The organism is Klebsiella sp. GW_Kp181 (genome assembly GCF_040062315.1).
GTDB lineage: Bacteria > Pseudomonadota > Gammaproteobacteria > Enterobacterales > Enterobacteriaceae > Klebsiella > Klebsiella oxytoca.
On the sequence record NZ_JBEAFR010000079.1, the window covers coordinates 1 to 56,448 of the forward strand.

The window sequence follows — 56,448 nt, forward strand, 5'->3', positions numbered from 1 at the left end:
ATGACGAGCTGCGGGAGCGGCAGTTTGCCTGGCCGGGGCTGTGGTCGCTGCTGGCTGTCACCGGGTTTCTGGCGAAATTCCCGGCCGGGCCGATTTTTGCTGACTGAAAAATGAGGACTGCTGACAACTATCTGTTCTGTAGGCATTTCTGCAAGGGGCAGTTAGCACCTTGCCTGAGATACGAACGAGAATATCAACAGATTACGTACTTTTTGTAGGCCGAGGTTGGAACATTTTCACCTGGCTACACTTTGTCAGCAGTCTCAAGCGTGGATTGCTCCACGCTTTTTTTACATCCTGCGAGTATTACTTCGCTTTGCCCTGGTTGGCAACGGCAGCCGCTTTCGCAGCGATCTCGTCGGCGTTACCCAGATAGTAGTGTTTGATCGGCTTGAAGTTTTCGTCAAACTCATACACCAGCGGTACGCCAGTCGGGATGTTCAGTTCAAGGATCTCTGCTTCGCCCATATTGTCGAGGTATTTCACCAGCGCACGCAGGGAGTTGCCGTGAGCGGCGATAATCACGCGCTCACCGCTTTTCAGACGCGGCAGAATCGTTTCGTTCCAGTATGGCACGACGCGGTCGATGGTCAGCGCCAGACTCTCGGTCGTCGGCAGTTCTGCATCGGTCAGTTTGGCGTAGCGCGGATCGTGGCCCGGATAGCGCTCATCGTCTTTGGTCAGCTCCGGCGGCGTTACCGCAAAGCCGCGACGCCACTGTTTAACCTGTTCGTCACCATATTTTTCAGCAGTTTCCGCTTTGTTCAGGCCCTGCAGCGCACCGTAGTGGCGTTCGTTCAGTTTCCAGGATTTCTCAACCGGCAGCCAGGCCTGATCCAGTTCGTCCAGCACGTTCCACAGGGTGTGGATGGCACGTTTCAGCACAGAGGTATAAGCAAAGTCGAAGCTGAAGCCTTCTTCTTTCAGCAGCTTACCGGCCGCTTTTGCTTCACCAACGCCTTTTTCAGACAGGTCAACGTCATACCAACCGGTGAAACGGTTTTCGTTATTCCATTGGCTTTCGCCGTGACGAACGAGTACCAGCTTAGTTACAGCCATACACTTACTCCTCAATACACGTCATCTTTCGCGCCGCCTCGTCGTTGGCTACTTTCACTCACCCTGGTCACATAGTTCACTATGTTCCTGGGGATTCGCTCATTTGCCGCCTTGATGCGACCCGAAATCTGTAGTGTGTATATTTATTGATTGATAACTATTCTCATTATATTGCCGCGATTTACCTCACGGCAATGCTTATCCCTAACCATAGCGAAAATAGTGGCTCAGTGTAAGGTGCTTGTAAAACAGAGGTTATGTTTTTGTCTGTAAGTGACGTAATTTTCAGCAAAATGATAAAAAGCCCTCCATCGGGAGGGCCAGAGGCTATCGAGCGATAAACTGATATTCCGTCAGGCTGACGTACTCTTCGCCGGGGCGCAGTACACAATCCGGCTGCGGCCATTCCGGATGATTCGGAGAATCTGGAAGGAACTCGCTCTCCAGAGCCAGGCCCTGCCAGTCATCGTACGCCTGCGCTGTGCGCGACGGCGTGCCGCCAAGATAGTTGCCGGAGTAAAACTGCAATGCGGGGGCGGAAGTATAAACCGTCATCTGTAGCTTTTCGTCCTGCGACCAGACGTGAGCGGCCGGAGTATCGGCATTCCCCAGCGCCTGTAGCAGGAAGGCATGGTCATAACCTTTTACTTTTTGCTGATCTTCGTCGCGCAGGAAGTCGTCCGCCAGGGTTTTCGGCGTGCGGAAATCGAAGCTGGTCAGGGTGACGTTTTGCAGATCTCCCCCCGGAATACCGTCGCTTTCGACGGGCAGATAAACATCGGCAAAAATTTGCAGCTTATGGTTGCGCACGTCGCTCTGCACGCCATCGAGGTTGAAATAGACGTGGTTTGTCAGATTCACCGGGCACGGCTGGTCCACGGTGGCGCGATACTCAATAGCGATCCGGTTATCGTCGGTCAGGCGGTAGTGCGCGGTTGCCGTCAGATTACCAGGATAGCCCTGATCGCCATCGCGGGAGGAGAGGGAAAACAGCGCGTGGCGAGCGTCAGCGCTAACAATTTGCCAGCGGCGCTTATCAAAACCTTCCGGTCCGCCGTGGAGCTGATGGCCAGCCTCGTTGGAGGGCGTCAGATTGATGAGCTGGCCATCCAGGGTAAAGCGGCTGTTGGCAATACGGTTAGCGTAACGGCCTACGGAAGCGCCAAGGTAAGCGGCCTGGCGCGTATAGTCGCCGGGGGTCGCGCAGCCGAGCAGCGCTTCTCGTTCGCTACCGTCCGCCAGGGGCACGCGCGCGGAGAGCAGCGTCGCCCCCCAGTCCATCACGGTGACCGTCATGCCTGCGTCGTTACGCAGGGTAAGAAGATTCCATGGCTGGCCGTCCGGCGCCAGCTCCGTTGTTTGCTTTAGCATTGCCCGGCTCCCTGCGACGGTTTGCAGACGTAGAAGGTCTCTTTAATGCCCGTTTTCGCTTCATACTCTCTGGCAACGGCCTGCTGCACGGTATCAACCAGCTCCTCCGGCACCAGCGCGACGATACAGCCGCCGAAGCCGCCGCCGGTCATGCGAACGCCGCCTTTGTTGCCGATGGTCGCTTTGACGATCTCTACCAGGGTATCAATCTGCGGTACGGTGATTTCAAAATCATCGCGCATGGAGGCGTGAGATTCCGCCATCAGTTCGCCCATCCGCTGCAGGTCGCCTTTTTCCAGCGCCGATGCGGCTTCTACGGTGCGGGCGTTTTCAGTCAGCACGTGGCGAACGCGTTTGGCGACCACCGGATCAAGCTCGTGAGCCACGGCGTTGAACTCTTGCAGCGTGACGTCGCGCAGAGCCGGACGCTGGAAGAAGCGCGCGCCGGTTTCGCACTGCTCGCGACGGGTGTTGTATTCGCTGCCTACCAGGGTGCGCTTAAAGTTACTGTTGATAATCACTACCGTGGCGCCTTTCGGCATCGACACCGCTTTCGTCCCTAAGGAGCGGCAGTCGATCAGCAGAGCGTGATCTTTTTTACCAAGCGCGGAGATCAGCTGGTCCATAATGCCGCAGTTGCAGCCGACGAACTGATTTTCCGCTTCCTGGCCGTTCAGGGCAATTTGCGCGCCATCGAGCGGCAGGTGGTACAGCTGCTGGAACACCGTGCCGACGGCGACCTCCAGCGAAGCCGAGGAGCTTAACCCGGCGCCTTGCGGCACGTTACCGCTGATCGTCAGATCCGCGCCGCCGAAGGCATTATTCCGCTGCTGGAGATGCTTCACCACGCCGCGGACATAGTTTGACCACTGCTGGGTATCGTGGCTGGTAATCGGCGAGTCGAGAGAGAATTCATCGGTCTGATTGTCGTAATCGGCGGCAATCACCCGCACGGTACGATCGTCGCGCGGCGCACAGGCGATAACCGTCTGGTAATCAATGGCGCAGGGCAGCACGAACCCATCGTTATAGTCGGTATGTTCGCCGATCAGGTTAACGCGGCCTGGGGCCTGGATAACATGGCTGGCCGGGTAGCCAAATTTCTCAGCAAACAGGGCTTGGGTTTTCTCTTTCAGACTCATGGTTATACTCCGGATTCGCGAAAATGGACGTCGCTCACAGCGCGCAGACGCTCGGCGGCCTGCTCGGCCGTCAGGTCACGCTGGGTTTCAGCCAGCATTTCATAGCCGACCATAAATTTACGCACCGTGGCGGAACGCAGCAGCGGCGGGTAAAAATGGGCGTGCAGCTGCCAGTGATTATTCTCTTCATCGTTAAACGGCGCGCCGTGCCAGCCCATGGAGTAGGGGAATGAGCACTGGAACAGGTTGTCGTAACGACTGGTCAGCTTTTTCAGCGCCAGCGCGAGATCGCTGCGCTGGTCGTCGGTCAAATCAGTCAGGCGCTGGACGTGCGCTTTTGGCAGCAGCAGCGTTTCAAAAGGCCACGCGGCCCAATAAGGAACCACGGCGAGCCAGTGGTCAGTGTCAACGATAGTACGACTACCGTCGGCTAATTCGCGCTGCACGTAATCCACCAGCATCGGCGCGCCGTGCTCGGTGAAGTACGCTTTTTGCAGACGATCTTCGCGTTCCGCCTCATTAGGCAGAAAGCTGTTGGCCCACACCTGCCCATGGGGGTGCGGGTTGGAGCAGCCCATCGCCGCCCCTTTATTTTCAAAGACCTGCACCCAGGGGTAGCTCTTTCCAAGGTCGGCGGTCTGCTCCTGCCACGTTTTAACCACGCCTTCCAGCGCCTCAACGCTCAGTTCCGGCAGCGTTTTGCTGTGATCTGGCGAGAAGCAGATGACCCGGCTGGTGCCGCGGGCGCTCTGACAGCGCATCAGCGGATCGTCGCTTTCCGGGGCATCAGGGGTATCGGTCATCAAAGCCGCAAAGTCATTGGTAAAAACAAACGTGCCGGTGTAGTTCGGGTTTTTGTCGCCGGTGACGCGGGTATTGCCCGGGCACAGGAAACAGTCCGGATCGTGCGCGGGCAAGGTCTGCTTTGCCGGCGTTTCCTGCGCCCCCTGCCAGGGGCGCTTGGCGCGATGCGGAGAAACCAGAATCCACTGCCCGGTTAACGGGTTATAACGACGATGTGGATGGTCGACGGGGTTAAATACGCTCATGAAGGTTCCTTAGTCTGGATAACCCTGCGGATGACGGGACTGCCAGTGCCAGGTGTCCTGCGCCATTTCGTCAAGGTTGCGCGTCACGCGCCAGTTCAGCTCGCGGTCGGCCTTTTCAGCGTCCGCCCAGTAGGCCGGGAGGTCGCCTTCGCGGCGCGGCGCGAAGTGGTAGTTAATCGGTTTGCCGCAGGCTTTGCTAAAGGCATTGACCACGTCGAGTACGCTGCTGCCGACGCCTGCGCCAAGGTTATAGATATGCACGCCGGCTTTGTCGGCCAGTTTTTCCATCGCCGCGACGTGGCCGTCGGCAAGGTCCATGACGTGAATGTAGTCACGTACGCCGGTGCCGTCTTCGGTTGGGTAGTCGTTGCCAAATACCGCCAGCGATTCACGGCGCCCAACCGCGACCTGCGCGATATACGGCATCAGGTTGTTCGGAATGCCCTGCGGGTCTTCGCCCATATCGCCCGATGGATGGGCGCCGACCGGGTTGAAGTAGCGCAGCAGTGCGATGCTCCAGTCCGGCTGCGCTTTTTGCAGGTCAGTCAGGATCTGCTCAACCATCAGCTTGCTTTTGCCGTACGGGCTCTGCGGAGTACCGGTCGGGAAGCTCTCGACATAAGGAATTTTGGGCTGGTCGCCGTAGACGGTGGCGGAGGAGCTGAAAATAAAGTTTTTCACGCCCGCAGCGCGCATAGCGGAAACGAGTTTTAGCGTTCCGGTTACGTTGTTGTCGTAATATTCAAGCGGTTTGGCGACGGATTCCCCGACGGCTTTCAGGCCGGCAAAATGGATCACCGCTTCAATGGCGTGATCGTGAAGAATTTCCGTCATCAGCGCTTCATTACGAATATCGCCTTCAACAAAGGTGGCGCTTTTGCCGCCGAGACGTTCAATGATTGGCAATACGCTGCGCTTACTGTTGCAGAGATTGTCGAGAATAATCACGTCGTGTCCCTGCAGTAGCAGTTGAACGCAGGTGTGACTTCCAATGTAACCGCTACCACCTGTAACCAGTACTTTCATGATTCGCTCCAATAGGCTTATCGTGTGAGAAGAAGATAGCATACCAAAGAAGGTAAAAGTGTGACACAGGGCAAATTGGTGGAATCGTTTACACTAAAATTTCCAGCCGTAGCTTTTAAGATTTTTTGCTTATAGAACAGGGGGTTAATTTATGATCAGGCTATTATTCTGAAAAAATAAGGGATCCGCAGACCCCTTTACAGGCTTATTTTTCCAGCGGGCCGACCCGGTAGGTGTAACCGTCTCCACTGCTCACAAATGCCAGGCGATGGGTGATGCAGTCGGGAGCGTCTTCTGCATGGTGGGAGACAAACAGCAGCTGCGTCGCCCCTTCGCTAATGAGCACATCAACAAAGCGGCGCACCAGCTGGCGGTTGAGCGGATCCAGCCCCTGCAGCGGTTCATCGAGGATCAGCACGGTAGGGTGCTTGACCAGCGCGCGGACGATCAGCGCCAGCCGCTGCTGCCCCCAGGAGAGGCTATGGAACGGCGCATCGGCGGTGCGTTTATCAATCCCCAGAATATCCAGCCAGTTCTGCACCAGCTTATGCTGTTTGTCGGAAACGGCCTGATAGATGCCAATCGAGTCGAAATAGCCCGAGAGAATCACGTTACGTACGTTGGTGCTGACGCGGTATTCAAGGTGCAGGCTGCTGCTGACGTAACCGATATGCTTCTTAATATCCCAGATCGTTTCCCCGCTGCCGCGGCGGCGGCCAAACAGGGTCAGGTCGTTACTATAGCCCTGGGGATGGTCGCCGGTGACCAGGCTGAGTAGCGTCGATTTACCGGCGCCGTTGGGGCCGACTATCTGCCAGTGTTCGCCGGGATTTACTGTCCAGTTCAGATGATTAATGATGGGGCGGTCATTGTAGGAAACCCTGCCGTCGTTGAGCACGATGAGAGGTTCATCGTCGTCCAGCCCAAGACGCGCGGCCGGGGCATCGGGCTCCGGCAGCGTCATGCCATCAAGCCTTTCGCTGTGGGCCAGCTGGGCAATGAGCGTCTGCTGCAGCAGGGCCTGCTTTTCGCCGGTTTCGCTCAGAACACACTCCGCCAGCACGCCGGCAAACTGAACGAACTCCGGGATTTCATCGAAACGATTAAGAACCAGCACCAGGGCGATCCCTTCGCCGTTGAGCGTGGCCAGCAGCGCCGCAAGCTGCTGGCGTGAGGCGACATCAAGACCGTCGAACGGCTCATCAAGGATAAGCAGGTCGGGGTCGCCCATCAGCGCCTGGCACAGCAGAGTCTTACGCGTTTCTCCGGTAGAGAGATATTTAAAGCGGCGCTCAAGCAGGTGGCTGATAGCGAACTGTTCTGCAAGGCGGGCGCAGCGGGAGGGGTCTTTAATCTCATCCTGGATAATTTCCGCTGTCGTGCGTCCGGTATCTTCTTCTCCGGGGCTGAGCAAGTCCGTGTTGTTGCGCTGCCACTCATCGCTGACCAGCTTCTGCAGCTGTTCAAAAGAGAGGCGGGTAACGCGTGCGAACGTATTCTCGCGCTGTCCGCTGAGCAGCGTCAGCTCTCCGGATAGCGCCCGCGCAAGGGCCGACTTCCCGCTGCCGTTGCTGCCGACGAAAGCCCAGCTCTCGCCAGCCTGCACGCAGAGCTGTTCAATATTTAACGTTCTGGTGTCGCTCAGGCGAAACGTGCCTTGCGAAATTTGCAATGATGACATTGTGTATCCCACTTTTTGCAGCAATTTATTTCAGGGATACGTCTTCACGCGCACAATGTCAATGGCGTTAGCATAACGTGGCGAGAATGATGCGATCGGCATTGAAATATGCTATCGCTTCCGCGCCTTCGGCCAGATCGCGCGTCTGTTCCACCGGCAGGGTGGCGCAAAGGCTTTGACCATCCGGGAGCGCCATCAGTACTTCGCACTGCTCCGGCCCGCGTTCGATGCGGCTGATTCGGCCGGACAGCTGATTATCAGCCTGTACCGCCTGCGCGGCATCCAGGGTGAGGCCAACCCACGGCGCCTTCAGCAGCACTAATACTTCCTGGCCTTCATCCAGGCCAAGACGATCGGCGCTTTGGGCGGTAATCGCGACTTTGAGACGGGTTTGCCCGTCGGCCAGCAGGACCTCCACGTGCTGCTGAACCTGCTGATGGTCGCGGCCGGTAATCGTGCCGAACCACTGGTTGCGCGCGCTGGTCTGCAGAGAGAATCGCGAAATGGCAGCCAACAGGCTGTCGAGGGGAAGGGCGTCATCATCGCTCAGGACATCGAACGCTTTCTGCTGAATCTGCGCCAGCAGGTCGTAGAGCTGAATCAGCCGCTGCCCGTAACGGGTGAGGACCGCGCCGCCGCCGCCTTTGCCGCCGGTCGCCCGGTCAACCAGGGTCTGCTCGCTGAGCTGATTCATTTCATTAATGGCATCCCATGCGCTTTTATAGCTGATGCCGGCATTTTTGGCCCCCTGGCTAATGGAGCCGGTCAGGTCAATTTGCTTCAGCAGGGCGATACGACGGGGATCGGCGAACAGGCGCTGCTGTAATTTAAGGGTAAGGAGAATTTCGGCCTGCATAATCATGTCCTGATGAAAAAAAGGTATTGTGACCGATAGCGGTCATCTTGCAAGATGCTTCTGCGGCGGCAGTCCGTGAGGCACCGCACAAATGGGGCGTGTTTTTCCGGCGGAATTCGTTACAATAAAGTATTCGTACTTTCTGGAGCCAACCATGTTAGAGCTATTGAAAAGTCTGGTTTTTGCCGTAGTCATGGTCCCTGTGGTGATGGCTGTCATCCTGGGGTTGATTTACGGGCTGGGCGAAGTGTTTAACCTCTTCTCCGGAGCCGGCCATAAAGACAGCAGGCCGCAAAACCACTGATTTCCCCCGCGCCCGGTTTGACCGGGCGTTTTTATTTTTCCCCCTTCGTTTGATCCTCCGCTCATTACCCCTAATTTTCTCTGGGAAAGTCCTGGCTCTATCGTTATATTGTCAGCTACATAACGAACCTACGGGAGATACAGATGGCAGGTCAATGGTTACGCTTTTTTGCCGGAACAACGTTAACGCTCTGCGTTGCCGGTCACGCGCTGGCGGATGAGGGCAAAGTGACGGTTTTTGCCGCAGCATCGCTCACTAACGCCATGCAGGATATCGCTAAAGAGTATAAGAAAGAGAAGAACGTTGACGTTGTCTCTTCATTTGCTTCTTCATCCACGCTGGCGCGCCAGATTGAAGCGGGCGCGCCGGCGGATCTGTTTATCTCCGCCGATCAAAAATGGATGGATTACGCGGCCGGGAAAAAGAGCATTGATTCTGCTTCTCGGACGACCCTTCTCGGAAACAGCCTGGTCGTGGTAGCGCCGAAAGCCAGCGATCAGGGCGAGATAAGCATCAATGATAAAACCGACTGGACCAGCCTGCTGAAAGGCGGCCGCCTGGCCGTTGGCGACCCGGAACACGTGCCTGCTGGCATCTATGCGAAAGAAGCGCTGCAAAAGCTGGGAGCCTGGGATACCCTGTCGCCTGAGCTGGCTCCGGCAGAGGACGTGCGCGGCGCGCTGGCCCTGGTTGAACGCAGCGAAGCCCCGCTGGGGATCGTGTACGGCTCTGATGCGGTCGCCAGCAAAGGCGTAAAACTCGTCGGAACCTTCCCGGAAGATTCCCATAAGAAGGTGGAATATCCGCTGGCTATCGTCGACGGGCATAACAGTGCGACGGTCAGCGCGTTTTATGACTATTTAAAAGGGCCGGAAGCTTCCGCCATCTTTAAACGTTACGGATTCACTACCCACTAATGTTCTTAAGCGATCCTGAATGGCAGGCGGTACTGCTGAGCCTGAAAGTCTCCTCCCTGGCGGTGGTAGTTAGCTTACCTTTCGGCATCTTTTTTTCCTGGCTGCTGGTTCGTCGGGATTTTCCCGGCAAAGCGCTGCTCGATAGCGTTATCCACCTGCCGCTGGTGCTGCCGCCGGTGGTGGTGGGCTATCTGTTGCTGATTGCGATGGGGCGCCGCGGCTTTATCGGCAGCTGGCTATATGACTGGTTTGGGCTGAGCTTTGCGTTTAGCTGGCGCGGCGCGGTGCTGGCGGCGGCGGTCATGTCCTTTCCGCTGATGGTGCGGGCCATTCGCCTCGCGCTGGAAGGGGTGGACATCAAGCTTGAGCAGGCGGCGCGTACCCTGGGCGCTGGGCGCTGGCGCGTATTTTTCACTATTACGCTACCGTTGACGCTACCCGGTATTATCGTCGGCACCGTGCTGGCTTTTGCCCGTTCGCTGGGCGAGTTTGGCGCCACTATCACTTTTGTTTCCAATATTCCCGGTGAAACGCGTACCATCCCTTCAGCAATGTATACCCTGATTCAGACTCCCGGCGGCGAGGGCGCAGCCGCGCGTTTATGCTTGATTTCGATTGTGCTGGCGCTGGTATCGCTGCTGATTTCCGAATGGCTGGCCCGCCTCAGCCGTCAGCGGATGGGGAAATAACATGCTTGAACTCGATTTTACCCAGACGCTGGGAACCCACTGTCTGCAAATCCGCGAGACGCTCCCTGCCAGCGGCATTACGGCGGTATTCGGCGTCTCTGGCGCGGGAAAAACCTCGCTGATCAACGCTATTAGCGGCCTGACCCGCCCGCAGCAGGGGCGCATTGTCCTTAACGGCAGAGTGCTAAACGATGTTGAAAAACGTATCTGCCTGGCGCCGGAAAAACGCCGCATTGGCTATGTTTTTCAGGACGCGCGCCTGTTTCCGCACTATAAAGTGCGCGGCAATCTGCAATATGGCATGGCAAAAAATATGGCCGGACAGTTCGATAAGCTGGTCGATCTGCTCGGCATTGCGCCACTGCTTGATCGGCTACCGGGAGGACTCTCCGGCGGAGAAAAACAGCGGGTCGCGATTGGCCGGGCGCTGCTTACCGCGCCGGAGCTGCTGCTGTTAGATGAACCGCTGGCATCGTTGGATATTCCGCGCAAGCGCGAGCTGTTGCCCTATCTGCAGCGGCTGGCGCGCGAAATTAACATCCCGATGCTGTACGTCAGCCACTCTCTTGATGAGATCCAGCACCTGGCGGATAACGTGCTGGTGCTGGAGGCGGGGAAGGTGAAAGCCTTTGGCTGCCTGGAAGAGGTGTGGAGCAGTAGCGTGATGCACCCCTGGCTGCCCGAGGATCAGCAAAGTACCATTCTGAGCGCGATTGTTGCCGCCCAGCATCCGCAGTATACGATGACCGCCCTGGCGATCGGCGACCAGCAGATATGGGTCAACCGGCTTGACAGGCCGCTGGGCGAAACCGCGCGCATCCGCATTCAGGCCTCGGACGTGTCTCTGGTACTGCAGCCCGCTCAGCAAACCAGTATTCGCAATATTTTGCCCGCGGAGGTTATGCAGTGTATTGAAAGCCATGGGCAGGTTGAGGTCAGGCTGGAGATAAGCGGCCGCACGCTGTGGGCGCGCATCAGCCCCTGGGCTCGCGATGATCTGGGCGTTGCCCCGGGCCAGCGGCTGTATGCGCAGATAAAAAGCGTGTCGATAGCCGCCTGATTACAGCAGGTGGCGATAGATGTAGTCGGCGATGCTGGTGGTTTCGTTTTCACCGATCACCACGTTGGCGCGCGCTTTCACTTCCTCTACCGCGTTGCCCATCGCTACGCCGGTGCCGGCGGCCTCCAGCATGCTGAGGTCGTTATAGTTGTCGCCGAAAGCGATAACATCCTGCATTGACAGTCCCCGGGACGCCACCCACTGCGCCAGGCGTTTACCTTTACTGTTGCCTTCCCGGGCAATATCCACCTGATCGTGCCACGACCATTCGCACTCCAGGCCCAGCGTCTGGCCAACGTGCAGGGCAAAGCGCTGCAGTTTGGCGGTATCTTCATCGGTCAGGGCGAATTTCCACACGGCGTTAACTTCGCGCGCCGCCTGCGCCAGAGAGTCGACCTGAGTAAATACCGGGCGCTGCTCGACGGGCAGAGACTGGGCCCAGGTGGCAGTGCGGATGACGTGCCCGGTCGGCCGCTCGTAGAGCATGGCGTCATCAACGTACATCAGGCCGTGAATATCATGCTGGTTCAGCAGCTCCGTCAGGCTCAGGGCTTTATCGACCGGCATCGGATCGGACTCAAGCACCTTTTTTGCATGATAATCATACAAATAAGTACCATTGCAGCAAATTGCAGGTGTATCGAGAGCCAGTGCCTGATAAAAAGGATGGATAGCGACGTGATGTCGTCCGGTGACGACAATGATCTGGTATCCAGCATCTTTGGCGCGAGCCAGCGCGTCGAGCGAGGCGGGGAGGATGGTCTTTTTGCCGGTTAAGAGCGTGCCGTCTAAATCCAGGGCAATCACGCGTGAGGTCATGTGTTGTTTCCGGTTAATGATGAAAAGTTAGCAGGCTATGATGGTACACCGCTGTGCCATTCCGGCAAACTTTTCAGCATCTACCGCTAAAGAGCCGATACACTTGATCTTTCAGGCTGCCTGGAGGCAATCTGAAAAATGTTGTGTATGCGTATTGTATTTTTCAGGGTGCCGTTAGTCTGAAAAATGAAATTTCCACGTGCAGTGAGGAAGGAGTATTCATGAAACAAACCGTTTATACCGCCAGCCCGGAAAGCCAGCAGATTCACGTCTGGGATCTGGATCCTGAGGGGAAACTGACCCTGGTGCAGGTTGTTGATGCCCCGGGGCAGGTGCAGCCGATGGTGGTGAGCCCGAACAAAGAGTATCTCTACGTCGGCGTGCGTCCGGAGTTTCGCGTACTGGCCTACCGCATTGCGCCCGATAATGGCGCCCTGACCTTCGCTGGCGAAGCCGCGCTGCCCGGTAGCCCAACGCACATCTCTACCGATCATCAAGGCCGCTTTGTGTTCAGCGCATCCTATAACGCGGGCTGCGTAAGCGTTACGCCGCTGGTGGACGGTCTGCCGCGGGAAGCGGTGGCGGTGGTGGAAGGGCTGGAAGGCTGCCACTCGGCAAATATTTCCCCGGACAATCGCACCCTGTGGGTTCCGGCGCTGAAACAGGATCGTATCTGCCTGTTTACCCTGAGCGACGACGGTTTCCTGGCTGCCCAGGAACCGGCTGAGGTGACCACCGTTGAAGGCGCGGGCCCGCGTCATATGGTCTTCCATCCGAACCAGCAATACGGCTACTGCGTTAACGAACTGAACAGCTCCGTTGACGTCTGGGAGCTGAAGGACCCGCACGGCAAAATCGAGTGCGTGCAGACGCTGGACATGATGCCGCCTGATTTCACCGGCGTTCGCTGGGCGGCGGATATTCACCTGACGCCCGATGGCCGTCACCTCTACGCCTGCGATCGCACAGCCAGCGTTATTACCATCTTTAGCGTTTCGGAAGACGGCAGCGTACTGTCCATCGAGGGCTATCAAAATACCGAAACCCAGCCGCGCGGCTTTAATCTCGATCATAGCGGCAAATTCCTCATCGCTGCCGGTCAGAAATCGCATCATATTGCGGTGTATGAAATCGAAGGCAAGCAGGGGCTGCTGCAGGAAAAAGGGCGCTATGCCGTAGGCCAGGGCCCGATGTGGGTGGTGGTCAACGCTCGTTAAGCCCGCAGGTGTGGCCGAAACCTCGCCGCGGCGAGGTTTTTTTACGCCTGGCGCAAGGGCTATTTCACCCGCATACGATACTCAATCATGCCGCTTTTCTCTGCGACCCAGTTGTACAAGCGCTGACCCCGCAGATTGGTTTCATGCGTGTGCCAGTACAGGCTGGCTGAGTGACGCTTCCGCGCCTGTAGCTGTACATACTCAATCAACCGTTTGCCGATATGCTGGCCCCGAACGGCCGGATCAACGAACAAATCTTCCAGATAGCAGTAGTCGCTTTCGGCCCAGGTAGAGCGGTGGAAGAGATAGTGAACGAATCCCACAATCCTGCCTTCGCGTTTTGCCACCGCGCAATACATGGGTTCGACAGAATGGAAAAAACGCTTCCAGGTGAGTTGCGTGACGGTGTCCGGGATGTCGACGCGGTAAAACGTCTGGTAGCTTTTCCACAGCGGCAGCCACGCGGCAAAGTCAGTTTCAGCTGCGGGTTGGAGGGTAATTTCCGCGAGGTTAACGTCGGTTTTCTGGCTCTTCATGCTTATTCCTTACTTTTAGAAACCGGATGGTTGTGCGTTATGATAGGAGGCGTTCTGGTTCCTAAAAAGTGACACTTTCTGTATATTTATAGGGTCCACTTTTATTACGTTGATGCCGCTGCCGCTCATGCCAAAACCCATTGCCCCTCTGTTCCAGGAACTGTTATTAACGCGCGGCGTGATTAAAGACCAGGTCTATCACGCCCTGCGCCACGCGATTCTGGATGGCCGGTTATCGGCGGGTGCAAAAATACCCTCCAGCCGGGCGCTGGCTGAGATGATGGCGATCTCCCGCAACTCGGTCATTGCCGGGTTTGAGCGCCTGATTGATGAAGGCTATCTGCTGACGCGCAAGGGGGCAGGCACCTTTGTCTGCGACCATATTCCGGATCACGTCATTAGCGAGTACGGGTCGCCGACGGCGCCGGAAACGGCAATAGCCAGCGTTGGGCCGCTGAACCCTGATGTGTCAGCCCTGGTACCCTCATGGACGGAAAACGAAGATAGCGGAGAGATGGGCGCGGTTTTCGCCGTCGGTATCGGCTGTACCGATCTTTTCCCTCATGCTTTGTGGGGGCGATTGCTGGGGCGCGTCTGGCGGCAATCGCGCCGTGAACTCGCATCGCACGCCTCCTCCTGGGGATTCCTGCCGCTGCGTCAGGCAATCAGCGACTATATACAGGCGACGCGCGGCGTAAATTGCCATGAAGATCGGGTGATTATTGTTAACGGCATTCAGCAAGCGTTGACGATCGCCGCGCAGGCTTTACTGGAAAAGGGCGATGAAGTCTGGCTGGACGATCCCGGATATAACGGCGCTCGCGGCGCATTCGCCGCCAGGGGAGCCGTTGTTCGGCCCGTTCGGGTTGACGATGAGGGCATGGATATTCAGGATGGAATAGACCATTATCCCGGGGCTAAGCTGGTCTATACCGCGCCGTCGCATCAGTTTCCGCTCAGCGGCACGCTGAGTCTGCCGCGGAGGCTTGCTCTGCTGGAGTGGGCGGAAGCTAACCGCGCCTGGATATTCGAAGATGATTACAATAGCGAATTTCGCTATGCCGCCCGCTCTCTGCAGGCGTTGCAGGGGCTGGATAAACATCAGCGGGTCATCTATGCGGGTACATTCTCTAAGATGATGTATCCGGCATTTCGTCTGGGCTTTTTAGTTGTCCCCGAGCATTTGCGCGAACAGTTTGCCATCACCAAATATTATACTGACCTCTGTAGCGGATATCTGGAACAGGCCGTTCTGGCGCGTTTCATCCGCGAGGGGCACTATGCCAGCCACGTTCGTCGGATCCGTAAAGCCTGTTTTGAGCGAAAAAGCGCGCTGGAGGCGGCGATTAAATTCTATTTTTCCGGGCGCATGCTAGTGCATCCTACGGATTCCGGCGTGCATATAGTCTGCTGGCTGCTGGATGGCTTACGGGCACAGGAGGTGGTGCGGAAGGCGCGCCAGATAGGCTTAGGTGTACAAACTTTTGCGCGCTATTGCCAGCGGCCAATGTCACGTGAGGGAATATTGCTTGGCTTTGCAAACCATCCGCCAGAGGTTTTGGCAGAGGGGATTCGCCGTCTGGCGGCGGTCATATAACCCAATACCGCAGGCTTTATTGAAACAAAAACTATCACGTTTATTTCTGGCGAGGGCGAGCAAAAATAAATTAAATCTTATTTATAATTAACACACGCCTCTGAGCAGATGAGTCATCTGCTCACCGGAGGCGAGTGTTAAGAATAATAATATTGCGTATGGATTGTAGATGTATCCACAGCTATATAATGAAACAACCATTCGCTTAGCGATAGGTGACATCCCTGTGAATGACTGCCGGTTAAAAAATCAGATATCATCCATGGTGTAGCTTACGACGATTTCCAGCGTTTTGCGGATAACGTCGGCGGTTACGATATCGCTGGTAGTCTCCAGCGCCGTAATTAACCACAGAATAATCGCTTTATTGTTGAGATGCCCCTCAGACTCCAGGATGCTACTGATAGCCAGTGACATCACCGCTGATTCATCGATCAGCCTGTCGCCTGCATTGCGGAAATATTCAGAGAGTGCGGTATCGTTCAGGCCTGCGTAAATATCCGGTTGCTGATGCATAGTCTGTCTCATCATATTCTCTACGTTGTGAGTTAAACATTCGACCGTTAGAGGTCAGTGTATTTTATTAGTACCTGGCTGCTGAGGGGAGCCTAATAATGAATTCGGCTTATCCCAATTGTGTTTAGCGCCTGAAGTACCCACAGTTTTGTTGTTTCCACGGCGAGCTACCATATTACTGATTTCATCGATAATACGCCCAATTGCATTCCGCCGCTTTTTATCTTGTTCTCCGGCCTGCATGGCCTGGAGTTTACCGATCAGTGCTTGTTTACTAATAGGCCCCTTGCTTTTGAGTAGCGAGAGGACAGCCTCTCCAATCAATACATCGGTTAATGGATCATAATCATTGTGATTCATAACGGTATCTCTGATCATTGTCATCTCCTTGACTGGGAATTTAGTAGCAAGCCGGTAATCCGTTTCAGATACTGGCCCATCCCCTATATTTCCTCATTCAGTAACGACTTAAATCACCAGATAACTGAAGCTACTTTTACCCCTGATGCTCAAACAAGAGACCAATCAACGTTTGATAATGGTTTTCTTCTTCAGGTTTTGAAGCCACTTCAAGGCGACTCAGCAGTTTCGTACACAGGGATTTACGATTCAGGTTCCGTCCTTCATTCAGGATATCCATAACAATCTGTCCCAACGTTTCCTGCTGAGAAGGCAACGAAGCTTTATTGAAGTAATGGGCAATAGCGTTAGCCGTGTCAGGAATGTAACCGTTCTGCTGCATATGTGCTCCTGTCAGTTCAATTATCAGTAAAGTTGCGATTAAAGTTATACAATGCTTGCCAACTTGTACATAGAAAATGGAAAAAATATGTTAATTTTCTTAATATTTTTTATAACATATTGATTTATATGCTTTTAAAATTGTACAAATCTTAAGGTAAACAGCGAATAGAGATGTACGGCTTGTACAGGTGCGCAGGATGGTAAGAATGTCAGCGAAAAGAGGATGTTAATGTGATTTATTTGTTAAGGCCGCGCGCTGTTTTACAGGACTTATGTGGGTAGACCTGCTACTGTAATATCTCATTAGCATTCATCTCTTCTGTCGGAAATTTCATGCTCACTACCATCATTTATCGCAGTCATATCTGCGACAACGTGTCAATTAAATCGCTCGAAAGCATGGTTGCTGCAGCAAATGTAAAAAATGGTCAGGAAGACGTGTCGGGTATTTTGCTTTTTAACGGCACCCATTTTTTTCAACTATTAGAAGGACCTGAAGAGAAGGTTGAGGAAATTTATCGCCATATCTGCGAAGACCCGCGGCACCATAACCTCGTTGAGCTCCTCAGAGATCATGGGCCGACCCGTCGCTTTGGCAAAATCGGTATGGAACTCTTTGATTTACGAGAGTTTGACCGCGATGAAGTTCTGCAGGCCGTGCTGGACAAAGGAACCTCAAAATATCAGCTTATCTATGACGACAGAGCTCTCCACTTTTTCCGTACCTTCGTCGAAGCCACGGAAAAGGAGAACTATTACGAAATTCCTGCGGCCGAAAGCTGGGACTTTGTGATAGAAGACGAGGCCTGGTATCCTGAAACCCCGCTCGAGCAGGCCGAGTGCAGCTTTGCTTTTCAGCCGGTGATCGATCCGTTTGCCAAAGAGGTCGTCTCCTATGAAGCGCTGCTGCGCACCAACTCCGGTGAATCGCCAGCGGTCTATTTTGACGGACTTTCGCGAGAGGAAATCTACTGGACGGATCTGCACAGTAAGCGCATCGCCTTCGCCATGGCGGGACGTTTGCATCTTCGTGGACGCACCTTGTCGATTAATCTGTTACCCATGACGCTGGTCAATGTTCCCAACGCTGTCGAATTTCTGTTGGCTGAAATTGAAGCCAGTGGTTTGATTCCCGAGCAAATTATTGTGGAATTCACCGAGAGCGAAGCGATTTCTCGCGTTGATGAATTTACCGATTCAGTACGAAAGCTAAAATCTGCGGGAATTCGCGTGGCTATCGATCACTTTGGCGCCGGGTTTGCCGGGCTAGTGCTGCTGGCGCAGTTTCAGCCGGACCGCATTAAGATTAATCGCCAGCTGGTCAAAGATATCCATAAGCACGGCCCGAAACAGGCAATCGTTCAGGCGATTATTAAATGTTGTAATTCCCTGGAAATTGCCATTTCAGCGGTGGGGGTTGAGCGGGCGGAAGAGTGGATGTGGCTGGAATCAGCGGGGATTACGCATTTCCAGGGAAATTTATTTGCCAGCCCGTGCTTCGGGGGCATTCCGCCGGTAGCCTGGCCGGAGAAAAAAATAGCCTGCGAGCTTCTTTAATTTTTTGAACGCTGCTCAGCGCAGCGTTTCGCTTAAAAAGCCGTGTATAACGGCAAAATAAGCCTTGTTTTTTGCTGTGTACATTGGCGTCCGACCTGTTAATTTTAGCTGTACAAGAAAAGTTAATTGTACAACTCGTCTAAATTAGTTAATTTAGTCGGTAAAGTATTATCAGGTTAGAGGGCGCTAATGGCATATTACAGCATCGGTGAAGTTGCCGAACGTTGCGGAATCAACCCTGTTACTTTGCGTGCATGGCAGCGTAGATACGGTCTGCTGAAGCCGCAGAGAAGCGAGGGTGGACACCGCCAGTTTGACGAGGAGGACGTTCAGCGGATTGAGGAAATCAAACGCTGGATCGATCGCGGCGTCTCCGTTGGCAAAGTTAAGGCGCTTCTGGAAGGCCATCAGCCTGAAACGCAAGACGCAGCCGTCCTGCTCCAGGAAGAGATGATGACGCTTCTGCGAGGTGTCCAGCCCTCAAAATTACGCACCCGCATCATGTCCCTCAGCCATGAATATCCCGTAGATAAACTTATTGACCGGCTGTTTGTCCCCGTGCGCAGCAAGCTTAATCTCGACCAGAATACTTCCCTGGCTATCATCAGTATGCTGGATGGCATTTTGATAGATTGCGTGGCGTCCATCCTTGCGGAATCGCGTAAGAAGGTGGGTAAAGAGACGCTGTTAGTAGGATGGGGTAATGAAGATCGCACTCGCCTGTGGCTGGAAGCATGGCGATTGTCCCAGCGCGCCTGGCACGTTAATGTGCTGGCGGAACCGCTCGACTCTCCTCGCCCGGAACTGTTCCCTGGTCAACACATTTTTGTCTGGACCGGCCGCGCGCTGACCCCTTTGCAGGCAGAATTACTTAGCCACTGGCAAAGTCAGGGCTTTACCATTGAGTTTCACGGAGAGTAAGTGTCTTAGAGGGTTAGCAGCGGAACATTCTTAGAGATGTTTTTCCGCCGCTTGTCTTCCTGAAGCATGGCAACATGCGCTGGCAGGTAAACTATCAGAAATTTTGCTGAGTCCAGGCTTTAAATGTTTCGCTGCGGCTAATATTAAAAAAATCAGTGCGACCAGAACAGCCTAGTTTTTTAATTAAGGTCAGGCGAATTTGGTAAATTGTTTTAATATGTAAATTCAGTGACTTCCCAATATTAACCATCGCTTCGCCATCGTTCATCAGGCGAATCACTTCTTTTTCGCGGTTGGTAAAAACAATACTTTCAGCTTCACTGTCAGGTTTTTTACCAAACAACGTCGGGCGAAGAATAAAAGATTTTATCTCAGCGGGCGTTGAGCGCGCAGGAATTCTGTACATCGGAATTTCGCTAAGGAAGTTCAGATCGTTGCCGTCGGTGAGCAGGACAAAACGAACTCTTTTGCGGTCGTAATGATGATTGAGCACCGCATAATAGTTATCGCTTGTGAAAAAGACGTATTTTCCATGAAAACAGCCTGGTGATAATGAATCTAGTACAAGCTGTAATCCTTGACGAAGAAGGTTATTGTTAATCCAAAGATCGTAATGATTAAAAAAGAGACCTTGCTTGTCGTTATTCATTTGTCCTCCGAGGCAGAAGTGTTAATTAAAGAATACTTTAACAAATCACGCTTAGTGATGATTTTTCGCGCGTAACATATGCAGCGTCTGGGTGTATAAGTCAGCGAGTATTTCATTTTTCTCGACATTCAGACGGCGCTGAACCTCAACGATTAAACGTTCATTGCTCACGGCCTCGTTCTCCATTCGCACCATATGTTCGATGTTTTTCAACAACGCAGAGTTAAATATAAATTCTGCTGGAATGGTGTTCTTTATCTGCATGGTTAATCCCGGGTTATTTTAGCCATAATCAACTAACAAAGATGAGTGATAACATCATCTTTGCTATACGGTTTTTTCACCATTTCAGAGAAATGGTGTGCAATTTTTAATTCATAAGAATTCGGTAATGCAGAGTAATCAAAACTTACGTAATAACTATAGTCACGATTTTCAGGATGTACAATTTTTGCAGAAAAATTTTGTACATTTAGTGGGTTTTTTTAACAAATAAATATAACCGTATGATTTTACATGTTTTATTGTGTAATGAAAATGTGAAAAACTTGTACAGGATTGACGCCAGCCCTGAAGAAAGAGCGTCATGACGCCAGGTAATGATTTGCAACGGAAAGGGGGAGCTGGAAAGAGGAGGAGAAAGGGGGAGGCGCTCCCCCTTCGAGTCAGGCGTTACTGTTTCGGTTCAGCGACGACGAAGCTCCCCACGCCGCGGTTATTGTATTCCCACATGCGATTGAAGTTAGCGTCGTTCAGATTACGCTGCGGGTTGCCTTTGGCATCCGCCGTTCCGGTATTGCCGCTGAACGGACGATTGGAACCGATCGCATCAGCCCACGGTTTGGCAATGTTAAAACCTTCGTTAATGACGCTGTCGCGAATAACGACCTGGCCATTGGTATTGCCGTCAACGTCTAACGAGCGGCCCAGCTGCGCGACGTTATCGCCGGACGCCGTAAAGCGGCTGTTGATCGCCAGGAAGCCGTAGGTCACGCTTTTCAGGGTGGCAGGGGCGAAAACGTAAGCCTCTTTCTGGGTGCGCGAGTTGACTACGCGGAAGTCGGTATTCTCAAACACGACCGCTCCGCGACCGGAAACGATGTCTACATCGCCTTCTATATAGCTGTTGCTGACCAGCGTACGGGTCTGGCGGTTATCCTGCAGGCGATTTTGCACGCCGCTGTTGGTCACGAAAAAGGTATTCTGGCGGCCAAGGATATTAACATTGTTAATCTGTACCCGATCGCCATCGTTACGCAGCGCCACCGCCTGATGCGTCCCCGCGTCAACGCTGTCGCCAAGGTTGTTGGCGATGGTCAGATTCTGCAGCTGCAGGCCGTTGTTCTGCGACCAGAATACCGCGGAACACATAACGCCAACGGTGGCGGCACGTCGGCTCTGGCAGCTGTCGTACATATACCAGGCCGGTTTACCCGGCATATATTTACCGCCCGGATTGACCTGGTGACGCCAGGAGACCGGATCCATTTCTGAATCAAGCGCTGTGCTGATTTTGACGTCAATCGGCTTCTCGCCGGTGCCGTACAGGGTCAGCGCGCCAGGCGCCGCCGGAACGTATACGGTGCCCGCATATTCGCCCGGCATAATGGCGATAAACTGACGACGGTTGGAGTGGCGGATAATCGCCGCATCCACCGCGGCCTGAATGGTGGTATGCGTTACGCCCTGGGCGCCCGCAGGACCCACGACAAAATCCGGCTGCGCCGGCAGGCTGATGGCGGATGGGCTCCACGCCGCAGCGTTAGGATCCAAAGACTGGAAATAGCTCGCCGGTAAAAAGTTTTTTGCTTCATCGGCGGTTAAAACAGGACGAGAGGCCGTGCCCGGCGCAGTCTGCGTTGAGGGCTGTTGATCGGCAGGCGTCGAACTACAGGCGGACAACGTCACGCCAAAGGCCAGCGCCAGCGCCAGGCGGGAAACGGAATATGTGTTCATGTTGCTCCGGGCAAGAATAAATTAAGGGGATAAGTCCTTTAAAGCCTGCTGTTTTATACCAACTTAAGCGAAACGGGAAGATGTAGCGCAAAAAAGTTGCTTCCTTTACATATTCAGCGCCGGAAACGGGCCGCTTTTGATCACAAATAAATAACATTTGCCCCGGTCTGAGTTGACATTTCTCGTGGAATCAAAATAAATGTCTATACAACCCATGACAAGTTGACCGCAATGACACAGACTCTTTCTGAACGCGTAATCTGGCGAAACGTCCGCCTTGCTACCCTCGACCCTCGATACGCCCGGCCTTATGGCCTGCTTGAGGATCACGTGCTGCTGGTGCGCGATGGCCGTATTGAGGCCATTGTGCCCGAAGGCGATGCGCCAGCCGGCCGAAGTATCGACCTCGGCGGCAGGCTGCTTACGCCGGGGCTGATCGATTGCCATACGCATCTGGTTTTTGGCGGCAGCCGGGCGCAGGAGTGGGAGCAGCGCCTCAACGGCGTTTCCTACCAGACCATTAGCGCAAACGGCGGCGGCATTAACGCGACCGTGCGCGCCACCCGGGAAAGCAGCGAAGCGGAGCTGCTGGCGCTGGCCCGCCAGCGGCTGGCTCGCCTGCTGCGCGAAGGCGTCACCACCCTGGAGATTAAATCCGGCTACGGGCTGGACCTTGAAAACGAGCGCAAAATGCTGCGCGTGATACAACAGCTTGCTGCGACGCATGCCGTGGATATTTCGCCAACGCTGCTTTCCGCCCACGCCACGCCGCCGGAGTATCAAGGCGACCCGGACGGCTATATCGATCTGGTGTGCCAGACTCTTCTCCCGGCGCTGTGGGAAGAGGGGTTATTCGAAAGCGTCGATGCCTTCTGCGAAAACGTCGGCTTTACCCCCGCGCAGACTGAACGGGTTTACAGTACGGCCCAGGCATTAGGTATCCCGGTAAAAGGTCACGTTGAGCAGCTCTCTTCGCTGGGCGGCGCCGAATTAGTGAGCCGCTATAAAGGCCTGTCTGCCGACCATATCGAATACCTGACCCCAGAGGGCGTGGCGGCGATGAGCCGCAGCGGCACCGTGGCGGTGCTTCTGCCCGGCGCGTTCTATTTCCTTAACGAAACCCGCAGGCCGCCGGTTGAACTGCTGCGCGAACATCAGGTTCCGATGGCGGTGGCGACGGACTACAACCCCGGCACCAGCCCCTTCGCCAGCCTGCATCTGGCGATGAATATGGCTTGCGTGAAATTTGGCCTGACGCCGGAGGAGGCGTGGGCAGGCGTAACCCGTCATGCGGCGCAGGCGCTGGGCCGTCAGGCGAGCCACGGCCAGCTGGCGGCGGGCTTCGTTGCCGATTTTGCTATCTGGGATGCGGCGCATCCGGTTGAGATGGTTTATGAGCCGGGGCGCAGTCCGCTCTGGCAGCGCGTGGTGCGAGGAGAGATCGTATGAAGCTATGGCAACCGACGCCCGCCGAGATTTGGCAGGGACGCGACGATAGCTCGGAGGCGGCCAACGCGCTGCGTCTGTTTCAGACTATCGCCCGCGTCGAACGTTTTGAACCGCAGGCGCAGCCCGGTGACATTGCTCTGCTGGGATTCGCCTGCGACGAAGGGGTTCGGCGTAATAAAGGACGAACCGGCGCTGCTAAAGGCCCGGAAATCCTGCGCCGGGCGCTGGCGAATATGGCCAGCCACGACGGCCACGACCGCTGCGTGGATATGGGGAGCGTCAGCGTAGAGGGCGACGCGCTGGAAGCGGCGCAGCAGGCGCTGCGCGAAGCGGTTACGGCCTGCCAACGCGCGGGCAAGCGTACGCTGGTGCTGGGCGGCGGTCACGAGACGGCTTTCGGCCACGGCGCCGGCGTGCTGGACGCGTTTCCCACAGATGAGGTTGGCATTATTAACCTTGATGCGCATCTGGACTTACGTATTGCCGACCGGGCCAGCTCGGGTACGCCGTTTCGTCAGCTGGCGCTGGCCTGTGAAGCGCAGCGGCGCGCTTTTCACTACACCTGTATCGGCGTGAGTTACGCCGCTAATACCCGGGCGCTGCTGGACGAAGCTGCCCGCCGCGAGGTGACGATCATTGACGATTTAGCGGTGCTCTTCGCCTTTGAAGCGCGGGTTATCCCGCAAATCGAGCATCTTATTGCCCGCTACGATCGCCTGTATCTGACTATCGATCTCGACGTGCTGCCCGCGTGTGAAATGCCCGCAGTGTCCGCGCCGGCCGCGCTCGGCGTTCCGCTGGCGACGCTGCTGCGCATCGTCGAGCCGCTGTGCCGCAGCGGTAAGCTCCAGGCGGTTGATCTGGTCGAGTTTAACCCGCAGTACGATATTGATAGCCAGGGAGCCCGCGCGGCAGCGCGTCTGGCGTGGCAAATCGCCCATTGGTGGCAATAGCGATTCAGTATATTCTGGACGTTTCGCTGCCCATTAGCACAAGGAAGCCCGGCCATGTTCTCATCGCAACCTCGTTCCGCGCCTGCGCCATTCTATGAAAAGGTGAAACAGGCTATTAGCGAAAAGATCCACAGCGGCGTCTGGCGGCCGCACGATCGCATCCCCTCGGAGGCGGAGCTGGTGGCGCAGTTTGGCTTTAGCCGTATGACCATTAACCGGGCGCTGCGCGAGCTGACCGATGAAGGCCTGCTGGTGCGATTACAGGGAGTGGGAACGTTTGTTGCGGAGCCAAAAGGACAGTCGGCGCTGTTTGAAGTGCGCAGCATCGCTGAAGAAATCGCTTCTCGCCATCATCAGCACCGCTGCGAGGTGCTGCTGCTGGAGGAAACTCAGGCTGACCTGATTCAGGCCGCAGCGCTGAACGTAGCCGCCGGAACGCGCATTTTCCATTCGCTGATGGTGCATTTTGAAAATGAGATCCCGGTACAGATTGAGGACCGCTGCGTTAACGCCGCCGTGGTGCCGGACTATCTGCATCAGGACTACACCGTCACCACTCCCCACGACTATCTGTCGCTGATCGCCCCCTTAACCGAGGGAGAGCACATTGTTGAGGCGGTGCAGGCTACGGCGGAGGAGTGCGCGCTGCTGCATATTCATGCCCACGACCCGTGTCTGCTGATCCGCCGCCGTACCTGGTCCACCACCCATATTGTCTCCCACGCGCGCCTGCTTTTCCCCGGCAGCCGCTACCGTCTCCAGGGCCATTTTGGCTCCTGAACGCTCTGCGCGTCGGCAAAACGTGATTGCTGACGCAATATAACAAAAATGTATCATTTCTGTTAAATCCTGTCTTGCGCATGCTTGTATAGACAAGTATATGTATTTACGTACACAACGTTAATTGTCAGGAGAACCCCCGATGTCGCAAAGCAAATACCGCCAGCAGGACGTACGTGCACCGCGTGGCACGACGTTAAATGCGAAGAGCTGGCTGACCGAAGCCCCGCTGCGTATGCTCATGAATAACCTCGACCCGGATGTCGCCGAAAACCCGCATGAGCTGGTGGTGTACGGTGGTATTGGACGCGCGGCGCGCAACTGGGAATGCTACGACGCCATCGTGAAGGCGCTGAAAAACCTCGAGAGCGACGAAACATTGCTGGTGCAGTCCGGCAAGCCGGTGGGCGTCTTCAAAACCCATGAAAACTCGCCGCGGGTGCTGATCGCTAACTCCAACCTGGTGCCGCACTGGGCAACCTGGGAACACTTTAACGAGCTGGATGCCAAAGGGCTGGCGATGTACGGCCAGATGACCGCCGGCAGCTGGATCTATATCGGCAGCCAGGGCATCGTGCAGGGCACCTATGAGACCTTTGTTGAGGCTGGTCGCCAGCACTATCAGGGTAGCCTGAAGGGCCGCTGGGTACTGACCGCTGGTCTGGGGGGCATGGGAGGCGCGCAGCCGCTGGCCGCGACTTTAGCGGGTGCCTGCTCGCTGAATATCGAATGCCAGCAGAGCCGCATCGATTTCCGCCTGCGTACCCGCTACGTTGATGAACAGGCGACGTCGCTGGATGACGCGCTGGCGCGCATTAAAAAATATACCGCCGAAGGCCGGGCTATCTCTATCGCGCTATGCGGCAATGCGGCGGAAATCGTGCCGGAAATGGTGAAGCGCGGCGTGCGTCCGGATATGGTGACCGATCAGACCAGCGCCCACGATCCGCTGCACGGCTATCTGCCGAAAGGCTGGAGCTGGGAAGAGTATCAGGCTAAAGCCGAGTCTGACCCGCAGAGCACTATCCTGGCGGCAAAACGCTCAATGGCCGACCACGTGCAGGCGATGCTGGCATTCCACGAAATGGGCGTGCCGACGTTTGACTACGGCAATAACATTCGCCAGATGGCTCAGGAAGTGGGCGTTGACGACGCGTTTGCTTTCCCGGGCTTCGTTCCCGCCTATATCCGCCCGCTGTTCTGCCGCGGCATCGGTCCGTTCCGCTGGGTTGCCCTGTCCGGCGACCCGCAGGACATCTATAAAACCGACGCGAAAGTGAAAGAGATCGTTAAAGACGATAAGCACCTGCATCACTGGCTGGATATGGCCCGCGAGCGTATCAGCTTTCAGGGACTACCGGCGCGTATCTGCTGGGTAGGACTGGAGTGGCGGCAGAAGCTGGGGCTGGCGTTTAACGAAATGGTGCGCAGCGGCGAAGTCTCCGCGCCGATCGTCATCGGCCGCGACCATCTTGACTCCGGCTCGGTCGCCAGCCCGAACCGCGAAACGGAAGCGATGCGCGATGGTTCCGACGCCGTTTCCGACTGGCCGCTGCTCAACGCTTTACTGAATACCGCCAGCGGCGCGACCTGGGTGTCGCTGCATCACGGCGGTGGGGTAGGGATGGGCTTTTCGCAGCACTCCGGCATGGTTATCGTCTGCGACGGTACCGATGAAGCGGCGGCGCGTATCGCCCGCGTTCTGCACAACGACCCGGCGACCGGCGTCATGCGTCATGCCGATGCGGGTTACGACATCGCTATTGAGTGCGCGACAGAACAAGGTTTGAATCTTCCGATGGTAGCAGCAACGCAGAGGCACGCTAAATGAACGCTTTAACACTGATTCCGGGCCAACTCAGCCTGTCGCAGCTGCGCGACGTCTACAGCCAGCCGCTGAACATTACGCTAGACGAAAGCGCGTTCGCGGCGATTGATGACAGCGTTGCCTGCGTCAACGCGATTCTGGCGGAAGGCCGCACCGCCTACGGTATCAACACCGGTTTTGGCCTGCTGGCGCAAACCCGTATCTCCACCGAAGACCTGGAAAATCTCCAGCGCTCACTGGTATTGTCGCATGCGGCGGGGATCGGCGAACCGCTGGATGACGATCTCGCGCGTCTGATTATGGTGCTGAAAATTAATAGCCTGTCGCGCGGCTTTTCCGGCATTCGCCTGAGCGTGATTCAGGCGCTGATCGGCCTGGTCAACGCCGGGGTAACGCCGTGGATCCCGGCGAAGGGATCGGTCGGCGCGTCCGGCGATCTCGCGCCGCTGGCGCATATGTCCTTAACCCTGCTTGGCGAGGGGAAAGCGCGGGTGCGCGGCGGGGAGTGGCTACCGGCGACGGAAGCGCTGCGTCAGGCGGGGCTTGAGCCGATTACTCTGGCGGCAAAAGAGGGGCTGGCGCTGCTCAACGGCACGCAGGCATCGACGGCGTTTGCCCTGCGCGGGCTGTTCGAAGCCGAAGACCTGTTTGCTTCCGCAGTGGTCTGCGGGGCGTTAACCACCGAGGCGGCGCTTGGATCGCGTCGTCCATTTGATCCGCGTATTCATGAAGCGCGCGGCCAGCGGGGGCAGATTGACGCCGCGGCGCTCTATCGCCACCTATTGACCGATGACAGCGCAATTTCCCAATCACACCATAATTGCACCAAGGTGCAGGACCCGTATTCTCTGCGCTGTCAGCCGCAGGTGATGGGAGCCTGCCTGACCCAGCTTCGCCAGGCGGCGGAAGTGCTGCTGGTTGAAGCCAACGCGGTCTCCGATAACCCGCTGGTATTTGCCAGCGAGAACGACGTTATCTCCGGCGGCAACTTCCACGCCGAACCGGTGGCGATGGCGGCGGATAATATCGCGCTGGCGATTGCCGAAATTGGCTCGCTGTCCGAGCGCCGAATCGCCTTGATGATGGACAGCCATATGTCGCAGCTGCCGCCTTTCCTGGTGAAAAACGGCGGCGTCAACTCCGGCTTTATGATCGCCCAGGTGACGGCGGCGGCGCTGGCCAGCGAAAACAAAGCGCTGTCGCATCCGCACAGCGTGGACAGCCTGCCGACCTCCGCTAACCAGGAAGACCACGTCTCAATGGCGCCAGCCGCCGGTCGCCGCCTGTGGGCGATGGCGGAAAATACCCGCGGCGTGCTGGCCGTAGAGTGGCTGGCTGCCGCGCAGGGTCTGGATATGCGTGAAGGCCTGACCAGCAGTCCGCTGCTGGAAGAGGCGCGCCACCTGCTGCGCGAGCGGGTGACCCACTACACCGAAGACCGCTTCTTCGCTCCGGATATCGAAAACGCCATTGCGCTTCTGGCCGCACGTCATCTTACGCGGCTGCTGCCTGCCGTGCTCTCAGACCAACGCTAAACCATCGCTGTTCTCTGTACCTGCGCCGGGAGGATATCTTCCTTCCGGCCACCCTACACGCATATTTGTCGTCGTATAAAAACTATCAGGACACTTGCATATGCAACAACAAAACAAGCCACACCTGCTGCGCGGGCTGAATGCCCGTCACATTCGTTTTATCGCGCTCGGTTCCGCCATCGGCACCGGGCTGTTCTACGGCTCGGCATCGGCGATCAAGGCCGCAGGCCCGGCGGTACTGCTGGCCTATCTGATTGGCGGCGCGGCGGTGTTTATCGTGATGCGGGCGCTGGGGGAAATGGCGGTACGCAACCCGGTTTCCGGCTCCTTCAGCAGCTACGCGCGACAGTATCTTGGCCCGCTGGCGGGGTTTATTACCGGCTGGACCTACACCTTTGAGATGGTGATCGTCGCCCTCGCGGACGTGACCGCTTTCGGCATCTACATGGGGCTGTGGTATCCCGATGTTCCGCGCTGGATCTGGGTGCTGAGCATTATCTTTTTTATCGGCGCCATGAACCTGTGCAGCGTGCGCGTTTTCGGCGAGATGGAGTTCTGGCTGTCGCTAATCAAAGTGGTGGCGATTATTGCCATGATTGTGGCGGGCGGCAGCATTATTTTCTTCGGATTCGGTAACGCCTTCCCGGCAACCGGGCTGGATAACCTATGGAGTCACGGCGGCTTTGCCCCTAACGGCTGGGAGGGGATCGTGGCTTCGCTCGGAATCGTCATGTTTGCCTTTGGCGGCGTTGAGATCATCGGCGTCACCGCTGCGGAAGCGAAGAATCCGCACAAGGTGATCCCGCAGGCGATCAATACGATTCCGCTGCGTATCGTGCTGTTTTATGTCTGCACCCTGGCGATTCTGATGGCGATTTTCCCGTGGAACAGCTTCGGCGAGCGAGGTAGTCCTTTCGTACTGATCTTCGATGGCCTGGGCATTCCGGCAGCGGCCACCATTCTGAATATCATCGTCATCAGCGCCAGCATTTCGGCGATTAACAGCGATATTTTTGGCGCGGGGCGCATGATGTACGGTATGGCGAAAGAGGGGCTGGCGCCGAAGAGCTTCCAGCGCATCGCCAGCAACGGGGTGCCGTGGATGACGGTGGTGGTCATGGGCGTGGCGCTGCTGGCGGCGGTGGTGCTGAATTATCTGATGCCGGAGCAGGTGTTTGTGCTGATTGCCTCGCTGGCGGCCTTCGCGACGGTATGGGTCTGGTTAATGATCCTGCTGGCCCACTTTGCGATGCGTCGCGGTCTGTCCGCTGAGGAGCGTAGCGCTATCGCGTTTCCGGTGCCGTTCTGGCCGGTTGCGCCGCTGCTGACGCTACTGTTTATGGGACTGGTTATTGCGGTGCTGGGGATGGTGGAAGAGACGCGGATTGCGCTGATCGCTGGTCTGGTGTGGCTCGGCCTGCTGACGGCGGTGTGGTTTGCGCGGGTGCGCAAAAACGCCGTGCAGGCGGTGACGGAGTCGTGATTGTTTTGGTTTACCCGGGTTGCGGCTGACGCCTTACCCGGGCTACCCAATCGCACTCACCTGTAGCCCGGATAAGGCGTTTACGCCGCCATCCGGGGATTAGCTAAACAGGGCGGTAATCGACGCGCTGCCGAGGCTGTGGAAATGGACGTTAAAGCCGACCATCGCGCCGCTTGCGCCCTCATCGACCGCAATTTTTTCGACGTCCAGCGCGTGGACGGTAAAGATATAACGATGGGTCTCGCCCTTCGGCGGCGCTGCACCGCCGTATCCGGTCTGACCGAAATCGGTACGAGTCTGAATGGCCTCTTCGGGCAGTTCGGCCTGGCCGGAACCGGCTCCCTGCGGTAACACGCGGGTATCGGCGGGAAGGTTGGCCACCAGCCAGTGCCACCAGCCGGAACCGGTCGGCGCATCGGGATCGAAACAGGTCACCACAAAGCTTTTAGTGCCGGCCGGCACCTCATCCCACGCCAGGTGCGGTGAAATATTATCGCCATCGTAGCCCATGCCGTTGAAGACATGACGATTAGGCAGCTTCTCGCCGTCCTGCAAATCATGACTGATTAATTTCATCGTCTCTCCTCGCATTAATTCACTGATTAGCAAAGAAGTGTAGCGCGTGTGCCGTGCCTTTACCGTCTCTTATTCGCTAAAAAATGTTTCATCCTGAACGGCGATGTTAACCGCCCGCGTCAGGCGGCTTAGCTGCTCCGGCGTAATGATGTACGGCGGCATCAGATAGATCAGGCGACCGAACGGACGTATCCACACGCCTTGTTCGACGAAGAAGCGCTGCAGGGCGGCCATATTAACCGGTCGATGCGTCTCAACCACGCCAATCGCCCCTAAGACCCGCACGTCGGCAACCTGTTCAGATTCGCGCGCCGGGGCCAGCTCGGCGTTGAGCTGCACTCCGATCCCCGCCACCTGCTGCTGCCACTCTCCGCTTTCCAGCAGACGCAGACTCTCGGTCGCCACCGCGCAGGCCAGCGGATTGCCCATAAAGGTCGGTCCGTGCATAAAGCAGCCCGCTTCACCGTCGCTGATGGTTTCCGCCACCTGACGCGTGGTGAGGGTGGCGGAGAGCGCCATGGTGCCGCCGGTTAGCGCTTTGCCAAGGCACAGAATATCCGCCGTAATCCCCGCGTGCTCGCAGGCAAACAGCTTACCGGTGCGGCCGAACCCGGTGGCAATCTCATCGGCGATCAGCAGGATACCTTCGCGATCGCACATTCTGCGGATCCGCCGGAGCCACTCGGGATGGTACATCCGCATTCCGCCCGCGCCCTGAACAATCGGCTCGAGGATCACCGCGGCGATTTCATGACGATGGGCGGCCATCAGTCGGGCGAACGGCGCCATATCCCGCTCATCCCAGTCGCCGTCGAAGCGGCTCTGCGGCGCCGGGGCGAAGAGGTTATCCGGCAAATAACCTTGCCACAGGCTGTGCATTGAGTTCGTCGGATCGCAGACCGACATGGCGCCGAAGGTATCGCCGTGATAGCCGTTGCGGAAGGTAAGAAAGCGCCGGCGCGGGTCGCCCTTCGCCTGCCAGTACTGTAGCGCCATTTTCATCGCCACTTCGACGGCAACGGAGCCGGAATCGGCGAGGAACACGCACTCAAGGCTTTCCGGGGTCATCGCCACCAGCTGGCGGCACAGGGCCACCGCCGAAGGGTGGGTTATCCCACCAAACATGACGTGCGACATCTGGTCGATCTGCGCTTTCATCGCCGCATTCAGGCGCGGGTGATTGTAGCCATGAATCGCCGCCCACCAGGACGACATGCCGTCAACCAGCTGCTCGCCGCCGGCGAGGGTCAGCTCGCAGCCGTGGGCGGCCACTACCGGATAGACCGGCAGCGGTGAAGTCATTGAAGTGTAAGGGTGCCAGATGTGGCGCCGATCGAAAGCGAGATCGTCCGTTGTCATAATCGACTTGTAAACCATTTTGAAAACATTTAGGTTTACAAGTCTACACTGAACTTACAATGAATCGTACACAAAATATTTCGCGCAGTATCGAGGCGGCAAACGAGAAAACCCCATGAGCAAAGTTCACTATGTCACTGGGGTGCGCGAGTGCAGCCAACAAAGAGGCTGTGTGAAATAGAACGTGTACGACTTTTGGAGAGGCTAATGGCTCACCACCCACGTTGGACAATGTCGCAAGTCACTGAGTTATTTAATAAACCATTTCTGGATCTGCTGTTTGAAGCGCAGCAGGTCCACCGTCAACACTTCGACCCGCGCCAGGTTCAGGTCAGCACGCTGCTGTCGATTAAGACCGGCGCCTGCCCGGAAGACTGCAAATACTGCCCGCAAAGCGCGCGCTATAAAACCGGCCTTGAATCCGAACGCCTGATGGAGGTTGAGCAGGTGCTGGAGTCGGCGCGGCAGGCGAAACAAGCCGGTTCAACCCGCTTCTGTATGGGCGCGGCATGGAAGAACCCGAACGATCGCGATATGCCGTATCTTGAGCAGATGGTTAAAGGGGTGAAAGCGCTGGGGCTGGAGGCATGTATGACGCTTGGCACGCTGAACGAGAGCCAGGCGCAGCGTCTGGCAGGCGCCGGCCTGGATTACTACAACCACAACCTCGATACCTCGCCGGAGTTCTACGGCAATATTATTACCACCCGCACTTATCAGGAGCGCCTCGATACCCTCGACAAAGTGCGCGATGCCGGAATTAAAGTGTGCTCCGGCGGTATTGTCGGGCTCGGGGAAACGGTCAAAGACCGTGCCGGGCTGCTGCTGCAGCTGGCCAATCTGCCGACGCCGCCGGAAAGCGTGCCGATCAATATGCTGGTAAAGGTCAAAGGCACGCCGCTGGCGGATAATGACGACGTTGATGCCTTTGATTTTATTCGTACTATCGCCATTGCGCGCATCATGATGCCGACCTCGCACGTGCGCCTTTCCGCCGGTCGCGAACAGATGAACGAACAGACCCAGGCGATGTGCTTTATGGCCGGGGCGAACTCGATTTTCTACGGCTGCAAGCTGCTGACCACGCCAAACCCGGAAGAGGATAAAGACCTGCAGCTGTTCCGCAAGCTGGGGATCAACCCGCAGCAGACCGCGGTGCTGGAAGGCGATAACGCCCAACAGCAGCGCCTGGAGCAGGCGTTGATGAACCCGGATACCGAGGAATATTACAACGCGGCGGCGCTATGAGCTGGCAGCACCGTATCGAACAAGCGCTGGCGGAGCGGCAGGCGGCGGATGCGTTGCGCCGTCGCCTGCCGGTGACCCAGGGCGCAGGACGCTGGCTTATTCGTGAAGGGCAGCGCTGGCTCAATTTTTCCAGCAACGATTATCTGGGCCTCAGTCAGCATCCAACGATCGTCAAGGCCTGGCAGCAGGGCGCGGAGCGCTACGGCGTCGGCAGCGGCGGTTCCGGCCACGTCAGCGGCTACAGCGAGGCGCACCACGTGCTGGAAGACCAGCTGGCCGACTGGCTGGGCTATCCGCGCGCGCTGCTGTTTATTTCCGGCTTTGCCGCGAATCAGGCGGTGATTGCCGCTCTCGCGGGCAAAGAGGATCGGATTGTCGCCGATCGTCTCAGCCACGCCTCGTTGCTGGAAGCCGCCAGCCTTGGCCCGGCGCAGCTGCGGCGTTTTCAGCACAATGACTCCCGACATCTGCGGGATCTGCTGGCGAAACCGCTATCCGGTCAGCAGTTGGTGGTGACTGAAGGCATTTTTAGCATGGACGGCGATAGCGCGCCGCTGGCGGAGGTTCAGCAAGCGTCGCGGGAGGCCGGGGCGCTTCTGCTGGTTGACGACGCGCACGGTATCGGCGCGCTCGGCGAAGAGGGGCGCGGCAGCTGTTATAGCCAGCAGGTTCATCCGGATTTGCTGATCGTCACCTTCGGTAAAGCGTTTGGCGTCAGCGGGGCGGCGGTCCTCTGCAGCGAAGCGCTGGCGGATTATCTGCTGCAGTTTGCCCGCCATCTCATTTACAGCACCGCCATGCCCCCGGCGCAGGCAGTGGCGCTCAGCGCCGCGCTGGGGGTGATACGTAGTGACGATGGCCGGCAGCGGCGGGAAAAGCTGGCTGGCCATATTGCAGATTTTCGCCGCGAAATGACCCATTATCCCGGCGAACTGACCCATTCTGACAGCGCGATTCAGCCGCTGATCGTCGGCGATAACGCTCGCGCGCTGCGGCTGGCAGCCTGTCTACGCGAGCGCGGCTGCTGGGCGACGGCAATCCGCCCGCCGACGGTTCCCGTCGGTAGCGCCCGCCTGCGCCTGACGTTGACCGCTGCGCACGATTCCGCCGATATTGCCCGGCTGCTGGAGGTACTGCATGACGGTGGTGAATAAACGCGCGGTAGCGGCGGCGTTTGGCCGCGCGGCGGGACAGTACGCCCGGCATGACGAATTACAGCGGCGTAGCGCCTCTCTGCTGCTGGCGCAGCTCGATATTAAAACCTTCCCCGAGGTGCTGGACGCGGGCTGCGGCCCCGGTAGCATGAGCCGCTTCTGGCTTGATGCGGGGAGTCGGGTGACGGCGCTGGACCTTTCCGTCGACATGCTGGCTGAAGCCCGCCGCGGCGGCTGCGCGCATTGCTACGTCGAAGGCGACATCGAAGCGCTGCCGCTGGCGAACGGCTGCGTCGACCTGGCGTGGAGCAACCTGGCGGTGCAGTGGTGCGACAACCTCGTCACCGCCCTTGACGAACTTTCCCGGGTGGTGCGGCCCGGCGGACGCGTGGCGTTCAGCACCCTACTGGCGGGCTCTTTGCCGGAGCTGAACCAGGCCTGGCGAGCTATCGATGAGCAGCCGCACGCCAACCGTTTTCTCAGCGAGCAGGCGGTGCGTGATGCGCTGGCCGGTCGCCGCGCGACCGGCCGCGTCCATGCCATTACGCTGCCGTTTACCGATGCGCTCAGCGCGATGCGCTCGCTGAAAGGCATCGGCGCTACCCATCTGCACCACGGACGCAGCCCTGCGCCGCTCAGCCGCGGTAAGCTGCGGCAGCTTCAGCTCGCCTGGCCGCAGCAGCAGGGACAAAGTCCGCTGACGTACCAACTTTTTACAGGAGTCATCGAACGTGATTAAACGTTTTTTCGTTACCGGTACCGACACCGAAGTGGGGAAAACCGTCGCCAGCTGCGCGCTGCTGCAGGCGGCTAACCGCGCGGGATTTCATAGCGCGGGCTATAAACCGGTGGCCTCCGGCAGCGACCATACGGCGCAGGGATTGCGCAATGAAGATGCGTTGGCCCTGCAGCGCAATAGCCGCGCGGTGCTGCGCTACGAACAGGTTAATCCCTTTACCTTTGCCGAGCCGACCTCGCCGCATATCATTAGCGCCGATGAAGGGAGGCCGATTGACGCCGCCGCGATCTCTGCAGGTCTGCGCGAACTGGAGGAACGGTCTGATTGGGTACTGGTGGAAGGGGCGGGGGGCTGGTTTACGCCGCTGTCAGAAACGCTGACCTTTGCCGATTGGGTACAGGCGGAGCGGCTACCGGTGATTCTCGTCGTCGGGGTCAAGCTGGGGTGCATCAACCACGCGATGCTGACCGCTCAGGCGGTGCAGCAAGCCGGACTGCCGCTGGCGGGATGGATCGCTAACGATATCCAGCCGCCGGGCAAGCGTCACTCTGAATATCTGGCAACGCTAGAGCGCGTACTGCCCGCGCCGCTGCTTGGAGAAATTCCGTGGCTGGCGAATGCGCAGCAGCGCGAGGATCTCGGCCAGTATCTCGATCTCAGCGCGCTGGATCCGGCGTCATCCATTTTGCCAGCAGCGGCGCATCCAACTGCATAACGTCGCCCTGGGCCACGCTGCGTCCACAGTGCAGGAGACAGAAACGATCCGCCACCCGACGGATAAACGGCAGGTGTTGTTCGGCGATCAGCACCGTCAGGCCAATATCGCGGTTCAACCGTACCAGTAAATCCCCGAGCTTGTGCAAAAAGCGCGGGCCGCCGCCGCGTGAGGGTTCGTCGAGGATCAGCAGGCGCGGGCGGGTTATCAACGCCCTCGCCAGCGCCAGCTGGTACTGGTCGTCGGCGGTCAGGGTAATCCCTTTACTTTGGCGCAGCGCGTAAAGCTCCGGAAAGAGCTCATAAATCTCTCCGGCCATGCCCGATGCGGATTCGCCGCCCGCAGCAAGGGCTATATGCAGATTTTCCTCAACGCTTAGCTGCGAAAAAATACGTTTATCCTGCGGGACGTAGCCTATGCCGATAGCGCTGCGCGACTGGGCGGAGAGCGGCATCAGGTCATAAGGAGCCGCCCCCGCGTCCTGCCAGGTCATACTGCCGCTGGCGACCGGCAGATGCCCGGTAATACAGTTAACCAGCGTGGTTTTACCCATGCCCTGACGCCCCATCACGCAGGTGCATTTCCCCGGCCAGAGTTCAAGGTCAACATTCCACAGCGTGTGCTGGCTTCCGTAATAGTGATTCACGGCACGTAGACTCAACATAGACGTTTTCTCCTTTCCTGAGATATCAGGCGACGAGAAGATGCTGCAAATCTCTTGCCAGGAAAAAGAACTCTCGGTTTTTGCCGTTGAATGCAGGCGGCGGCGTCAGAAAGCGGACGGCGCTTGCACTTTCCCGGTGCCCGCGCGCTGGAATGTGGTGCAAAAAATAATAAAAAATCCAGCTAATCTTTGCCGATAAACAGCAAAAAAAATTCAATAAATTTTTTTCGCAGCGGGTTTTGCCGGTCCGCTCGGTTTTGTTCGGGTGGCTTGGGTCAGGGGCTGCAGACAGTTATCCACTATTCCTGTGGATAACCTTGTGTGTTAGAGTTAGAAAACTTGCGGTAAGCTAGAGACTACGCGGCCTGCGGGCGAATTGACGCGAAACCCGTCTTTTATTAAATTTCATTAAATTTCAAATGCTTAAATAAAAGCAATGCCTGTAAGAAAAGTGTCACCGGCTGCCATAAAACATTCATCCACTCGCTTGACAAATGTTAAATGTCAATACTTTCTGGGGATAACCCCACAGAGTGGTGGATTATGCGCAAAAGCGCTATTTATTCGTCTATTCTGACGGCAAAAAGGGCTGATTCGCCCGGATACGATAATAGGATACTGTTTTTATATCCAGTATTTTTTATTGGCAAAAGCTGTGCTGGCGAGTAGAATTAAAGACCTGCCGTTCAACCCTTCTTCAGGTCCTGATAGATGAGTAAACCGTTCAAGCTGCATTCTGCTTTCCGTCCCTCCGGCGACCAGCCGGAAGCCATTCGTCGCCTGGAAGAGGGGCTGGAAGATGGCCTGGCGCATCAAACGCTGCTCGGGGTGACCGGCTCAGGTAAAACTTTTACCATCGCCAACGTCATTGCCGACCTGCAGCGCCCGACGATGGTGCTGGCGCCGAACAAAACGCTGGCGGCGCAGCTATACGGCGAGATGAAAGAGTTCTTCCCGGAGAACGCGGTGGAGTATTTCGTCTCGTACTACGACTACTATCAGCCGGAAGCCTATGTGCCAAGCTCGGACACCTTCATCGAGAAAGATGCTTCGGTAAACGAACATATTGAACAGATGCGTCTGTCGGCAACCAAAGCGCTGCTGGAGCGTCGTGACGTGGTGGTGGTTGCCTCGGTCTCCGCCATCTACGGCCTCGGCGATCCGGACCTCTATCTGAAGATGATGCTGCACCTGACGGTCGGCATGATCATCGACCAGCGCGCCATTTTGCGCCGCCTGGCTGAACTGCAGTATACCCGCAACGATCAGGCCTTCCAGCGGGGTACCTTCCGCGTGCGCGGCGAGGTGATCGATATCTTCCCGGCGGAGTCTGACGACGTCGCGCTGCGCGTAGAGCTGTTCGATGAAGAAGTCGAGCGCCTGTCGCTGTTCGACCCGCTCACCGGCCACATCGAGTCGACGATCCCGCGCTTTACCGTCTACCCGAAAACCCACTACGTCACTCCGCGCGAACGTATTGTCCAGGCGATGGAAGAGATCAAAACCGAGCTGGCGGAGCGGCGTAAGGTGCTGCTGGAAAACAATAAGCTGCTGGAAGAGCAGCGCCTCAGCCAGCGTACCCAGTTCGATCTCGAAATGATGAACGAGCTAGGCTACTGCTCGGGGATTGAAAACTACTCGCGCTATCTGTCAGGGCGCGGGCCGGGCGAGCCGCCGCCCACGCTGTTCGACTACCTGCCGGCGGATGGTCTGCTGGTGATTGATGAATCCCACGTCACGATTCCGCAAATCGGCGGCATGTACCGCGGAGACCGGGCGCGTAAAGAGACGCTGGTGGAGTACGGTTTCCGTCTGCCGTCCGCGCTGGATAACCGTCCGATGAAGTTTGAAGAGTTTGAGGCCCTGGCGCCGCAAACGATCTACGTTTCGGCAACGCCGGGCGCCTATGAGCTGGATAAATCCGGCGACGAAGTCGTCGACCAGGTTGTCCGCCCGACCGGGCTACTGGATCCGGTCATCGAAGTGCGCCCGGTAGCCACTCAGGTCGACGACCTGCTGTCGGAAATTCGCCTGCGCACCGCGATCAACGAGCGCGTATTGGTCACCACGCTGACCAAACGGATGGCGGAAGACTTAACCGAATATCTGGAAGAGCACGGCGAGCGGGTGCGCTATCTGCATTCGGATATCGATACCGTCGAGCGTATGGAGATTATCCGCGATCTGCGCCTCGGCGAGTTTGACGTGCTGGTAGGGATCAACCTCCTGCGTGAAGGTCTGGATATGCCGGAAGTCTCGCTGGTGGCGATCCTGGACGCCGATAAAGAAGGCTTCCTGCGCTCTGAACGCTCGCTGATTCAGACCATTGGCCGCGCGGCGCGCAACATCAACGGTAAAGCGATTCTCTATGGCGATAAAATTACGCCGTCAATGGCGAAAGCGATCGGTGAAACCGAACGTCGCCGCGAGAAGCAGCAGGCCTATAACGAAGAGCACGGTATTGTTCCGCAGGGGCTGAATAAGAAAGTGGTCGACATTCTGGCGCTCGGTCAGAATATTGCCAAAACGAAAACTAAGGGGCGCGGCAAGTCTCGCTCGCCGGTTGAGGCGGATGTCGTGGCGCTCACGCCGAAGGCGCTGCAGCAGAAGATCCACGAGCTGGAAGCGCAGATGATGCAGCACGCGCAGAATCTGGAGTTCGAAGAGGCGGCGCAAATTCGCGACCAGCTTCATCAGCTGCGCGATCTGTTTATCGCCGCTTCGTAGCGGAGTTGCCAGATAAATATCGCCCGGGCTTTACCGGTGCTTCAGGGGGAGGGCGTGCGGTGTTTTTCGTGGGGCGGGTAAGGCGTTAGCCGCCACCCGAGAGAAAAGCGAGCGCATGAGCCAAAACGAGGCGCAACACGTTTTGTCTATTTATTGCCCCTCTGTCGCGATTTTCCTTGATGCTTAATGTTGGCTTAATATTGTTTGGCGAAACTATCCTCAATCTACTGAGGATAGCGCCATGCAAAAATTAACCTTCCGCGAATATCTGGCAGTCACCTGCGCTTTTGTTATCGTCGTTGCCTTTTTTCATCAATGGGTGCTGACGTTCTGACGGACAGTGTCGGGAAAAAGCACCCACGCGCGAACGCCGGGCCCGGGCTGACGGTTATGTAAAAAGAACTGGGCGTCGTGCAGCTGGGCGATGCGGGTGACGATGCTTAACCCGAGCCCGATACCACCGTAGCGGCTGTCCATGCGGACGAACGCTTTGCTCAATTCACCGCTTTTGGCCTCATCAATGCCCGGACCTTCATCTTCTACCGCCAGAACCGGCGTGGGGCCGGGGGCTATCGACACTTTAATCGTCGAACCCGTCGGGCTGTAACGATGCGCGTTTTCTACCAGATTGCGTAAAATTACCTGCACCAGCGTGGCGTCACCTGACACTATCGCTTCACCCTCTTTGTCGCTGACCACCAGCTTTTGCTGACGCTGTTCCAGCATCGTCTCCAGTTCGCTCCGCAGCGGCTCGATCACATCTTCCTTCAGCCTGACCTGCTGATAGCTGCCGGCGGAGAAAGACTGGCCGACCCGCGCCAGCTGAAGCAGTTGATTAATGCTGTTGGTCATCTGATCGAGGCGCTGGATCAGCGGGGCGACGCTAACGCCATGCACTTTCGCCAGCAGCTCCAGATGCAGACGCAATCCGGCCAGGGGTGTGCGCAGCTCATGGGCGACGTCGGCGGTAAACAGGCGCTCGCGATCGAGCGTTAAGTTAAGGCGGGAGACCAGCTGATTAATCGCGGTAGTGACCGCGGTGACTTCGGGCACCGACTCTTGCAGGGCGATAGGCCGCAGGTTATCCGGGGTACGGCTTTCAAGTTCCTGCTGGAGGCGGGATAGCGGCCTGGTGATTTTTTTCACCGCCAGCAGGGAGATATAGAGCGCCAGGCCGATAATCAGCAGGCTCGGGATCAGCAGACTGGCTACCGCTTCACGAACCTCATGCTCAATATGCTTCTGATTATTATGACCTTCGATGGCGCTGGCCACCAGCAGCTGAATCTGTTCCTGGCTTTCATGCCACAGCCAGAACACGCTGATGAGCTGGCAAACCGCCAGTATCGCGCCAATGGTCAGCAGCAGCCGATGGCGCATGGTCCAGTTTTTACTGACAAACAGAGCCATAGCGTTATTCGGCTCCTGTATTATCGACCAGCATATAGCCGAAGCCGCGGACGGTGCGGATCCGCGATTTACCCACCTTATCGCGTAAATTATGGATATGCACTTCCAGCGTATTAGTGGCCGGTTCGTTGTCCCAGCTGTAGATATCGTTATAAAGAATTTCGCGGTGTACCGGACTGCCCGCCTTCATCATCAGGCGGGAGAGCAGCGCGTACTCTTTCGGGGTTAGATCCAGGGACTGTTCGCCGAGCCAGACCAGCCGCCGGGTGACGTTCAGGCGCAGGTTACCGATAGCCAGCTCGTTATCGCCCTGATTGTTGTGGCGACGCAGCAGGGCGCGGATGCGCGCGTTAAGCTCTTCAAGAGCGAAGGGTTTAACCAGATAGTCATCCGCGCCGGTATCCAGGCCGCTAATACGTTCATCAACGGTATCGCGGGCGGTGAGGATCAGCACCGGCTGGCTAAACTTCTCTCGCCGCATGCGCGCCAGAAAGTGCAGGCCGTCCTCATCGGGCAGCCCGAGGTCAAGCACCACCAGACTGTAGTGGTTGCTGGCCAGCGAGAGCGCGGCTTCGTGGGCGGTAGAGACGCCGTCGCACACGTAGCCCTCGCTTTGCATCGCCAGAATTAATCCTTGTAACAGGAGCGCATCGTCTTCAATGACTAAAATTTTCATCGGCCTGCCTCTCTACATGGCGTTAAAATATCGTCTGTTGCCTGGTACTCGTGAGTGCTGACCCCGAGCAGACCGAGCAGGGTGGAGAAAAGGTTATCCTGCGAATACGTTTGGGTTTTCGCTTTTTGCTGCAAACACTGGCTGGAGACCCCATAGCGCTGTTGATAATCCGCTGACAACCACAGCAGCATGGGCACATGTTTTTGCGTATCCGGCGCTATGGACCACGGCAGCCCGTGCAAATACACCCCATCCTCGCCAAGCGACTCTCCGTGATCTGAGAGATATACCAGGCTGGTGGTAAATTTATCCTGCTTCGACTGCAGTAATTTTATCGCTTTGTCGACCACATAATCGACATACAAAATCGTGTTGTCGTAGGTATTAGTGAGCTGTTGCTGGGTGCAGCTCTGGATCTCATTGGTATCGCAGGTCGGCGTAAACTGTTTAAACTGCGCCGGATAGCGATTGTAGTAGGTCGGCCCGTGGCTGCCGATGGTATGCAGAACGATAATCCCGTCCTGCTGTAGATTATCGATATAGCTATCCAGATTATGGAACAGCACTTCGTCGTAGCACTCGCCGTCGATGCACTGGCCGCTCAGCTTAAGATCGGTGACGTTTTCGTGCGGCACCCGGTCGCAGGCCCCTTTACAGCCGCCGTCGTTGTCATTCCACTGCACTTTAATTCCCGCCCGTTGCAGGATATCCAGCACGCCTTCCTGATGATGCGCCAGCTCTTCATCATAGTGGGCGCGCGGCATATTGGAGAACATGCAGGGGACGGAAACCGCGGTAGCGGTGCCGCAGGAAGTCGTATTAGCGAAATAGATCACGTTATCCTGCTTCAGACGCGGGTTGGTCTCGCGAGAGTAGCCGTTCAGGGAGAAGTTGGCCGCCCGCGAAGTTTCACCTAACACTACAATGGTCAGATTTTTCCGCGGTCCGCTGCGCATCTGCGGCTTCTGAACGGCGTCTTCGCCAATTTTGACCAGCGGAAGATTGTCCATTCTGTTATGCGCATACCATGAATTCACCGCCACAATGCTGTTTGACGGGCTCAGGGACTTTACCAGCTCTTTGTTGTTGCGAAACAGCGAAGCGTAATCTTTATAGAAGAGGGCGGCGACCAGAATAATCAGCAGCGCTGAAACCGCGATGCTCACCAGCCGTACGGCAAGACTGCGCCAAAGCGTCTGCGGCTTGCGAATTTTGATCCACCATGCCGTGACGACGGCCAGAATGCCGGAAAGCCCCAGTATCAGCACCATTTTCCCGGAGAGCAGCGCAAAGCTCTCCGCGGGCGTGGTATCGAAAATATTGGTAATCATCGCCCGATCGATAACCACCCCGAAGGTCCAGATAAAATACTGGGCCGAGGCGCTGAGCAAAATAAACAGGCTAACCACGAGGCGGTCGAGCTTCAGGAACGAGGCGAGAGTGGTGATGATATTCATCACGCTGATGGCCACTATCGGCATACTGAGGAATACCAGCCAGTTATGCAGACCGTTAACCGGCAGCAGGGTAAATGCCTGGCGATAGAAAGCAAGATTCAGCGCGAGGCCGATATAGCAGGCGAACAGAAGCAAATAGGCCGTACGGCTGAGTACCGGCCGACGTAAAGAAAATAACGACATAGCGAACGTCCACATGAAGAGATGTCCGCTATCCTGCCGATTCTTTTTTAAGACAACCTTAAGATTTTAAGCCAGCCAGCTTTTGCCGCCACAATTAAGCCGCTTGAGGATTAACCTAACGCCTGAATGGCCTGTTCCAGCGCGTTGCGTAATAGCTGCCGATCGTGGCGATAGGGCACATCGCTGGCGTCCAGCGGCGTCTGAATGATGACCCGCTGTTCAATCCCTGCGCTATCGGCTTTCGGGCCGACAACCAGCGCGTCAATTACCCGTTTGCCGATTTGCTGCTCCATAATGGCGACCCTGTCGGCCAGCGTCAGGCTGGCCGCCGGGCTATGCTCTTTGCCGAGGTTATCGATAAATACCATTGGCGCGGGCGTGCGGCGCAGCGCTTGCGCCAGTTCATCAAGCAGCAAAATCGGCATCAGGCTGGTATAGAAACTGCCGGGGCCAATGAGGATTAAATCTGCTTCGGCGATAGCTTCTAGCGCCTCCCGGGTTGTGGGCACCGGCGGGGAGAGCATAAGCTCGCGCGGTACGCAGGCCAGCTGATCGATATTGACTTCGCCGTAAATTTCGTGCCCGTCCTGATCGATAGCCATCAGATCGACCGGCTGTTCCGACATCGGGATCAGAAACGCATCGACCTTCAGCAAATTGCGGATCAAATTGATCGCTTCAAGCGGCCGAACGCTCAGATGATCGAGGGCCTTAAGCATCAGGTTTCCGAGGTTATGCCCGGAAAGTTCGCCGTTACCGCTAAAACGGTATTCAAACATCGCCGAGGCCACGCTGGGTTCAGCAATTAACTGATTAATACAGTTGCGCATATCGCCCCAGGCGATGCCGCCTTCCGCGCGGCGAATACGTCCTGTTGATCCGCCGTTATCGGTTGTAGTCACAATGCCCGTCAGGCGCGAACCCAGCGAAGAAAGCGATGACATTACCCGTCCCAGCCCGTGCCCGCCGCCGAGAGCCACAACGCGATCAAGATCGGCGAAAGTACGATTGCGCATAAAAATCCTTATCTCAATTAATCGGGCTCACAGTAACTGATTTCACCTTAAAAAACGATGTCCGTTCTCTCCAGCTATGAAGGATATTTTAGCGTGGCAATGGCGAGAATATCAGCGTACTGGTGAATTCCCGCCGATTGCCAGGGTGATATTTTTACAGCTTTTGCGCTCCAGATAACCTACTACGCGGGAAAAATAAAATACTCAACGGGTCTGTTACCGCCCGAAGGCAAAGAAGGGAGGGATAAATTACGCTGCTTTCTCACACGCTTAGTCGTAAAAAAGCGAGATAAATCCGTTATATACATCGTTACATAACGAAATGTGGGTATGGCATAACCCTGGTTTCCGCGCTACTATTCGGCGTAACCCACTAACACTCTAGCCTCTGTGCCTGTGTCGAAAGATATGGTGCTTTGGCCGTGACAACTTCGGTTGCCACCAGGGCGCGAAAAGAAATGACCGCGTCTCCCGTATTTGGAAAGGTGTCTATGGCTTCACAGCTTACCGATGCATTTGCGCGGAAGTTTTACTATCTGCGTTTGTCGATTACCGACGTATGCAACTTTCGTTGCACCTACTGTCTCCCCGATGGCTATAAGCCCGGCGCCGTCACCAATAAAGGCTTTCTCAGCGTCGATGAAGTGCGTCGCGTCACGCGGGCTTTCTCCGCTCTGGGAACCGAAAAGGTGCGCCTGACCGGCGGTGAACCCTCTCTGCGACGCGATTTTACCGACATCATCGCCGCCGTGCGGGAAAACTCCTCTATTCGCCAGATTGCGGTCACCACTAACGGCTACCGGCTGGCGCGGGATGTTGAAAGCTGGCGCGATGCCGGACTGACGGCGATTAACGTCAGCGTGGATAGCCTCGACGCCCGTCAGTTTCATGCTATAACCGGCCAGGACAAATTTCGTCAGGTGATGGATGGCATCGATGCCGCATTTGCCGCTGGCTTCGAAAAAGTGAAGGTCAATACCGTGCTGATGCGCGATGTTAACCATCATCAGCTTGATACCTTTCTCGCGTGGATCCAGCCGCGCCGCATTCAGCTACGTTTTATCGAATTGATGGAAACCGGCGAAGGTAATGAACTGTTCCGCCGCCATCATATATCCGGCATGGTGCTGCGTGATGAATTGCTGCGCCGCGGCTGGATCCATCAGATCCGCCAGCGTAGCGATGGTCCGGCGCAGGTGTTTTGCCACCCCGACTATGCCGGGGAAATCGGCCTGATCATGCCTTATGAAAAAGACTTCTGCGCCACCTGCAACCGTCTGCGCGTCTCTTCCGTAGGAAAACTGCACCTGTGCCTGTTTGGCGAAGGCGGCGTCGATCTGCGCGATCTGCTTGCCGATGAGCAGCAGCAGCCGGCGCTGGAAGCGCGGATTTCCGAAGCGTTAACCCATAAAAAACAGACCCATTTCCTGCATCAGGGCAACACCGGTATTACCCAGAACCTGTCGTATATTGGCGGATAATGCATTTTAAGGAGCGATCTAATGAGTCAGGCCAGCGCTGAGTTTATCCCGACCCGTATTGCTATTCTCACCGTTTCCAGCCGACGCGGCGAAGAGGACGACACCTCCGGCCACTGGCTGCGCGATGCCGCCCAGGAGGCGGGGCACGTCATCGTCGATAAGGCGATTGTTAAAGAGAACCGCTACGCCATTCGCGCCCAGGTATCGGCGTGGATTGCCGGCGATGAGGTGCAGGTGGTGCTGATTACCGGCGGTACCGGCTTTACCGACGGCGACCAGGCGCCGGAAGCGCTGCTGCCGCTGTTTGACCGCGAGGTGGAAGGCTTCGGTGAGGTATTCCGCATGCTCTCCTTTGAGGAGATTGGCACCTCGACCCTGCAATCCCGCGCCGTTGCCGGGGTAGCCAACCGCACGCTGATTTTTGCCATGCCTGGTTCAACCAAGGCCTGTCGTACCGCATGGGACAATATCATTGCGCCGCAGCTCGATGCGCGCACGCGCCCTTGCAACTTTATCTCTCATCTTAAGAAGTAGTTTATGTCACAGCTGACCCATATTAACGCCGCCGGCGAAGCGCACATGGTCGATGTCTCAGGGAAAGCGGAGACGGTTCGCGAGGCGCGCGCCGAGGCCTATGTTGAAATGCAGGCGACGACGCTGGCGATGATTATCGACGGCAGTCATCACAAAGGCGACGTCTTCGCCACCGCGCGTATCGCCGGGATTCAGGCGGCCAAACGCACCTGGGAGCTGATCCCACTTTGTCATCCGCTGATGCTGAGCAAAGTCGAAGTGAATCTGCAGGCGCAGCCCGAGCATAACCGGGTGCGTATCGAATCCCTGTGCCGTTTGACCGGTAAAACCGGCGTCGAGATGGAAGCTCTGACCGCCGCTTCCGTTGCCGCGCTGACCATTTACGATATGTGCAAGGCGGTGCAGAAAGATATGGTGATTGGCCCGGTGCGCCTGCTGGCGAAAAGCGGCGGTAAGTCCGGCGATTTCAGAGTGGAAGCTAGCCATGATTAAAGTTCTTTTTTTTGCCCAGGTGCGCGAACTACTCGGCACCGACTCACTGACTCTCGATCCGAACGGGCTGACCACGGTTGAAGCCGTTCGCCAGCAGCTCATCGCCCGCGGCGACCGCTGGGCGCTGGCGCTGGAAGAGGGCAAACTGCTGGCGGCGGTAAATCAGACGCTGACGACCTTTGATCATCCGCTGGCGCCCGGGGATGAAGTGGCATTTTTCCCGCCGGTTACCGGGGGCTAATATGACGCAGACGCGTATTATTGTCAGCCATGACCGCTTTAAAGTCGGCGAGGAATATCCCTGGCTGGCCGAGCGCGATGAAGACGGCGCGGTGGTGACGTTCACCGGTAAAGTCCGCAACCACAATCTTGGCGACAGCGTCAAAGCGCTGACCCTTGAGCACTATCCGGGAATGACGGAAAAATCGCTGGCGGAGATCGTGGAACAGGCGCGCGAGCGCTGGCCGCTGGGCAGGGTGACGGTGATTCATCGTATCGGCGAAATGTGGCCCGGAGAAGAGATTGTCTTTGTCGGCGTCACCAGCGCCCATCGCGGCAGCGCGTTTGCAGCGGGGGAGTTTATTATGGATTACCTGAAGACCCGCGCGCCGTTCTGGAAGCGCGAGGCGACGCCGGAAGGCGAGCGCTGGGTGGATGCGCGAGATAGCGACCGCAAGGCGGCAGAACGCTGGTAGTGTGGTACGCTTAGAAGATAAATTTCGTTAATCAGGAGACAGTCATGGACAGATATCCTCGTTCCGGTACCATCGTCCAGGGGCGCAGCGGGCTACAAACTTATATGGCGCAGGTATACGGCTGGATGACGGTCGGGCTGCTGCTCACGGCGTTTATCGCGTGGTTTGCCGCTAACACCCCGGCGGTGATGATGTTTGTTTTTTCCAGCAAAATTACCTTTTTTGGGCTAATTATCGCCCAGTTGGGGTTAGTGTTCGTGCTCTCGGGCATGGTGCAGCGCCTCAGCGCCGGTATGGCGACGACCCTGTTTATGCTCTATTCGGCGCTAACCGGACTCACCTTATCCAGTATATTCCTCGTCTATACCTACTCATCGATCGCCAGTACCTTCGTGGTTGCCGGCGGGATGTTTGGCGTGATGAGCCTTTACGGCTATACCACTAAACGCGATCTGAGCGGCTTCGGCAATATGCTGTTTATGGCGCTCATCGGTATCGTGCTGGCGTCGCTGGTTAACTTCTGGCTCAAGAGCGAAGCGCTGATGTGGGCGGTGACCTATATCGGGGTGATCGTATTCGTCGGCCTGACCGCCTATGACACCCAGAAGCTGAAAAATATCGGCGAGCAGATTGACGTTCGCGATACGTCGACGCTGCGCAAATACTCGATTCTCGGGGCTCTGACGCTGTATCTGGACTTTATCAACCTGTTCCTGATGCTGCTGCGCATTTTCGGCAACCGTCGTTAATTCGTTCCCGGATGGCGGCGCGATGCGCTTATCCGGGCTACCAGACCGCAGAAAACGATGAACCTGTAGCTTTGGTCAGAAGCAAAGTTTCCCGTAGGCGATGCTGCGCATCTGTCCGGGCTACCGGATCTCAGACGGTGGTGAACTTGTACCCCGGTCAGCGAAGCGCCTCCGGGAAAGTTCATCAACGGAGGAGTGGATAAAATAGCGGCAGATATCCACGATATCTACCAAACCGCATGAAACTGCAGCCCCGGTCAGCATCCGCGACCGGGGCTTTTTTACTTCTCACCCGCCAGCTTGCGCTGGTTTTTCGCCCGCAGATGCTTTGCCCGGCTCTCCAGAATCAGGTAGCCGATGGTCGCCAGCAGCAGCGGCAGGAAGTAGTAGAGCGCGCGATAGGCAAGCAGGGCGGCGATGATCGCGCCGCGCGAAATCTCTTCGCCGGAAAGCATGGCGATAAACACCGCCTCAAGCACGCCAATCCCTGCCGGAATATGCACGATAACTCCCGCAATGCTGCTGACCAGCAGCACGCCGAGCACGAGGAAATAGTCCACCTGCGGCCCCAGCAGGAGCCAGATAATCGCCCCCATCGCCATCCAGTTCAGGCTGGAAACCGCCATCTGCAATATCGCGAAGCGCCAGGAGGGCAGAACCAGCCGCTGGCCTTTTATCGTCAGATGGCGCTTTTTAGCAAAGGCGCAGGCCCATAAATAGAACGCGGAAATCAGCAGCAAAATGACGCCGAGAATTTGCAGCGACGACTGACTGATATACCAGCGCTCGGGCACCTTCACCATGCCGGAGCTAAAAATGATGCCGCCGAGCAGAATATAGCCCAGCCAGTTGGTGGTAATGCTCAGCGAAAAAATTCGGGTAATGGTTGCGCCGCTCAGGCCGAGGCGCGAGTAGAGCCGATAGCGCATACCAATCCCACCCACCCAGGTGCTGAGCGTCAGGTTAAAGGCATAGCAAATAAACGACACCAGCATCACCTGGCGTTTAGCCAGCTTGTGGCCGCAGTAGGCGCGTCCCAGCAGGTCGTAGCAACCATAGATCAGGTAGCTGGCGATAACCAGGCCTATGGCGCTGAGCAGCGCCGTACGGTTGTAATCACGAATCACTTTCCACACTTCCTGCCAGTCGATTTTCTGTGCGTAAACGACCAGCAGCACAACGACGGCGATAAAAAAGAGCACCGTCAGGATTTTTTTCGCCATCCGCCAGCGAGGGTGAGATTTCGCCATCAGGATTTGACCTCCTGGTTTTCCGGGTCCACGCGATCCTGGGTTTCAATTTCTGGCTGAACCGGAGGCTGAACGCGCGACAGCAGGGGCGTATGGGCCGGAAGCCATCCGACCCACGCGGGGAAGTGGCGCAGGAAGTGGAACGCCAGCACGCTAATCCCGAGCCGCCACCAGGTTCGTTTCGACAAAATGCGCTTATCCACTTCGCGGCAGTCGTTGGCGATTAAGCCATTGAGATTATCGCGCAGCGTCTGGTTGAATTCGCGGTCGTGGATCACCAGGTTGGCTTCCAGATTGAGTGACAGGCTGAGCGGGTCGAGGTTGCTGGAGCCGACGGTGGCCCAGTGGTCGTCCGCCAGCGCCACTTTGCCGTGCAGCGGACGGCGGCGATATTCAAAAATCTGCACGCCGCCTTTGACCAGGTAGTGGTACAGCAGACGTGCGCCGAATTTAACAATCGGGATATCCGGTTCGCCCTGGACAATAAGCTTGACGCGTACGCCGCGGCGGGCAGCGTTGCGCATCGCATGCAGCAGTCGATAGCCCGGGAAAAAGTAGGCGTTGGCGATAATCACTTCCCGGCGGGCGGTGGTCAGCATTTTCAGATAGTGGCGTTCGATATCATCGCGATGATCCTGATTATCCCGCCAGATAAACAGCGCCTGAGCCTCGCCGGGATTGCGGTTGACTTCGGGCTTATGCCGACGGCGGCGCCACCAGCGGCGGGTGGCTTCGCTGGTGGGCAGGTTTTCCAGTTCAAACTGCAGAATGTCGAGCACCACCGGCCCTTCAACCTGCACGGCGTAGTCCTGTTTGGCCTCGGGACCGTAATCGGTCATATGCTCGGCGGAGTAGTTAATTCCGCCGACAAAGGCGGTAACATCGTCGAGCACCACGATTTTACGATGCATGCGGCGGAATAAATTGGTGCGCATGCCGAGCAGCCGCGGGCGCGGATCGTAGTAGCGAAAAATCACCCCGGCCGACGTCAGTTCGCCCACAAAGCTTTCGCTCAAATCCGGAGAGCCGTAACCGTCCAGTAGGACTTCTACGCGCACGCCGCGTTGGGCCGCTTTGAGCAACACGGCATGCAGCTGCCTGCCGACGTCATCCTCGAACCAGATAAAGGATTCCAGAATCACCCGCTGCTGCGCGCGATCAATAGCGGCAAATAATGCCGGATAATAGTTATCGCCATTTTCTAATAGCCGAATGCGGTTTCCTTCCTGCCAGCTGCATTTCACAGATGTATCTCCACGCTAAGCGGTGCATGATCGGACAAATGACGCCACTGTTTTAACGCCAGCGCTTTGGGCTGGCTGGCATGGGCGTTTTTTACGTATATGCGGTCGAGGCGCAGCAGAGGGAAGCTGACCGGAAAAGTTCGCGCCGGGCGCCCTCTGGCGCGGGTAAAAATCTCCTCCAGCCCGGCCTGGGCTTTAAGCTGGCGGTTAGCCTGCTGCTGCCAGTCGTTAAAATCACCGGCCACTACCACCGGCTCGCCCGCGGGCAAACCGTTTACCCAGTCCGCCAGCATCGTCAGCTGGGCCTGGCGCTGATGAGAACGCAGACCCAGATGCGCGCAGATCACATGGATAGCGATCCCGCTTTCGGGCGGGACGATGCGGCAATAGAGCAGGCCGCGCTTTTCGCTGTTGCCGACCGAAACATCCAGATTTTGATAATGTTCTATAGGAAAGCGAGAAAGTACCGCGTTGCCGTGATGCCCTTCCGGATAAACCGCATTGCGACCGTAGGCGTAATCGCTCCACATGGTATCGGCAAGAAATTCATAGTGGGTCGTATCCGGCCAGTTTTCGATATGCAGCGGATGAATTTCGTGCGCACCCATCACCTCCTGCAGGCAAACAATGTCGGCGCTGACGCTACGCACCGCTTCGCGCAGCTCGGGTAAAATAAAGCGGCGATTGAAGGCAGTGAACCCTTTATGAGTGTTAATTGTCAGCACGTTTAGCGAAAATCGCGGCATTTGGTTGTCCTTATTTCTCTGGGCAATGTCACTTTCCTGAAGGAAATAGTGTAGTAGAGGTCACAAAAAGATGCGGTGATACGGAATTTTCCGTAAAGTGCGGTACTCTGAGTAGCAGAGAAAAATCCTTCAGGAGAGAAGCCATGAAGTGGCAACAACGTGTACGCGTCGCAACGGGTCTTAGTTGCTGGCAGATTATGTTGCATCTACTGGTCGTGGCAGTACTGGTGATGGGTTGGATGAGCGGCGCGCTGGTGCGCGTCGGATTAGGTTTGTGCGTGCTGTACGGCGTCACGTTACTGTCGATGCTGTTCTTGCAGCGTCACCACGATGAGCGCTGGCGCGACGTCGGTGATTTCCTTGAGGAGCTCACCACCACCTGGTACTTCGGCGCGGCGGTAATCGTGCTGTGGCTGCTGTCACGCGTGCTGCACAACAACCTGCTGTTAGCCCTCGCCGGGCTGGCAATACTGGCAGGTCCAGCGGTGGTTTCACTGCTGGCGAAAGATAAAAACAGATACGCTAAATCGTTCGAGCTACAACAAGGCGGCAACGCAGCGAATCCCCAGAAGCATAGATAACTATGTGACTGGGGGGAGCGAGGAGAGCTAACGCAGTTGTGGCTTGAACGATGACGAGTATTACGCGATCTTTCTTCGGAACATCGCATACGCCGCTGAGCCGGTGGTGGCCGCTATGACCAGTAGCGGCCACAAACTTCCCCACACAATTTCCAGACTCGCATCCTTCAAATAGATCTGCTTGGTGATATCGGTAAAGTGACGTATCGGGTTTATCCACGTCAAATCCTGCAGCCATTGCGGCATATTCTCCACCGGCGAAACGTAGCCCGAGAGCAGAATTGCCGGCATCATAAAGACGAACACGCCGATAAACGCCTGCTGCTGCGTGGAGCACAGTGACGAAATCAGCAGGCCGAATCCTACCAGCGACAGGCCGTAGACAATCATCGTAAAGTAAAACAGCAGCAGCGAGCCGGCAAAGGGGATTTGATAGGCCCAGATACCAATTCCCAGCACGATGGTGGCCTGCAGGGTCGCGACGATTAGCGCCGGCACCGCTTTACCGATAAAGATCTGCCAGGTTGCCAGCGGCGAGACCAGCAGCTGATCGAGCGTACCCTGTTCGCGCTCGCGGGCAACGGAGAGCGAGGTGACGATCATCACGCCGATGGTGGTGATCATGGCGATTAGCGACGGCACGACGAACCATTTGTAATCGAGATTCGGGTTATACCAGTTGCGTACCACCAGCTCGCTGTTGTTTGGTTTGGCTTTGCCTTCCATTAACGCCTGCTGATAGTTTTTGACGATCTGCTGGAGATAGTTCGCGGCGATCTGCGCGCTGTTGGAGTTGCGCCCATCAAGCAACAGCTGGAGAGGGGCGGTCTGCCAGGTATCGAGGTTGCGCGAAAAATCTGCCGGGAATCGCACGACCAGCAGCGCCTTTTGTTCGTCAATGGTCGGTCTTATCTCCTGAGGGCTTTTCAGCAGCAGGACGTGGGTGAAGGCTTTAGCGCGGGCAAAGCGCTGGGTCAGCTCCACGGCATGCTTGCCGTTGTCTTCGTTATAGATGGCGATGGTGGCGTTAGTCACCTCCAGCGTGGCGGCAAAGGGGAACAGCAGCACCTGAATGAGTACCGGCATGATTAAAATCGCCCGCGTCTGCGGTTCACGCAGCAGCGACTGTAGCTCTTTGCGGATTAACGTCCATAAGCGATGAAACATCTCATATTCTCTCTTTGTGATCCCCGGATTGCGCTGCGCTTATCCGGGCTACCCGTTTGCCAACCCTTGTACCGGGGGGCGCGCAGGCAAATTAATCCAGACGTCGTTTGGTTTTCAGCCACGTCAGGCCGATAAACATCACCGCCGAGGCGATCAGGAACAGCACGTTCACCAACAGCACCACCGGGATATTGCCCGCCAGAAACAGGCTTTGCAGAGTGCTGACAAAATAGCGCGCCGGGATCACGTAGGTCACGGCGCGAATTATCGCCGGCATGCTGTCTATCTGAAAAATAAATCCGGAGAGCATGATTGACGGCAGGAACGCGGCATTCAGCGCGACCTGCGCGGCGTTAAACTGGTTACGGGTGATGGTGGAAATCAGCAGCCCCATGCCCAGGGTACTCAGCAAAAACAGGCTGGTAATAAAAAACAGAATCACCAGCGAACCGCGGAACGGCACGCCGAGAATAAACACCGCCACCAGCATACACAGCAGCATCGCCAGCATGCCGAGGAAATAGTAGGGGATCAGCTTGCACAGCAGCAGCTCGGCGCGGGTAATTTCGGTCGACAGCAGCGCTTCCATCGTGCCGCGTTCCCACTCGCGGGCCACCACCAGCGACGTCAGGATCGCGCCGACCACCGTCATAATGATGGTAATCGCGCCGGGGATAATAAAATGCTGGCTGATGGCGGCCGGGTTAAACCAGTAGCGCATCTGCACGTCGATCAGCGGCTCGAAGGTTTCACCGCGATCTTCCGCCCGCTGCTGCTGCCAGATTTGCCAGATGCCTTCGACGTAGCCCTGGGCGAAGTTAGCGGTATTGGGTTCGCTGCCGTCGGTGATGAGCTGGATCGGCGCGTCGTCGCCGGGACGGGCCATCTTCTGGTCGAAGTCCACCGGTAGGGTGACCAGGGCGCGAATGCGTCCCGCCTGCATCATCTGCACCAGTTCCTGGCGGTTATCGCTGATGGTGGCGTCAATATAGGGGGAGCCGGTCATGGTATGGACAAAATCCAGCGCCTCTTCGCTCTGCTGCTCCAGCAGCACGCCCACCCGCAGCTTGCTGGAGTCGAGGTTAATCCCGTAGCCAAAAATGAACAGCAGCAGCAGGGGGATCACCACCGCAATCAGCCAGCTGCTGGGGTCGCGGACGATCTGCCGCGTCTCTTTCACGCACAGGGCGCGTACGCGCCGCCACGATAGCAGTTTAGCGCTCACCGGCGTTCTCCTTATCCCAGTCATGGATGAGGGTGATAAATGCCTGCTCCATCGTCGGGTCTGGCTGTTTTTCATCCGCCGCCAGCGCCTTCAGATCGTCCGGCGTGCCGCTGGCGATCAATTTGCCGTGATAGACCAGACCGATACGATCGCAATACTCCGCCTCATCCATAAAGTGGGTGGTCACCATCACCGTGACGCCTTTATCGACCATGCTGTTGATATGCAGCCAGAACTCGCGGCGGGTGAGGGGATCGACGCCGGAAGTGGGTTCGTCAAGAAACAGGATATCCGGCTCATGCATCAGCGAGCAGGCCAGCGCCAGGCGTTGTTTATAGCCAAGCGGCAGATCGTCGGCGGCCTGCCTGGCGATGCTTTTCAGGCCGAACGCCTCGCTCATGCTGGCAATTTTGTCGTTCTGCGCCCGTCCGCGCAGGCCGTATACGCCGGAGAAGAAGCGCAGGTTCTGCTCAACGGAAAGGTTACCGTACAGCGAGAACTTCTGCGCCATATAGCCCAGATGCTGACGCGCTTTGCCGGAGCTGACCTTCAGGTCCATCCCCAGAACCAGCGCTTTACCGGAGGTGGGGACCAACAGGCCGCACATCATCTTAAAAGTGGTAGACTTACCCGCGCCGTTAGGCCCGAGAAGGCCGAAAATCTCCCCACGTTTGACCTGAAAATCGACGTGATCGGTAGCGGCGAAATCGCCGAATTTCTTGGTCAGGGTCTGCGCTTCAATCACCGTATCCTCATGGGAGCCTTCCACGGTATGGATAATTTTGCCCAGCGGCGATTCGGCGGTACCGGCACCGCCGAGCAGGTCGATAAAGGCGTCTTCAAAACGCGGCGCGGTTTCAGCGACCTCCAGCGGCGGCATATCGGCAGCGTTCTGTACTTCGCTGATGCTGGCCTCTTTTTTAATGATCAGGCGTACCGATTTACCCTGAATGACGCCATCGCTGACCTGCGGCAGCTTAAGCGTGCGCTGGAGCAGGCGGCGGTTATTCTCCCGAGAACTGGAAATCAAAAAACTGCGTCCCGCCATGGTTTGCGTCAGCTCTTTTGGCGCTCCCTGGTAAAGCAGCTGGCCCTCGTTCATCAACAGAACGTCCCGGCACTGCTCGGCCTCGTCGAGGTAGGAGGTGCTCCAGAGGATCAGCATCCCGTCGCCCGCCAGCTCGTGTACCATCTGCCACAGCTCGCGGCGTGAGATGGGGTCGACGCCGACGCCGGGTTCATCCAGCAGCAGCACCTTCGGCTCGCCGACGAGGGTACAGGCCAGGCCGAGCTTCTGCTTCATGCCGCCGGAAAGCTTACCCGCCAGCCGGCCGGTAAAGGGGCCGAGAGAGGTAAACTCCAGCAGCCGGGCGAAGGTTTTCTCCCGCGCCTCGCCGGTCACGCTGCGCAGGTCGGCGTAGAGCGTGAGATTTTCCATCACCGTCAGATCTTCATACAGACCGAATTTTTGCGGCATATAGCCGAGCACCGCGTGCAGGGCGCTATCGTCAGCAATCGGGTCGAAGCCGATCACCTTTGCGCTGCCTGCGTCGGGCTTCAGCAGCCCGGCGAGCATGCGCATCAGGGTGGTTTTTCCGGCGCCATCCGGGCCCACCAGACCGGTCACATAGCCGGAGTGAATGGTGCAGTCCAGCGGCGCGACGGCCGGGCGGTCCATCCCGGTAAAGCTCCGGGTCAGGCCGCTCAGCGTAATCACGTCTTCGCTCATTGGCCGTTTCCATGACTGAAAGCGACGGTGACCGGCATCCCCTGACGCAGCGCGTCGTCGGCATCGGTGACCACAATTCGCAGGCGATAAACCAGATCGGTGCGCAGGTCCGGGGTTTCCACGGTTTTCGGCGTGAATTCAGCGGTAGGGGAGACGAAGCCGATTTTGCCGCGATAGGGTTTATCCGGGCGACTATCGGTGTAAAGCAGCACTTCGCGCCCCGGCTGGGCCTGGCCCAGGTTGGTTTCATCGATGTAGGCGCGTACCCATACCGGATGGGTTAACGACAGCGTCATTACGGTACCGCCCGCGCTAAGCATGCTGCCCGGCTCGACGGCGCGGGTCATCAGCGTTCCGTCGGACGGCGAGGTCAACGTGGTATCGTGCAGGTCCAGCTTCGCCTGCGCCAGCGCGGCCTGCGCCTGTTCAAGGTTGGCTCTGGCCTGGGCGATTTCCTGCGGACGGTTCCCCGCGCGATACTGGCGCAGCTTATCCTGCGCGGATTTCAGCGTCGCCTGGGCCTGATCGCGCGAGGAGCGGGCGTTTTCCAGATCGTTCGCGGAGATGGCGCTGCTTTTGCGTAGCCCCAGCTGGCGCTGATAGAAGTTCTGCGCATAGTCGTAAGCCGCCTGCGCCTGGTTGACCGCGGCGGCGGCCTGGGCAATCTCCTCCGAGCGATATCCCGCCATCATCAGGTCGTACTGCGCCTGGGCGGTGGAAACGTTGGCTTGCGCCTGCTGCAGGGCGTTTTCGTAGGGCGCGCGATCAAGCTCGCCCAGCGTCTGCCCGGCTTTTATTGCATCGCCCTCGTCGACGCTGAGCGACGCCAGCCGTCCGCCCACGCGAAAGCTCAGGTTAACGGTGCGAATATCCACGTTGCCATAAAGCGTGAGCTCTTTTTGCTGGCTGCTCTGGTACCACCACCAGCCTCCGCCAA

Annotated in this window: 55 protein-coding genes, 1 pseudogene and 1 riboswitch (1 of these 57 only partly in view); of the genes and pseudogenes, 27 read left to right on the top strand and 29 right to left on the bottom strand. The window is 56.9% G+C overall.

The features are described 5' to 3' along the window. Positions 1–107 (top strand): annotated as a pseudogene (locus ABLV11_RS21560) (hypothetical protein); the annotation flags it as partial. Between the two features lie 199 nt (positions 108–306). Here ABLV11_RS21560 and gpmA read toward each other — a convergent pair. From gpmA to modE, 7 genes are all read right to left on the bottom strand, one after another. Next, positions 307–1,059: a 2,3-diphosphoglycerate-dependent phosphoglycerate mutase gene (gene gpmA / locus ABLV11_RS21565; protein WP_004100351.1), complete on the bottom strand. Its 753-nt coding sequence runs from the start codon at positions 1,057–1,059 to the stop codon at positions 307–309. A gap of 327 nt (positions 1,060–1,386) precedes the next feature. Further along, a complete protein-coding gene (gene galM / locus ABLV11_RS21570) occupies positions 1,387–2,430 on the bottom strand; it encodes a galactose-1-epimerase (RefSeq protein ID WP_004100353.1) in 1,044 nt (347 codons plus the stop codon). Further along, on the bottom strand, positions 2,424–3,572 hold the full coding sequence (galK, locus tag ABLV11_RS21575) for a galactokinase (RefSeq protein ID WP_151386418.1): 1,149 nt from the start codon (positions 3,570–3,572) through the stop codon (positions 2,424–2,426). The genes galM and galK overlap by 7 nt, the downstream gene beginning before the upstream one ends. Before the next feature lie 2 nt (positions 3,573–3,574). Continuing rightward, positions 3,575–4,621, bottom strand: coding sequence for a galactose-1-phosphate uridylyltransferase (galT, locus tag ABLV11_RS21580; RefSeq protein WP_017146318.1), 1,047 nt, complete (start codon positions 4,619–4,621; stop codon positions 3,575–3,577). Between the two features lie 9 nt (positions 4,622–4,630). Further along, on the bottom strand, positions 4,631–5,647 hold the full coding sequence (galE, locus tag ABLV11_RS21585) for a UDP-glucose 4-epimerase GalE (protein ID WP_004100360.1): 1,017 nt from the start codon (positions 5,645–5,647) through the stop codon (positions 4,631–4,633). Positions 5,648–5,852: 205 nt separating this feature from the next. Beyond that, positions 5,853–7,328: a molybdate ABC transporter ATP-binding protein ModF gene (gene modF, locus ABLV11_RS21590; RefSeq protein WP_224250515.1), complete on the bottom strand. Its 1,476-nt coding sequence runs from the start codon at positions 7,326–7,328 to the stop codon at positions 5,853–5,855. Between the two features lie 67 nt (positions 7,329–7,395). Beyond that, positions 7,396–8,184: a molybdenum-dependent transcriptional regulator gene (modE, locus tag ABLV11_RS21595; protein WP_126488814.1), complete on the bottom strand. Its 789-nt coding sequence runs from the start codon at positions 8,182–8,184 to the stop codon at positions 7,396–7,398. Between the two features lie 154 nt (positions 8,185–8,338). Here modE and ABLV11_RS21600 point away from each other — a divergent pair, with 154 nt between their 5' ends. From ABLV11_RS21600 to modC, 4 genes are all read left to right on the top strand, one after another. Then, positions 8,339–8,488 (top strand): AcrZ family multidrug efflux pump-associated protein, encoded by a 150-nt coding sequence (locus ABLV11_RS21600; protein ID WP_004848993.1) that lies wholly within the window; start codon positions 8,339–8,341, stop codon positions 8,486–8,488. A gap of 143 nt (positions 8,489–8,631) precedes the next feature. Next, positions 8,632–9,405 (top strand): molybdate ABC transporter substrate-binding protein, encoded by a 774-nt coding sequence (gene modA, locus ABLV11_RS21605; protein ID WP_348855761.1) that lies wholly within the window; start codon positions 8,632–8,634, stop codon positions 9,403–9,405. Continuing rightward, positions 9,405–10,094 carry a molybdate ABC transporter permease subunit gene (gene modB, locus ABLV11_RS21610; RefSeq protein ID WP_017146315.1) on the top strand — a complete coding sequence of 230 codons (690 nt, stop codon included), beginning with the start codon at positions 9,405–9,407 and terminating at the stop codon, positions 10,092–10,094. Before modA ends, modB begins: the two co-directional genes overlap by 1 nt. A 1-nt stretch (position 10,095) precedes the next feature. Continuing rightward, positions 10,096–11,154 carry a molybdenum ABC transporter ATP-binding protein ModC gene (gene modC, locus ABLV11_RS21615; protein WP_004100372.1) on the top strand — a complete coding sequence of 353 codons (1,059 nt, stop codon included), beginning with the start codon at positions 10,096–10,098 and terminating at the stop codon, positions 11,152–11,154. Here the strand turns inward: modC and ABLV11_RS21620 are convergent, their stop codons facing one another. Continuing rightward, positions 11,155–11,973: a pyridoxal phosphatase gene (locus ABLV11_RS21620; RefSeq protein ID WP_064372290.1), complete on the bottom strand. Its 819-nt coding sequence runs from the start codon at positions 11,971–11,973 to the stop codon at positions 11,155–11,157. A gap of 221 nt (positions 11,974–12,194) precedes the next feature. On the opposite strand from ABLV11_RS21620, the gene pgl reads away from it, so the two are divergent. Then, positions 12,195–13,190, top strand: a complete 996-nt coding sequence (gene pgl / locus ABLV11_RS21625; protein ID WP_004111503.1) for a 6-phosphogluconolactonase — start codon at positions 12,195–12,197, stop codon at positions 13,188–13,190. 59 nt (positions 13,191–13,249) lie between these two features. Here pgl and ABLV11_RS21630 read toward each other — a convergent pair whose 3' ends face one another. After that, positions 13,250–13,726, bottom strand: coding sequence for a GNAT family N-acetyltransferase (locus ABLV11_RS21630; protein WP_032727965.1), 477 nt, complete (start codon positions 13,724–13,726; stop codon positions 13,250–13,252). Between the two features lie 127 nt (positions 13,727–13,853). On the opposite strand from ABLV11_RS21630, the gene ABLV11_RS21635 reads away from it, so the two are divergent. After that, positions 13,854–15,323, top strand: a complete 1,470-nt coding sequence (locus ABLV11_RS21635) for a PLP-dependent aminotransferase family protein (RefSeq protein WP_126488816.1) — start codon at positions 13,854–13,856, stop codon at positions 15,321–15,323. A 249-nt stretch (positions 15,324–15,572) separates the two neighbouring features. Here the strand turns inward: ABLV11_RS21635 and ABLV11_RS21640 are convergent, their stop codons facing one another. The 3 genes from ABLV11_RS21640 to ycgZ all read right to left on the bottom strand — a co-directional run bounded on the left by ABLV11_RS21640 (position 15,573) and on the right by ycgZ (position 16,581). Further along, positions 15,573–15,839 carry a biofilm development regulator YmgB/AriR family protein gene (locus ABLV11_RS21640; protein ID WP_126489698.1) on the bottom strand — a complete coding sequence of 89 codons (267 nt, stop codon included), beginning with the start codon at positions 15,837–15,839 and terminating at the stop codon, positions 15,573–15,575. Positions 15,840–15,893: 54 nt separating this feature from the next. Then, complete coding sequence (locus ABLV11_RS21645; RefSeq protein ID WP_004111510.1) at positions 15,894–16,217, bottom strand: hypothetical protein; 324 nt, start codon at positions 16,215–16,217, stop codon at positions 15,894–15,896. Positions 16,218–16,335: 118 nt separating this feature from the next. Then, positions 16,336–16,581 (bottom strand): regulatory protein YcgZ, encoded by a 246-nt coding sequence (gene ycgZ, locus ABLV11_RS21650; RefSeq protein ID WP_126488817.1) that lies wholly within the window; start codon positions 16,579–16,581, stop codon positions 16,336–16,338. Positions 16,582–16,916: 335 nt separating this feature from the next. On the opposite strand from ycgZ, the gene ABLV11_RS21655 reads away from it, so the two are divergent. Continuing rightward, positions 16,917–18,140 carry a diguanylate phosphodiesterase gene (locus ABLV11_RS21655; RefSeq protein WP_004100387.1) on the top strand — a complete coding sequence of 408 codons (1,224 nt, stop codon included), beginning with the start codon at positions 16,917–16,919 and terminating at the stop codon, positions 18,138–18,140. 189 nt (positions 18,141–18,329) lie between these two features. After that, positions 18,330–19,061, top strand: a complete 732-nt coding sequence (locus ABLV11_RS21660; RefSeq protein ID WP_004100389.1) for a MerR family transcriptional regulator — start codon at positions 18,330–18,332, stop codon at positions 19,059–19,061. Between the two features lie 94 nt (positions 19,062–19,155). On the opposite strand, the gene ABLV11_RS21665 is transcribed toward ABLV11_RS21660, so the two are convergent. The 3 genes from ABLV11_RS21665 to ABLV11_RS21675 all read right to left on the bottom strand — a co-directional run bounded on the left by ABLV11_RS21665 (position 19,156) and on the right by ABLV11_RS21675 (position 21,666). Continuing rightward, positions 19,156–19,710 carry a LuxR C-terminal-related transcriptional regulator gene (locus ABLV11_RS21665; protein ID WP_004100391.1) on the bottom strand — a complete coding sequence of 185 codons (555 nt, stop codon included), beginning with the start codon at positions 19,708–19,710 and terminating at the stop codon, positions 19,156–19,158. A 51-nt stretch (positions 19,711–19,761) separates the two neighbouring features. Then, a complete protein-coding gene (locus ABLV11_RS21670) occupies positions 19,762–19,974 on the bottom strand; it encodes a hypothetical protein (protein ID WP_004100392.1) in 213 nt (70 codons plus the stop codon). A 408-nt stretch (positions 19,975–20,382) separates the two neighbouring features. Further along, positions 20,383–21,666, bottom strand: coding sequence for a putative acyl-CoA thioester hydrolase (locus ABLV11_RS21675; protein ID WP_049128390.1), 1,284 nt, complete (start codon positions 21,664–21,666; stop codon positions 20,383–20,385). Between the two features lie 177 nt (positions 21,667–21,843). Between ABLV11_RS21675 and hutI the strand changes: the two genes are divergently transcribed. From hutI to ABLV11_RS21705, 6 genes are all read left to right on the top strand, one after another. Next, positions 21,844–23,115: an imidazolonepropionase gene (gene hutI / locus ABLV11_RS21680; RefSeq protein ID WP_224250516.1), complete on the top strand. Its 1,272-nt coding sequence runs from the start codon at positions 21,844–21,846 to the stop codon at positions 23,113–23,115. Beyond that, complete coding sequence (gene hutG / locus ABLV11_RS21685; RefSeq protein ID WP_126488819.1) at positions 23,112–24,068, top strand: formimidoylglutamase; 957 nt, start codon at positions 23,112–23,114, stop codon at positions 24,066–24,068. The genes hutI and hutG overlap by 4 nt, the downstream gene beginning before the upstream one ends. Before the next feature lie 54 nt (positions 24,069–24,122). Further along, positions 24,123–24,848 carry a histidine utilization repressor gene (locus ABLV11_RS21690; RefSeq protein WP_004100400.1) on the top strand — a complete coding sequence of 242 codons (726 nt, stop codon included), beginning with the start codon at positions 24,123–24,125 and terminating at the stop codon, positions 24,846–24,848. A gap of 142 nt (positions 24,849–24,990) precedes the next feature. Beyond that, entirely contained in the window at positions 24,991–26,679 is a 1,689-nt protein-coding gene (gene hutU / locus ABLV11_RS21695; protein ID WP_126488820.1) for a urocanate hydratase, read from the top strand. Next, a complete protein-coding gene (hutH, locus tag ABLV11_RS21700; protein WP_024273935.1) occupies positions 26,676–28,211 on the top strand; it encodes a histidine ammonia-lyase in 1,536 nt (511 codons plus the stop codon). Before hutU ends, hutH begins: the two co-directional genes overlap by 4 nt. A 100-nt stretch (positions 28,212–28,311) precedes the next feature. Next, complete coding sequence (locus ABLV11_RS21705) at positions 28,312–29,694, top strand: amino acid permease (RefSeq protein WP_004100403.1); 1,383 nt, start codon at positions 28,312–28,314, stop codon at positions 29,692–29,694. Between the two features lie 99 nt (positions 29,695–29,793). On the opposite strand, the gene ABLV11_RS21710 is transcribed toward ABLV11_RS21705, so the two are convergent. Continuing rightward, the gene (locus tag ABLV11_RS21710; protein WP_016808907.1) at positions 29,794–30,270 is read right to left on the bottom strand and encodes a kinase inhibitor; all 477 of its coding nucleotides are present in this window, start codon (positions 30,268–30,270) and stop codon (positions 29,794–29,796) included. Between the two features lie 69 nt (positions 30,271–30,339). Next, positions 30,340–31,629: an adenosylmethionine--8-amino-7-oxononanoate transaminase gene (bioA, locus tag ABLV11_RS21715; protein WP_348855776.1), complete on the bottom strand. Its 1,290-nt coding sequence runs from the start codon at positions 31,627–31,629 to the stop codon at positions 30,340–30,342. A 207-nt stretch (positions 31,630–31,836) separates the two neighbouring features. Here bioA and bioB point away from each other — a divergent pair, with 207 nt between their 5' ends. From bioB to bioD, 4 genes are read left to right on the top strand one after another with little or no spacing between them, the layout of a single operon-like run. Beyond that, positions 31,837–32,877 carry a biotin synthase BioB gene (gene bioB / locus ABLV11_RS21720; RefSeq protein ID WP_004111537.1) on the top strand — a complete coding sequence of 347 codons (1,041 nt, stop codon included), beginning with the start codon at positions 31,837–31,839 and terminating at the stop codon, positions 32,875–32,877. Beyond that, the gene (bioF, locus tag ABLV11_RS21725; RefSeq protein WP_064382976.1) at positions 32,874–34,031 is read left to right on the top strand and encodes an 8-amino-7-oxononanoate synthase; all 1,158 of its coding nucleotides are present in this window, start codon (positions 32,874–32,876) and stop codon (positions 34,029–34,031) included. The genes bioB and bioF overlap by 4 nt, the downstream gene beginning before the upstream one ends. Beyond that, positions 34,015–34,770 (top strand): malonyl-ACP O-methyltransferase BioC, encoded by a 756-nt coding sequence (bioC, locus tag ABLV11_RS21730; protein ID WP_126488822.1) that lies wholly within the window; start codon positions 34,015–34,017, stop codon positions 34,768–34,770. Before bioF ends, bioC begins: the two co-directional genes overlap by 17 nt. Beyond that, positions 34,763–35,485, top strand: a complete 723-nt coding sequence (gene bioD, locus ABLV11_RS21735; RefSeq protein WP_004100415.1) for a dethiobiotin synthase — start codon at positions 34,763–34,765, stop codon at positions 35,483–35,485. The genes bioC and bioD overlap by 8 nt, the downstream gene beginning before the upstream one ends. Here the strand turns inward: bioD and ABLV11_RS21740 are convergent. Continuing rightward, positions 35,427–36,149: an ATP-binding cassette domain-containing protein gene (locus tag ABLV11_RS21740; RefSeq protein ID WP_004100417.1), complete on the bottom strand. Its 723-nt coding sequence runs from the start codon at positions 36,147–36,149 to the stop codon at positions 35,427–35,429. The two genes, bioD and ABLV11_RS21740, sit on opposite strands and share 59 nt — an antisense overlap. Positions 36,150–36,860: 711 nt before the next feature. Here ABLV11_RS21740 and uvrB point away from each other — a divergent pair. Beyond that, a complete protein-coding gene (gene uvrB / locus ABLV11_RS21745; RefSeq protein ID WP_004111544.1) occupies positions 36,861–38,876 on the top strand; it encodes an excinuclease ABC subunit UvrB in 2,016 nt (671 codons plus the stop codon). A 312-nt stretch (positions 38,877–39,188) separates the two neighbouring features. Here uvrB and pmrB read toward each other — a convergent pair whose 3' ends face one another. The 4 genes from pmrB to yvcK form a co-directional block, all read right to left on the bottom strand. Next, positions 39,189–40,286 carry a two-component system sensor histidine kinase PmrB gene (gene pmrB, locus ABLV11_RS21750; protein WP_004100423.1) on the bottom strand — a complete coding sequence of 366 codons (1,098 nt, stop codon included), beginning with the start codon at positions 40,284–40,286 and terminating at the stop codon, positions 39,189–39,191. A gap of 4 nt (positions 40,287–40,290) precedes the next feature. Beyond that, entirely contained in the window at positions 40,291–40,962 is a 672-nt protein-coding gene (gene pmrA, locus ABLV11_RS21755) for a two-component system response regulator PmrA (protein WP_016808153.1), read from the bottom strand. Then, positions 40,959–42,602 carry a phosphoethanolamine transferase EptA gene (eptA, locus tag ABLV11_RS21760; RefSeq protein WP_126488823.1) on the bottom strand — a complete coding sequence of 548 codons (1,644 nt, stop codon included), beginning with the start codon at positions 42,600–42,602 and terminating at the stop codon, positions 40,959–40,961. Before eptA ends, pmrA begins: the two co-directional genes overlap by 4 nt. Before the next feature lie 110 nt (positions 42,603–42,712). Next, a complete protein-coding gene (yvcK, locus tag ABLV11_RS21765) occupies positions 42,713–43,618 on the bottom strand; it encodes a uridine diphosphate-N-acetylglucosamine-binding protein YvcK (RefSeq protein WP_126488824.1) in 906 nt (301 codons plus the stop codon). Positions 43,619–43,983: 365 nt separating this feature from the next. Further along, positions 43,984–44,122, top strand: a riboswitch (molybdenum cofactor riboswitch). Here yvcK and moaA point away from each other — a divergent pair. The 6 genes from moaA to ABLV11_RS21795 all read left to right on the top strand — a co-directional run bounded on the left by moaA (position 44,110) and on the right by ABLV11_RS21795 (position 47,569). Then, positions 44,110–45,099 carry a GTP 3',8-cyclase MoaA gene (gene moaA / locus ABLV11_RS21770; RefSeq protein ID WP_126488825.1) on the top strand — a complete coding sequence of 330 codons (990 nt, stop codon included), beginning with the start codon at positions 44,110–44,112 and terminating at the stop codon, positions 45,097–45,099. (Overlaps the previous riboswitch by 13 nt.) Before the next feature lie 21 nt (positions 45,100–45,120). Then, entirely contained in the window at positions 45,121–45,633 is a 513-nt protein-coding gene (gene moaB, locus ABLV11_RS21775; RefSeq protein WP_004100439.1) for a molybdenum cofactor biosynthesis protein B, read from the top strand. 3 nt (positions 45,634–45,636) lie between these two features. Next, positions 45,637–46,125 carry a cyclic pyranopterin monophosphate synthase MoaC gene (gene moaC / locus ABLV11_RS21780; RefSeq protein ID WP_004100440.1) on the top strand — a complete coding sequence of 163 codons (489 nt, stop codon included), beginning with the start codon at positions 45,637–45,639 and terminating at the stop codon, positions 46,123–46,125. After that, the gene (gene moaD, locus ABLV11_RS21785) at positions 46,118–46,366 is read left to right on the top strand and encodes a molybdopterin synthase sulfur carrier subunit (RefSeq protein ID WP_023320611.1); all 249 of its coding nucleotides are present in this window, start codon (positions 46,118–46,120) and stop codon (positions 46,364–46,366) included. The genes moaC and moaD overlap by 8 nt, the downstream gene beginning before the upstream one ends. A gap of 1 nt (position 46,367) precedes the next feature. Further along, positions 46,368–46,820, top strand: coding sequence for a molybdopterin synthase catalytic subunit MoaE (moaE, locus tag ABLV11_RS21790; RefSeq protein WP_004100447.1), 453 nt, complete (start codon positions 46,368–46,370; stop codon positions 46,818–46,820). Positions 46,821–46,864: 44 nt separating this feature from the next. Further along, entirely contained in the window at positions 46,865–47,569 is a 705-nt protein-coding gene (locus tag ABLV11_RS21795) for a Bax inhibitor-1/YccA family protein (RefSeq protein ID WP_004100449.1), read from the top strand. A gap of 281 nt (positions 47,570–47,850) precedes the next feature. Here ABLV11_RS21795 and ABLV11_RS21800 read toward each other — a convergent pair whose 3' ends face one another. The 3 genes from ABLV11_RS21800 to ABLV11_RS21810 are packed head-to-tail and all read right to left on the bottom strand — an operon-like array spanning position 47,851 to position 50,809. Then, complete coding sequence (locus tag ABLV11_RS21800; protein ID WP_004111555.1) at positions 47,851–48,819, bottom strand: YbhN family protein; 969 nt, start codon at positions 48,817–48,819, stop codon at positions 47,851–47,853. After that, the gene (gene clsB, locus ABLV11_RS21805; RefSeq protein ID WP_126488826.1) at positions 48,819–50,063 is read right to left on the bottom strand and encodes a cardiolipin synthase ClsB; all 1,245 of its coding nucleotides are present in this window, start codon (positions 50,061–50,063) and stop codon (positions 48,819–48,821) included. Before clsB ends, ABLV11_RS21800 begins: the two co-directional genes overlap by 1 nt. Further along, positions 50,060–50,809 (bottom strand): endonuclease/exonuclease/phosphatase family protein, encoded by a 750-nt coding sequence (locus ABLV11_RS21810; protein ID WP_004100457.1) that lies wholly within the window; start codon positions 50,807–50,809, stop codon positions 50,060–50,062. The genes clsB and ABLV11_RS21810 overlap by 4 nt, the downstream gene beginning before the upstream one ends. A 143-nt stretch (positions 50,810–50,952) precedes the next feature. Here ABLV11_RS21810 and ABLV11_RS21815 point away from each other — a divergent pair, with 143 nt between their 5' ends. Next, entirely contained in the window at positions 50,953–51,390 is a 438-nt protein-coding gene (locus ABLV11_RS21815) for a YbhQ family protein (RefSeq protein ID WP_126488827.1), read from the top strand. A 60-nt stretch (positions 51,391–51,450) separates the two neighbouring features. Here ABLV11_RS21815 and ABLV11_RS21820 read toward each other — a convergent pair whose 3' ends face one another. The 4 genes from ABLV11_RS21820 to hlyD form a co-directional block, all read right to left on the bottom strand. After that, on the bottom strand, positions 51,451–52,557 hold the full coding sequence (locus ABLV11_RS21820) for an ABC transporter permease (protein ID WP_049095472.1): 1,107 nt from the start codon (positions 52,555–52,557) through the stop codon (positions 51,451–51,453). A 91-nt stretch (positions 52,558–52,648) separates the two neighbouring features. Then, positions 52,649–53,782, bottom strand: coding sequence for an ABC transporter permease (locus ABLV11_RS21825; RefSeq protein WP_004100462.1), 1,134 nt, complete (start codon positions 53,780–53,782; stop codon positions 52,649–52,651). Next, on the bottom strand, positions 53,772–55,511 hold the full coding sequence (locus ABLV11_RS21830) for an ATP-binding cassette domain-containing protein (RefSeq protein ID WP_049095993.1): 1,740 nt from the start codon (positions 55,509–55,511) through the stop codon (positions 53,772–53,774). Before ABLV11_RS21830 ends, ABLV11_RS21825 begins: the two co-directional genes overlap by 11 nt. Beyond that, positions 55,508–56,448 carry the 3' portion of a secretion protein HlyD gene (gene hlyD, locus ABLV11_RS21835; RefSeq protein WP_049095994.1) on the bottom strand. 52 nt of this gene lie beyond the right edge of the window, so 941 of the gene's 993 nt are visible here — the last part of the coding sequence; its start codon lies beyond the right edge, outside the window; its stop codon occupies positions 55,508–55,510. Before hlyD ends, ABLV11_RS21830 begins: the two co-directional genes overlap by 4 nt.

Coding starts and splice junctions, on each gene's coding strand:
- modF (WP_224250515.1), bottom strand. CDS start 7,328: ATGTCATCATTGCAAATTTCGCAAGGCACGTTTCGCCTGAGCGACACC.
- modA (WP_348855761.1), top strand. CDS start 8,632: ATGGCAGGTCAATGGTTACGCTTTTTTGCCGGAACAACGTTAACGCTC.
- moaE (WP_004100447.1), top strand. CDS start 46,368: ATGACGCAGACGCGTATTATTGTCAGCCATGACCGCTTTAAAGTCGGC.
- pmrA (WP_016808153.1), bottom strand. CDS start 40,962: ATGAAAATTTTAGTCATTGAAGACGATGCGCTCCTGTTACAAGGATTA.
- moaD (WP_023320611.1), top strand. CDS start 46,118: ATGATTAAAGTTCTTTTTTTTGCCCAGGTGCGCGAACTACTCGGCACC.
- moaC (WP_004100440.1), top strand. CDS start 45,637: ATGTCACAGCTGACCCATATTAACGCCGCCGGCGAAGCGCACATGGTC.
- pmrB (WP_004100423.1), bottom strand. CDS start 40,286: ATGGCTCTGTTTGTCAGTAAAAACTGGACCATGCGCCATCGGCTGCTG.
- ABLV11_RS21635 (WP_126488816.1), top strand. CDS start 13,854: ATGCCAAAACCCATTGCCCCTCTGTTCCAGGAACTGTTATTAACGCGC.
- ABLV11_RS21670 (WP_004100392.1), bottom strand. CDS start 19,974: ATGCAGATAAAGAACACCATTCCAGCAGAATTTATATTTAACTCTGCG.
- bioB (WP_004111537.1), top strand. CDS start 31,837: ATGGCTCACCACCCACGTTGGACAATGTCGCAAGTCACTGAGTTATTT.
- hutH (WP_024273935.1), top strand. CDS start 26,676: ATGAACGCTTTAACACTGATTCCGGGCCAACTCAGCCTGTCGCAGCTG.
- ABLV11_RS21645 (WP_004111510.1), bottom strand. CDS start 16,217: ATGATCAGAGATACCGTTATGAATCACAATGATTATGATCCATTAACC.
- gpmA (WP_004100351.1), bottom strand. CDS start 1,059: ATGGCTGTAACTAAGCTGGTACTCGTTCGTCACGGCGAAAGCCAATGG.
- ycgZ (WP_126488817.1), bottom strand. CDS start 16,581: ATGCAGCAGAACGGTTACATTCCTGACACGGCTAACGCTATTGCCCAT.
- bioF (WP_064382976.1), top strand. CDS start 32,874: ATGAGCTGGCAGCACCGTATCGAACAAGCGCTGGCGGAGCGGCAGGCG.
- eptA (WP_126488823.1), bottom strand. CDS start 42,602: ATGTCGTTATTTTCTTTACGTCGGCCGGTACTCAGCCGTACGGCCTAT.
- ABLV11_RS21705 (WP_004100403.1), top strand. CDS start 28,312: ATGCAACAACAAAACAAGCCACACCTGCTGCGCGGGCTGAATGCCCGT.
- galE (WP_004100360.1), bottom strand. CDS start 5,647: ATGAAAGTACTGGTTACAGGTGGTAGCGGTTACATTGGAAGTCACACC.
- ABLV11_RS21690 (WP_004100400.1), top strand. CDS start 24,123: ATGTTCTCATCGCAACCTCGTTCCGCGCCTGCGCCATTCTATGAAAAG.
- uvrB (WP_004111544.1), top strand. CDS start 36,861: ATGAGTAAACCGTTCAAGCTGCATTCTGCTTTCCGTCCCTCCGGCGAC.
- ABLV11_RS21620 (WP_064372290.1), bottom strand. CDS start 11,973: ATGACCTCACGCGTGATTGCCCTGGATTTAGACGGCACGCTCTTAACC.
- modC (WP_004100372.1), top strand. CDS start 10,096: ATGCTTGAACTCGATTTTACCCAGACGCTGGGAACCCACTGTCTGCAA.
- ABLV11_RS21640 (WP_126489698.1), bottom strand. CDS start 15,839: ATGCATCAGCAACCGGATATTTACGCAGGCCTGAACGATACCGCACTC.
- ABLV11_RS21740 (WP_004100417.1), bottom strand. CDS start 36,149: ATGTTGAGTCTACGTGCCGTGAATCACTATTACGGAAGCCAGCACACG.
- galK (WP_151386418.1), bottom strand. CDS start 3,572: ATGAGTCTGAAAGAGAAAACCCAAGCCCTGTTTGCTGAGAAATTTGGC.
- moaA (WP_126488825.1), top strand. CDS start 44,110: ATGGCTTCACAGCTTACCGATGCATTTGCGCGGAAGTTTTACTATCTG.
- ABLV11_RS21600 (WP_004848993.1), top strand. CDS start 8,339: ATGTTAGAGCTATTGAAAAGTCTGGTTTTTGCCGTAGTCATGGTCCCT.
- galM (WP_004100353.1), bottom strand. CDS start 2,430: ATGCTAAAGCAAACAACGGAGCTGGCGCCGGACGGCCAGCCATGGAAT.
- ABLV11_RS21810 (WP_004100457.1), bottom strand. CDS start 50,809: ATGCCGCGATTTTCGCTAAACGTGCTGACAATTAACACTCATAAAGGG.
- pgl (WP_004111503.1), top strand. CDS start 12,195: ATGAAACAAACCGTTTATACCGCCAGCCCGGAAAGCCAGCAGATTCAC.
- bioC (WP_126488822.1), top strand. CDS start 34,015: ATGACGGTGGTGAATAAACGCGCGGTAGCGGCGGCGTTTGGCCGCGCG.
- hutG (WP_126488819.1), top strand. CDS start 23,112: ATGAAGCTATGGCAACCGACGCCCGCCGAGATTTGGCAGGGACGCGAC.
- modB (WP_017146315.1), top strand. CDS start 9,405: ATGTTCTTAAGCGATCCTGAATGGCAGGCGGTACTGCTGAGCCTGAAA.
- ABLV11_RS21815 (WP_126488827.1), top strand. CDS start 50,953: ATGAAGTGGCAACAACGTGTACGCGTCGCAACGGGTCTTAGTTGCTGG.
- ABLV11_RS21800 (WP_004111555.1), bottom strand. CDS start 48,819: ATGGCGAAATCTCACCCTCGCTGGCGGATGGCGAAAAAAATCCTGACG.
- ABLV11_RS21830 (WP_049095993.1), bottom strand. CDS start 55,511: ATGAGCGAAGACGTGATTACGCTGAGCGGCCTGACCCGGAGCTTTACC.
- ABLV11_RS21660 (WP_004100389.1), top strand. CDS start 18,330: ATGGCATATTACAGCATCGGTGAAGTTGCCGAACGTTGCGGAATCAAC.
- ABLV11_RS21675 (WP_049128390.1), bottom strand. CDS start 21,666: ATGAACACATATTCCGTTTCCCGCCTGGCGCTGGCGCTGGCCTTTGGC.
- ABLV11_RS21655 (WP_004100387.1), top strand. CDS start 16,917: ATGCTCACTACCATCATTTATCGCAGTCATATCTGCGACAACGTGTCA.
- bioA (WP_348855776.1), bottom strand. CDS start 31,629: ATGACAACGGACGATCTCGCTTTCGATCGGCGCCACATCTGGCACCCT.
- ABLV11_RS21795 (WP_004100449.1), top strand. CDS start 46,865: ATGGACAGATATCCTCGTTCCGGTACCATCGTCCAGGGGCGCAGCGGG.
- hutU (WP_126488820.1), top strand. CDS start 24,991: ATGTCGCAAAGCAAATACCGCCAGCAGGACGTACGTGCACCGCGTGGC.
- modE (WP_126488814.1), bottom strand. CDS start 8,184: ATGCAGGCCGAAATTCTCCTTACCCTTAAATTACAGCAGCGCCTGTTC.
- ABLV11_RS21630 (WP_032727965.1), bottom strand. CDS start 13,726: ATGAAGAGCCAGAAAACCGACGTTAACCTCGCGGAAATTACCCTCCAA.
- yvcK (WP_126488824.1), bottom strand. CDS start 43,618: ATGCGCAATCGTACTTTCGCCGATCTTGATCGCGTTGTGGCTCTCGGC.
- ABLV11_RS21665 (WP_004100391.1), bottom strand. CDS start 19,710: ATGAATAACGACAAGCAAGGTCTCTTTTTTAATCATTACGATCTTTGG.
- moaB (WP_004100439.1), top strand. CDS start 45,121: ATGAGTCAGGCCAGCGCTGAGTTTATCCCGACCCGTATTGCTATTCTC.
- ABLV11_RS21710 (WP_016808907.1), bottom strand. CDS start 30,270: ATGAAATTAATCAGTCATGATTTGCAGGACGGCGAGAAGCTGCCTAAT.
- ABLV11_RS21820 (WP_049095472.1), bottom strand. CDS start 52,557: ATGTTTCATCGCTTATGGACGTTAATCCGCAAAGAGCTACAGTCGCTG.
- galT (WP_017146318.1), bottom strand. CDS start 4,621: ATGAGCGTATTTAACCCCGTCGACCATCCACATCGTCGTTATAACCCG.